This is a genomic window from Streptomyces sp. NPDC030798 (genome assembly GCF_055572275.1).
Window position 1 is genome coordinate 1 of the sequence record NZ_JBVIDR010000021.1, and the last position, 56,718, is coordinate 56,718.

At 72.5% G+C, this 56,718-nt stretch carries 49 protein-coding genes and 2 pseudogenes (1 of these 51 only partly in view); 16 read left to right on the forward strand and 35 right to left on the reverse strand.

From position 1 onward, the window contains the following. The first annotated feature begins 581 nt into the window (after positions 1-581). Entirely contained in the window at positions 582-1,607 is a 1,026-nt protein-coding gene (gene trpS / locus ACZ404_RS34320) for a tryptophan--tRNA ligase (protein ID WP_468446855.1), read from the forward strand. A 56-nt stretch (positions 1,608-1,663) separates the two neighbouring features. Here trpS and proC read toward each other — a convergent pair whose 3' ends face one another. From proC to ACZ404_RS34350, 6 genes are all read right to left on the reverse strand, one after another. After that, the gene (gene proC, locus ACZ404_RS34325; protein ID WP_468446857.1) at positions 1,664-2,476 is read right to left on the reverse strand and encodes a pyrroline-5-carboxylate reductase; all 813 of its coding nucleotides are present in this window, start codon (positions 2,474-2,476) and stop codon (positions 1,664-1,666) included. Positions 2,477-2,612: 136 nt separating this feature from the next. Beyond that, positions 2,613-3,389 (reverse strand): ABC transporter permease, encoded by a 777-nt coding sequence (locus ACZ404_RS34330; protein ID WP_468446859.1) that lies wholly within the window; start codon positions 3,387-3,389, stop codon positions 2,613-2,615. After that, positions 3,386-4,198, reverse strand: a complete 813-nt coding sequence (locus ACZ404_RS34335; RefSeq protein WP_468446861.1) for an ABC transporter ATP-binding protein — start codon at positions 4,196-4,198, stop codon at positions 3,386-3,388. Before ACZ404_RS34335 ends, ACZ404_RS34330 begins: the two co-directional genes overlap by 4 nt. A gap of 117 nt (positions 4,199-4,315) precedes the next feature. Next, positions 4,316-5,092 (reverse strand): class I SAM-dependent methyltransferase, encoded by a 777-nt coding sequence (locus ACZ404_RS34340; RefSeq protein ID WP_468446863.1) that lies wholly within the window; start codon positions 5,090-5,092, stop codon positions 4,316-4,318. A gap of 171 nt (positions 5,093-5,263) precedes the next feature. Next, positions 5,264-5,773 (reverse strand): EamA/RhaT family transporter, encoded by a 510-nt coding sequence (locus tag ACZ404_RS34345; protein ID WP_468446865.1) that lies wholly within the window; start codon positions 5,771-5,773, stop codon positions 5,264-5,266. A gap of 42 nt (positions 5,774-5,815) precedes the next feature. Then, positions 5,816-6,103, reverse strand: coding sequence for an SH3 domain-containing protein (locus tag ACZ404_RS34350; RefSeq protein WP_468446867.1), 288 nt, complete (start codon positions 6,101-6,103; stop codon positions 5,816-5,818). Between the two features lie 180 nt (positions 6,104-6,283). Between ACZ404_RS34350 and ACZ404_RS34355 the strand changes: the two genes are divergently transcribed. After that, complete coding sequence (locus ACZ404_RS34355) at positions 6,284-8,365, forward strand: protein kinase domain-containing protein (protein ID WP_468446869.1); 2,082 nt, start codon at positions 6,284-6,286, stop codon at positions 8,363-8,365. A gap of 57 nt (positions 8,366-8,422) precedes the next feature. Here the strand turns inward: ACZ404_RS34355 and ilvD are convergent, their stop codons facing one another. The 4 genes from ilvD to ACZ404_RS34375 form a co-directional block, all read right to left on the reverse strand. Then, entirely contained in the window at positions 8,423-10,276 is a 1,854-nt protein-coding gene (ilvD, locus tag ACZ404_RS34360) for a dihydroxy-acid dehydratase (RefSeq protein ID WP_468446871.1), read from the reverse strand. Between the two features lie 163 nt (positions 10,277-10,439). Further along, positions 10,440-11,048: a TetR/AcrR family transcriptional regulator gene (locus ACZ404_RS34365; RefSeq protein WP_468446873.1), complete on the reverse strand. Its 609-nt coding sequence runs from the start codon at positions 11,046-11,048 to the stop codon at positions 10,440-10,442. Next, positions 11,045-11,857, reverse strand: a complete 813-nt coding sequence (locus tag ACZ404_RS34370; protein ID WP_468446875.1) for a sugar phosphate isomerase/epimerase family protein — start codon at positions 11,855-11,857, stop codon at positions 11,045-11,047. Before ACZ404_RS34370 ends, ACZ404_RS34365 begins: the two co-directional genes overlap by 4 nt. 126 nt (positions 11,858-11,983) lie before the next feature. Beyond that, complete coding sequence (locus ACZ404_RS34375; protein ID WP_468446877.1) at positions 11,984-12,916, reverse strand: Ppx/GppA family phosphatase; 933 nt, start codon at positions 12,914-12,916, stop codon at positions 11,984-11,986. A gap of 71 nt (positions 12,917-12,987) precedes the next feature. Between ACZ404_RS34375 and ACZ404_RS34380 the strand changes: the two genes are divergently transcribed. After that, on the forward strand, positions 12,988-13,836 hold the full coding sequence (locus ACZ404_RS34380; RefSeq protein ID WP_468446879.1) for a DUF3109 family protein: 849 nt from the start codon (positions 12,988-12,990) through the stop codon (positions 13,834-13,836). A gap of 134 nt (positions 13,837-13,970) precedes the next feature. Here ACZ404_RS34380 and ACZ404_RS34385 read toward each other — a convergent pair whose 3' ends face one another. From ACZ404_RS34385 to ACZ404_RS34415, 7 genes are all read right to left on the reverse strand, one after another. Next, entirely contained in the window at positions 13,971-15,656 is a 1,686-nt protein-coding gene (locus tag ACZ404_RS34385) for a BACON domain-containing protein (protein WP_468446881.1), read from the reverse strand. Positions 15,657-15,807: 151 nt separating this feature from the next. Then, the gene (locus ACZ404_RS34390; protein ID WP_468446883.1) at positions 15,808-19,437 is read right to left on the reverse strand and encodes a hypothetical protein; all 3,630 of its coding nucleotides are present in this window, start codon (positions 19,435-19,437) and stop codon (positions 15,808-15,810) included. Further along, a complete protein-coding gene (locus ACZ404_RS34395; protein WP_468446885.1) occupies positions 19,434-20,771 on the reverse strand; it encodes a hypothetical protein in 1,338 nt (445 codons plus the stop codon). Before ACZ404_RS34395 ends, ACZ404_RS34390 begins: the two co-directional genes overlap by 4 nt. Before the next feature lie 212 nt (positions 20,772-20,983). After that, positions 20,984-22,813, reverse strand: a complete 1,830-nt coding sequence (locus tag ACZ404_RS34400; RefSeq protein WP_468446887.1) for a hypothetical protein — start codon at positions 22,811-22,813, stop codon at positions 20,984-20,986. Between the two features lie 2 nt (positions 22,814-22,815). Next, positions 22,816-23,862: an AAA family ATPase gene (locus tag ACZ404_RS34405; RefSeq protein ID WP_468446889.1), complete on the reverse strand. Its 1,047-nt coding sequence runs from the start codon at positions 23,860-23,862 to the stop codon at positions 22,816-22,818. Next, complete coding sequence (locus ACZ404_RS34410) at positions 23,859-24,860, reverse strand: hypothetical protein (protein ID WP_468446891.1); 1,002 nt, start codon at positions 24,858-24,860, stop codon at positions 23,859-23,861. The genes ACZ404_RS34405 and ACZ404_RS34410 overlap by 4 nt, the downstream gene beginning before the upstream one ends. Further along, positions 24,857-25,309: a hypothetical protein gene (locus tag ACZ404_RS34415; RefSeq protein ID WP_468446893.1), complete on the reverse strand. Its 453-nt coding sequence runs from the start codon at positions 25,307-25,309 to the stop codon at positions 24,857-24,859. The genes ACZ404_RS34410 and ACZ404_RS34415 overlap by 4 nt, the downstream gene beginning before the upstream one ends. A gap of 636 nt (positions 25,310-25,945) precedes the next feature. Between ACZ404_RS34415 and radA the strand changes: the two genes are divergently transcribed. Together radA and disA are read left to right on the forward strand one after the other, a co-directional pair. Further along, positions 25,946-27,355 carry a DNA repair protein RadA gene (gene radA, locus ACZ404_RS34420; RefSeq protein ID WP_468447033.1) on the forward strand — a complete coding sequence of 470 codons (1,410 nt, stop codon included), beginning with the start codon at positions 25,946-25,948 and terminating at the stop codon, positions 27,353-27,355. An 81-nt stretch (positions 27,356-27,436) separates the two neighbouring features. Next, positions 27,437-28,561 carry a DNA integrity scanning diadenylate cyclase DisA gene (gene disA / locus ACZ404_RS34425; RefSeq protein ID WP_468446895.1) on the forward strand — a complete coding sequence of 375 codons (1,125 nt, stop codon included), beginning with the start codon at positions 27,437-27,439 and terminating at the stop codon, positions 28,559-28,561. 48 nt (positions 28,562-28,609) lie between these two features. Here disA and ACZ404_RS34430 read toward each other — a convergent pair whose 3' ends face one another. Beyond that, on the reverse strand, positions 28,610-29,428 hold the full coding sequence (locus tag ACZ404_RS34430; RefSeq protein WP_468446896.1) for a hypothetical protein: 819 nt from the start codon (positions 29,426-29,428) through the stop codon (positions 28,610-28,612). A gap of 183 nt (positions 29,429-29,611) precedes the next feature. Between ACZ404_RS34430 and ACZ404_RS34435 the strand changes: the two genes are divergently transcribed. From ACZ404_RS34435 to cseC, 5 genes are all read left to right on the forward strand, one after another. After that, positions 29,612-30,487 carry an HhH-GPD family protein gene (locus ACZ404_RS34435; protein WP_468446898.1) on the forward strand — a complete coding sequence of 292 codons (876 nt, stop codon included), beginning with the start codon at positions 29,612-29,614 and terminating at the stop codon, positions 30,485-30,487. Between the two features lie 273 nt (positions 30,488-30,760). Continuing rightward, positions 30,761-31,300: a SigE family RNA polymerase sigma factor gene (locus ACZ404_RS34440; RefSeq protein WP_468446900.1), complete on the forward strand. Its 540-nt coding sequence runs from the start codon at positions 30,761-30,763 to the stop codon at positions 31,298-31,300. Positions 31,301-31,341: 41 nt separating this feature from the next. Further along, complete coding sequence (locus ACZ404_RS34445) at positions 31,342-31,935, forward strand: hypothetical protein (RefSeq protein WP_468446902.1); 594 nt, start codon at positions 31,342-31,344, stop codon at positions 31,933-31,935. A gap of 47 nt (positions 31,936-31,982) precedes the next feature. Continuing rightward, complete coding sequence (gene cseB, locus ACZ404_RS34450) at positions 31,983-32,687, forward strand: two-component system response regulator CseB (protein WP_468446904.1); 705 nt, start codon at positions 31,983-31,985, stop codon at positions 32,685-32,687. 13 nt (positions 32,688-32,700) lie between these two features. Beyond that, positions 32,701-34,056 (forward strand): two-component system sensor histidine kinase CseC, encoded by a 1,356-nt coding sequence (cseC, locus tag ACZ404_RS34455; RefSeq protein ID WP_468446906.1) that lies wholly within the window; start codon positions 32,701-32,703, stop codon positions 34,054-34,056. An 82-nt stretch (positions 34,057-34,138) separates the two neighbouring features. Here the strand turns inward: cseC and ACZ404_RS34460 are convergent, their stop codons facing one another. Both ACZ404_RS34460 and ACZ404_RS34465 read right to left on the reverse strand, forming a co-directional pair. After that, a complete protein-coding gene (locus ACZ404_RS34460) occupies positions 34,139-34,585 on the reverse strand; it encodes an RICIN domain-containing protein (RefSeq protein ID WP_468446907.1) in 447 nt (148 codons plus the stop codon). Between the two features lie 190 nt (positions 34,586-34,775). Beyond that, positions 34,776-36,383, reverse strand: coding sequence for an MDR family MFS transporter (locus tag ACZ404_RS34465; protein ID WP_468446909.1), 1,608 nt, complete (start codon positions 36,381-36,383; stop codon positions 34,776-34,778). A 124-nt stretch (positions 36,384-36,507) separates the two neighbouring features. Between ACZ404_RS34465 and ACZ404_RS34470 the strand changes: the two genes are divergently transcribed. After that, on the forward strand, positions 36,508-37,107 hold the full coding sequence (locus ACZ404_RS34470; RefSeq protein ID WP_468446911.1) for a TetR/AcrR family transcriptional regulator: 600 nt from the start codon (positions 36,508-36,510) through the stop codon (positions 37,105-37,107). A 1-nt stretch (position 37,108) separates the two neighbouring features. On the opposite strand, the gene ACZ404_RS34475 is transcribed toward ACZ404_RS34470, so the two are convergent. Beyond that, positions 37,109-37,657: a M23 family metallopeptidase gene (locus ACZ404_RS34475; protein ID WP_468446913.1), complete on the reverse strand. Its 549-nt coding sequence runs from the start codon at positions 37,655-37,657 to the stop codon at positions 37,109-37,111. Positions 37,658-38,107: 450 nt separating this feature from the next. Here ACZ404_RS34475 and ACZ404_RS34480 point away from each other — a divergent pair, with 450 nt between their 5' ends. Further along, complete coding sequence (locus ACZ404_RS34480; protein WP_468446915.1) at positions 38,108-38,731, forward strand: HAD family acid phosphatase; 624 nt, start codon at positions 38,108-38,110, stop codon at positions 38,729-38,731. A 103-nt stretch (positions 38,732-38,834) separates the two neighbouring features. On the opposite strand, the gene ACZ404_RS34485 is transcribed toward ACZ404_RS34480, so the two are convergent. Then, positions 38,835-41,354, reverse strand: a complete 2,520-nt coding sequence (locus ACZ404_RS34485; RefSeq protein ID WP_468446917.1) for an ATP-dependent Clp protease ATP-binding subunit — start codon at positions 41,352-41,354, stop codon at positions 38,835-38,837. 429 nt (positions 41,355-41,783) lie between these two features. Between ACZ404_RS34485 and ACZ404_RS34490 the strand changes: the two are divergent. Continuing rightward, positions 41,784-42,161, forward strand: a pseudogene (locus ACZ404_RS34490) (SCO3374 family protein); the annotation flags it as partial. 849 nt (positions 42,162-43,010) lie between these two features. Then, positions 43,011-43,259 (forward strand): annotated as a pseudogene (locus ACZ404_RS34495) (SCO3374 family protein); the annotation flags it as partial. Here ACZ404_RS34495 and ACZ404_RS34500 read toward each other — a convergent pair. The 10 genes from ACZ404_RS34500 to ACZ404_RS34545 all read right to left on the reverse strand — a co-directional run bounded on the left by ACZ404_RS34500 (position 43,238) and on the right by ACZ404_RS34545 (position 51,584). Continuing rightward, the gene (locus ACZ404_RS34500; RefSeq protein WP_030751806.1) at positions 43,238-43,573 is read right to left on the reverse strand and encodes a histone-like nucleoid-structuring protein Lsr2; all 336 of its coding nucleotides are present in this window, start codon (positions 43,571-43,573) and stop codon (positions 43,238-43,240) included. The pseudogene ACZ404_RS34495 and the gene ACZ404_RS34500 sit on opposite strands and share 22 nt — an antisense overlap. A gap of 203 nt (positions 43,574-43,776) precedes the next feature. Then, positions 43,777-44,310 carry an amino-acid N-acetyltransferase gene (locus tag ACZ404_RS34505; RefSeq protein WP_467930839.1) on the reverse strand — a complete coding sequence of 178 codons (534 nt, stop codon included), beginning with the start codon at positions 44,308-44,310 and terminating at the stop codon, positions 43,777-43,779. Positions 44,311-44,319: 9 nt separating this feature from the next. After that, positions 44,320-44,823 (reverse strand): BlaI/MecI/CopY family transcriptional regulator, encoded by a 504-nt coding sequence (locus ACZ404_RS34510; protein ID WP_468447035.1) that lies wholly within the window; start codon positions 44,821-44,823, stop codon positions 44,320-44,322. A 164-nt stretch (positions 44,824-44,987) separates the two neighbouring features. Further along, entirely contained in the window at positions 44,988-45,167 is a 180-nt protein-coding gene (locus tag ACZ404_RS34515; RefSeq protein WP_468446920.1) for a hypothetical protein, read from the reverse strand. Between the two features lie 43 nt (positions 45,168-45,210). Then, positions 45,211-45,894, reverse strand: a complete 684-nt coding sequence (locus tag ACZ404_RS34520) for a hypothetical protein (RefSeq protein ID WP_468447037.1) — start codon at positions 45,892-45,894, stop codon at positions 45,211-45,213. Positions 45,895-46,117: 223 nt separating this feature from the next. Then, entirely contained in the window at positions 46,118-46,915 is a 798-nt protein-coding gene (locus tag ACZ404_RS34525) for a type III pantothenate kinase (protein WP_468446922.1), read from the reverse strand. Between the two features lie 5 nt (positions 46,916-46,920). After that, a complete protein-coding gene (gene nadC, locus ACZ404_RS34530; protein WP_468446924.1) occupies positions 46,921-47,898 on the reverse strand; it encodes a carboxylating nicotinate-nucleotide diphosphorylase in 978 nt (325 codons plus the stop codon). A 28-nt stretch (positions 47,899-47,926) separates the two neighbouring features. Beyond that, entirely contained in the window at positions 47,927-49,624 is a 1,698-nt protein-coding gene (locus tag ACZ404_RS34535) for an L-aspartate oxidase (RefSeq protein ID WP_468446926.1), read from the reverse strand. Continuing rightward, positions 49,621-50,622 (reverse strand): pantoate--beta-alanine ligase, encoded by a 1,002-nt coding sequence (gene panC, locus ACZ404_RS34540; protein ID WP_468446927.1) that lies wholly within the window; start codon positions 50,620-50,622, stop codon positions 49,621-49,623. The genes ACZ404_RS34535 and panC overlap by 4 nt, the downstream gene beginning before the upstream one ends. Then, positions 50,622-51,584: a Rossmann-like and DUF2520 domain-containing protein gene (locus tag ACZ404_RS34545; RefSeq protein WP_468446929.1), complete on the reverse strand. Its 963-nt coding sequence runs from the start codon at positions 51,582-51,584 to the stop codon at positions 50,622-50,624. Before ACZ404_RS34545 ends, panC begins: the two co-directional genes overlap by 1 nt. 172 nt (positions 51,585-51,756) lie before the next feature. On the opposite strand from ACZ404_RS34545, the gene ACZ404_RS34550 reads away from it, so the two are divergent. Beyond that, the gene (locus ACZ404_RS34550; RefSeq protein WP_468446931.1) at positions 51,757-52,935 is read left to right on the forward strand and encodes a threonine aldolase family protein; all 1,179 of its coding nucleotides are present in this window, start codon (positions 51,757-51,759) and stop codon (positions 52,933-52,935) included. A gap of 28 nt (positions 52,936-52,963) precedes the next feature. Here the strand turns inward: ACZ404_RS34550 and ACZ404_RS34555 are convergent, their stop codons facing one another. Beyond that, complete coding sequence (locus ACZ404_RS34555; RefSeq protein ID WP_468446933.1) at positions 52,964-53,635, reverse strand: response regulator transcription factor; 672 nt, start codon at positions 53,633-53,635, stop codon at positions 52,964-52,966. Between the two features lie 94 nt (positions 53,636-53,729). Continuing rightward, the gene (locus ACZ404_RS34560) at positions 53,730-54,935 is read right to left on the reverse strand and encodes a sensor histidine kinase (protein ID WP_468446935.1); all 1,206 of its coding nucleotides are present in this window, start codon (positions 54,933-54,935) and stop codon (positions 53,730-53,732) included. Positions 54,936-55,053: 118 nt separating this feature from the next. Between ACZ404_RS34560 and ACZ404_RS34565 the strand changes: the two genes are divergently transcribed. Continuing rightward, positions 55,054-56,121: an SAM-dependent methyltransferase gene (locus ACZ404_RS34565; protein ID WP_468446937.1), complete on the forward strand. Its 1,068-nt coding sequence runs from the start codon at positions 55,054-55,056 to the stop codon at positions 56,119-56,121. Positions 56,122-56,149: 28 nt separating this feature from the next. Here ACZ404_RS34565 and ACZ404_RS34570 read toward each other — a convergent pair whose 3' ends face one another. After that, a protein-coding gene (locus tag ACZ404_RS34570) for an NADH-quinone oxidoreductase subunit D (protein ID WP_468446938.1) crosses the window boundary here: on the reverse strand, positions 56,150-56,718 show its final stretch. It continues 583 nt past the right edge of the window; the window shows 569 of its 1,152 coding nt (coding positions 584-1,152); its start codon lies off the right edge, out of view — the gene reads right to left on this strand; it ends in the stop codon at positions 56,150-56,152.

A 56,718-nucleotide genomic window follows, 5' to 3' on the forward strand; every position in this document is an offset into this window, starting at 1 on the left:
TCTCAAGGAACGGACGCTTCCTTCGTACTCACCCTCTCGGGCTTTCCTCCGGGCGCTTCCCTTCGGTGTTTCCGACTCTATCAGATCCTTTCGGCGTCCGATTCCCGGTCGGCGGGAGTTGTCTTCCCGGCCCTTCGGCCGTTCCGACGAGTGAGACTTTAGCGGATTCCTCGCTCCCGAGCGAATCGGGGGCTGCGTCCTTTCGAACGCGGATTCCTCATTTCGCAAATACACGCGCCGACGCACAGGACGACACGACAAAGCATCGCCGAGTAGTGGCTGGTACTTGCGGAATGGCTGTCCGGGGACCGACCGGAGTCGGCTCTCACGTCGGACAACTCGAAGAACCTTACGGATCACCTCGGTGTGTGTCAACTCGCTGCGGAGGGCTACCCCCGGGGCGTACCCTGACGCCCATGACGACGCGTACGTGCACCCAGTTCTGGTGGGCCGCCTGACGGCGGCCGCGCTCACGTACGCATGCAACGGCCGCCGCTTCGGCGGCCGTTCTCGTATCCCCCTCCAGGACTCCGGGAGCCGGCCGACCGGGACGGCGGCCCCGAGCCGGAGGTGAAGTAGGGATGACGCGGGTCTTCAGTGGAGTGAAGCCGACCGGGCACCTGACCCTGGGGAACTACCTGGGGGCCATGCGCCGCTGGGCCGAGGTGGACCAGCACCGGTCGGACGCCCTGTTCTGCATCGTCGATCTGCACGCCCTGACCGTGGACCACGATCCCGCGCGGGTGCGCAGGCTCAGCCGGCAGGGCGCGTCGCTGTTGCTGGCGTCGGGGCTGGACCCGGAGTTGTGCACCGTGTTCCTGCAGAGCCATGTCGACGAGCACACGCGGCTGTCGTACCTGCTGGAGTGCGTGGCGACGGACGGGGAGATGCGGCGGATGATCCAGTACAAGGAGAAGGCCGTCCGGGAACGTGAGCGCGGCGGGAGCGTGCGGCTGTCGCTGCTGACGTACCCGGTGCTGATGGCGGCCGACATCCTGGCGTACGGCGCGGACGAGGTGCCGGTCGGCGACGACCAGGCGCAGCACGTGGAGCTGGCCCGGGACCTGGCGGTGCGGTTCAACCAGCGATACGGGCACACGTTCGTGGTGCCCAGGGCGACGCGTCCGCGGGTGGCCGCGCGGGTGATGAATCTGCAGGACCCGACGTCGAAGATGGGGAAGTCGGACGACTCGGGGCCGGGGATCGTCTATCTGCTGGACGAGCCGGACGTGGTGCGCAAGAAGGTGATGCGGGCCGTGACCGACAGCGGGCAGGACGTCGTGTACGACCGGGAGAAGCGGCCGGGGGTCGCGAATCTGCTGGATGTTCTCGCTGCGTGTACGGACGGGAACCCTGAGTCGCTGGCGGGCGTTTACCAGTCGTACGGCGCTTTGAAGAAGGACACCGCGGAGGCGGTGGTGGAGGTGCTGAGGCCGGTGCAGGCCAGGCACCGGGAGCTGTGCGCGGATCCGGCGTATGTGGAGGGGGTGCTGCGAGATGGTGCGGAGAAGGCTCGGGCGATGGCCCGGCCGACCGTCGATACCGCCTATCGGGCCATCGGGCTGCTGCCGCCCGTGCCGGAGCCCGCGCTGAGTCCGGGCCGGTAGGGGTATGGGGGCGGCGGGGGACGACCCGCCGCCTTCTCGGGCCCAGGGGCGTGGGTTCAGTCCTTCTTGCCGGAGGCGAGTTCGCGGCTGCGGTCGCGGGCGGCCTCGAGGGCGGCGATGAGGGCGGCGCGGACTCCGTGGTTCTCGAGTTCGCGGATGGCGTTGATCGTCGTGCCGGCCGGCGAGGTGACGTTCTCGCGGAGCCTGACGGGGTGTTCGCCGCTGTCGCGGAGCATCACGGCGGCGCCGATGGCGGACTGGACGATGAGGTCATGGGCCTTGTCGCGGGGAAGGCCGAGCAGGATGCCCGCGTCGGTCATGGCCTCGACCAGGTAGAAGAAGTACGCCGGTCCGGAGCCGGAGAGGGCGGTGCAGGCGTCCTGCTGGCTCTCGGGGACACGGAGGGTCTTGCCGACGGCGCCGAAGATCTCCTCGGCGTGGGAGAGGTGCTCGGCGGTGGCGTGGCTTCCGGCGGAGATGACGGACATGGCCTCGTCGACGAGGGCGGGGGTGTTCGTCATGACACGGACGACCGGAGTGCCGGTGGCGAGGCGCTCCTCGAAGAAGGAGGTGGGGATGCCGGCGGCTCCGCTGATGACCAGGCGGTCGGCGGGGACGTGCGGGGCGAGTTCGTCCAGGAGGGTGCCCATGTCCTGCGGCTTGACCGTGAGGATCAGGGTGTCGGCGGTCTTGGCTGCCTCGGTGTTGGTGACCGGGCTGACTCCGTAGCGGGTGCGGAGTTCTTCGGCGCGTTCGGGGCGGCGGGCGGTGACCAGGAGGTCGGCCGGCGCCCAGCCGGCCCGGATCATTCCGCTGAGCAGGGCTTCGCCGATCTTGCCGGTGCCGAGGACTGCGACTTTCTGGCTCATGCGGTCAGTCTCCCACCGGGGCGTTGGGGGCCGGGGTGCCTGTCCGGTGGGCGGACGTCCGTCACGGGTCGAGCACCGGGCCGCCGACCGCCCGGCGGTAGCGCCGGGAGTGCCGGGCGGTCGGCCTGCTCGGGGCTCATGCCGTGCGGCGTCGCAGGGTGGCCGCGCCCAGGGCCAGCACCAGCAGCGCGCAGCCGGCCACGATCAGGACGTCCCTGACGAACGTGGCTGTCATGTCGGCGTGGTGCAGGACCTCGTTCATGCCGTCGACGGCGTACGACATGGGCAGCACGTCGGAGACGGCTTCGAGGACGGGGTGCATCTGAGAGCGGGGAGTGAAGAGGCCGCAGAGGAGGAGCTGGGGGAAGATCACCGCCGGCATGAACTGGACCGCCTGGAATTCAGAGGCCGCGAAGGCCGAGACGAAGAGGCCGAGGGCCGTGCCGAGGAGGGCGTCGAGCAGGGCGACGAGCAGGAGCAGCCAGGCCGAGCCGGTGACGTCCAGGCCGAGGAGCCAGAGGGCGAGTCCGGTGGCCAGGGCGGACTGGACGATGGCGAGGGCACCGAACGCGAGGGCGTAGCCGGCGATGAGGTCGGCCTTGCCGAGGGGCATGGAGAGGAGGCGTTCGAGGGTTCCGGAGGTGCGTTCGCGCAGGGTGGCGATGGAGGTGACCAGGAACATCGTGATGAGCGGGAAGATCCCGAGCAGGGAGGCGCCGATGTTGTCGAAGGTGCGCGGGCTGGCGTCGAAGACGTAGCGCAGCAGGACCAGCATCAGGCAGGGGACGAGGATCAGCAGCGCGATGCTCCGCGGGTCGTGGCGGAGCTGGCGCAGGACGCGGGCCGCAGTGGCGGCGGTGCGGGAGGCGTTCAGGGCGCCGGTGGGTGCGGTCGCGGTGGCCGGGGCGGTCATCGGCTCGTCTCCTTGGTGCGGTCGGCGGTGGTGGCGTCGGTGGCGGCCGCTTCGTCGACGAGGTGGAGGAAGGCGGCCTCGACGGTGTCGGTGCCGGTGCGGGCGCGCAGGTTGGCCGGGGTGTCGTCGGCGAGGATGCGGCCTTCGCGCATGAGGAGGAGGCGGTGGCAGCGCTCGGCCTCGTCCATGACGTGGGAGGAGACGAGGAGGGTGGCGCCGCGGGTGGTGGCGAGGTCGTGGAAGAGGTTCCACAGGTCGCGGCGCAGGACGGGGTCGAGGCCGACGGTGGGCTCGTCGAGGACGAGGATCTCGGGGGCGCCGAGGAGAGCGACGGCGAGGGAGACGCGACTGCGCTGGCCGCCGGAGAGGTTTCCGGCGAGGGCGTCGGCGTGGCTGGTGAGGTCGACGTCGGCGAGGACGCGTTCGACGTCCTGACGGCGGCCGGGGACCGGGCGGGTGGGGTCGAGGATCGCGGCGAAGTAGTCGAGGTTCTGGCGGACGGTCAGGTCGTCGTAGACCGAGGGGGCCTGGGTGACGTAGCCGATGCGGCTGCGCAGCTGCGGGTGTCCGGCCGGGCGGCCGAGGACGTCGAGGGTGCCGGTGACCTTGGCCTGGGTTCCGGCGATCGAGCGCATCAGGGTCGATTTGCCGCAGCCGGAGGGGCCGAGCAGGCCGGTGATCTGGCCGCGGGGAACGGTGAAGTGGAGGTGGTGGAGGACGGTGCGGGAGCCGCGGACGACGGTGAGGTCGTCGGCGTGGACGGCGTCGGGGGCCGTGGGGAGGGGTGGACCGGCCGCATAATTCATCATGCGATGAATAATCCGCCCGGCGGCCCGTGTCGTCAAGGGGGCGGCGGTGCCGCGCCGTGCACGAAAACGGCGGCCCGGGGAGGAACCGGGCCGCCGAGTCGATGCAGTGCGCGGGGGTCAGGGCTTGATGGCGACGAGCAGAAGCACGTCGTAGATCTCCTCGACCATGCCGTCCGGGAAGACCTTCAGCAGGTGGCCGCGCTCCTCTTCGAGAAAGGCGGTCCGGCGGTCCTCGGGTGTGAGGAGGAAGGCCGAGTGGCTGCCGATGTTCGCGAGGTGGGTGTCGATCGTGACCCGGCGGCTCCAGCGGACCACCCGGCGGCTGAAGCGGAGGCGGCCGCTGGGGTCGGCCAGTTCCGGGCGGCTGCCGTTGTGCTGCTGGGCGACGACGTCCACACCGAAGAACCCGCCGATACGGGCGGCGGCCTCGGCGAGCCAGGGGACGTCCAGGGCGTCGCCGTTCCACCACAGCGCCAGCGCCCCGCCCGGCCGCAGCGCCCGCAGCGCCTCCGGCACCGAGCGGACTGTGTCGGTCCAGTGCCAGGCCTGGGCGTAGGTGATGAAGTCGGCGGAGGCGTCGGCGACGGGGAGGGCGTTGCCGTTGCCGCGGACGATCGGGATGTGCGGCAGGGCGCGGCGGAACTCGGCGGTCATGCCCGCGCCGGGCTCGACGGCGAGCACGTCGGCGCCGCGGGCGTTCAGGAGGGCGGTCGCGATACCGGTGCCGGCCCCCACGTCCACGACGCGAGCGCCGGACAGCGGCCGGCCGGCGAGTTCCTCGACGGTGTCGAAGAGGGCGGACGGGTAGGAGGGGCGGTTCGCGGCGTACTGGGCGGCTGCGGCGTTGAAGGAGTGGGCACGGGCGGAGGCGGAGGGCGGCTGCGTCGCGGTCATACGGCCATGATGGTGCGCCGGTTGGGCCGCCGGAACCGAACATCCGGACGGGGCGCGGGCGTCACCCGCCCCGGCGCGGACGGCGCGGGCCGCGAGCGTCTTCGGATCGGCGGGATGGCCCCGTCGGCGCCGGCCGGTCCGGGCGACGGTGATCACGAGCAGGCGGGAGGGTCAGCGGCGGCGCTTCTTCTTCGACGGGTTGCCCGTCCGGCGGGAGGAGCGGCGCTCGTACTCCTCGCGTGCCTTGTCGTACTCCTCGCGGTGCAGTTTCTCGCCCGGGGCCTCGGTGAGGGAGCGGAAGAAGTAGGCGAGCAGGGAGCCGACGAAGCCGATGGCGAGCAGACCGCGCAGGGAGGCCTGGCGCTGGGGGTCGTGGCGTTTGCCGAAGCCCTCCCAGGTGTTGCGGAAGGCGAGGGCGCTGCAGATCGCGAACATGGCGATGACCAGCACGGTCACGAAGGGCCCGCTGTCGGCGATCCGGATGCCCTCGTAGGCGAGGCGCAGCACCAGACAGGAGGCGGCGGCCGCGACGAGCGAGCCGACGGCGACGCCGGCACGGCGGGCCGGGTACCCCTGGTCGTGGTTCACCCAGGAGGTACCGAAGAACCGAAGGGGCTCGGGCCGGGGACCACCGTCCGCGGAGCCCGCCGCGGTGCCCAGGATGTCGTTCTCGTCGCTCACGGGACGATTATGGCGCCGGGCGGGGGCGGGCTCCGGACCGGGTCAGCCGCAGCGCGGGGCGATGTAGCCGTCGCTGCCGGTCTGGACGTAGGCGTCGGAAACGAACTCACCGTTGTTGATGTTGTCCCATATCTTCGTGGTGCCGTAGGGGCCGGTGACCGTCGTTCCCGGGGTCTGGCAGAAGATCGGGACCTTCGCTCCTTCGGCCAGGACACGGACGATGTTGTAGCTGGTACCGGGACCGCTGCGGACGTTCAGGCGGACGCCTGGAGCGACGGAGTAGTAGCGCAGCGAGGTCGCCGCAACCTCTTCGGCACGGTCAACGGACATGAAGGCCCCCCGTTCGACTCCATGGATGCCATGGAGTCACGTCGAATTCCCAGGAAACGAGCCACGGAAAACCTGCACGCGACTCGCGCGCGCAGGCTAGCAAGCCGCCTCTGTCTCGCACGAGTCATCGACTAGGCTCCGTGCGTCGCGCGCGCGGACGAACAGCACGGGGGTGGTCGCATGGCGCCACGCAGGAACGCGGGAGCGGGTGCCGAAGCGGAACTTCCCGAGTACGCCGGTCACTACCGCCTGGAGTCACGCCTGGGGTCGGGCGGAATGGGCGTCGTACACCTCGCCCGAAGCACCTCGGGGATGAAGCTCGCGGTGAAGGTCGTACACGCCGAGTTCGCCAGGGATCCCGAGTTCAGAGGCCGTTTCCGGCAAGAGGTGGCCGCCGCCCGCCGGGTGAGCGGCGCGTTCACCGCGCCCGTGGTCGACGCGGATCCGGACGCCGAACGCCCTTGGATGGCCACGCAGTTCATTCCGGGGCCTACGCTTTCCGACGAGGTGAAGCGGAACGGACCCATGGGTCCGGCTCAGTTGCGCCGGTTGATGGCGGGGCTCGCGGAGGCGCTGCGGGACATCCACCGCGTCGGAGTCGTGCACCGGGACCTGAAGCCGAGCAACGTGCTGCTCGCCGAGGACGGGCCGAAGGTCATCGACTTCGGCATCTCTCGGCCGAAGGACAGTGAACTGCGCACGGAGACCGGGAAGTTGATCGGCACGCCGCCGTTCATGGCGCCCGAGCAGTTCCGGCGGCCGCGCGAGGTCGGCCCCGCCGCCGACATCTTCGCGCTCGGGTCGGTGATGGTGCACGCGGCGACCGGGCGCGGGCCGTTCGACTCCGACAGCCCCTATGTCGTCGCCTACCAGGTCGTGCACGACGATCCGGACCTCGCCGGCGTACCGGAAAGTCTCGCTCCGCTGGTGCTGCGGTGCCTCGCCAAGGAGCCGGAGGACCGGCCGACTCCCGATGAACTCATGCGGGAGCTGCGGTCGGTGGCGGCCTCGTACGACACGCAGGCGTTCATACCGGCGCAGCGGTCGCGCGAGGAACGGGCTCCGGAGCAGCCCGCGCCACCGGTGGGGAAGCGGGTCGGACGCAAGGTGGTCGTGGGCGTCGGCGCGCTCGGCCTCGTCATGGCAGCGGCGGTGGCCTCGGTACAGCTGTTCGGCAAGGACGGGCCCACGCCGGCCGGCGCGCACCCTCGTACCAGGGCAGCGGCGTTCAGTTCGTGGGAGGCCGGGCCTGTGCCCGGAGCATCTGGCATGCCCCAATGCTCGTACGCGGCGGGGAAGTTGCTGTGTGCCCAGCCCGGCGTCGTCTACGCCCTCTCCCCTGCCGACGGAAAGCTGCTGTGGCGGCGTTCGGTCGCCACCACGTCCGCGAGCACATCGCCGGTCGTCTCGGCGGCTCTCGTACAGCCCTATGCGGACGGCGGATCGCAGCTCGCGGCGCTCGACCCGGGCTCGGGCGCAGAGGTCTGGAAGCGGCGTCTGGCCCAGGGAACGATGGTCCGGTACACCGAGCGGACGGCCCTGCTCACCGGAGCTGACGGAGAGGTCACCGGCGTCGACAGTGCCTCGGGCGCCACCAGGTGGAGCCGTCGGATCGCCGGTCAGGACAGGCCGTCCTTCGTCTCGTTTCCCGGTGACCCGCTGGCATACGCGACCAGCACGTCGCACGACGGATCCACCACCCGGGTTGCCGCCGTGGATCCGCAGAGCGGCGACGTACGGTGGCAGGCCCGGCTGAACGGGACGCTCGAGCCCATCGGAACCGGGCGCGGCACCGTTTTCTTCGCCTCCACCGACCGTGTCTACGGGGACACGAAGGCCGTTGTCCGCTACACCCCCGCGACCCGCTCGACGCGTCGGGTGGCACTGCCCCTGGCGAGCGAGGCCGGCCAGGCCACTGTGCGCGGGAACACCGTGTACCTCCTCGCCGCGGGAGGCTCCCTCACCGCGGTGGACGTGGACGCGCGGAAGCAGCTGTGGCGCGTGGAGACCTCGGTGAGCCGCGGTTCGGCACCGGTCTCGGACGGCAGGTACGTGTACTTCACCGCCGGCGACGGACGGCTTCTCGCCGTCGACACCGGCAAGGGAACCCTCGTCGGGCAGACTCCCGCGCGTCTGGGCCCTAACCCGGCGCAGATCATGAGTGCGCCCGCCACGCCCGTGCTCCACGACAACCGGGTCTACGCCACCGCCCCCGACGGCACCGTCTTCGCCGTCGCGGCGCACAACCCGGCCGCCTGGTGACACGCCGAGGGACCGCCCCCAGCAGGAGGCGGCCCCCGGGTCGGCGGCGGGTCGGCGTCAGTTCAGCTTGGTCACGTCCCGGACCGCGCCCCGGTCCGCGCTGGTCGCCATCGCCGCGTAGGCGCGGAGCGCGGCGGAGACCTTGCGGTCGCGGTTCTTGGGGGCGTAGACGCCGTTCAGGGACTGTTCGCGGCGGGTGAGCTCCGCCTCGTCGACCAGCAGCTCGATCGTGCGGTTCGGGATGTCGATGCGGATGCGGTCACCGTCCTGGACCAGGGCGATGGTGCCGCCGGAGGCCGCCTCGGGGGAGGCGTGGCCGATGGAGAGGCCGGAGGTGCCGCCGGAGAAGCGGCCGTCGGTGATCAGGGCGCAGGTCTTGCCCAGGCCGCGACCCTTCAGGTACGAGGTCGGGTACAGCATCTCCTGCATGCCGGGGCCGCCCTTGGGGCCCTCGTAGCGGATGACGACGACATCGCCGTCCTTGACCTCCTGGGTGAGGATCCGCTGGACGGCCTCCTCCTGGGACTCGCAGACGACCGCCGGGCCCTCGAAGGTCCAGATGGACTCGTCGACACCGGCCGTCTTGACCACGCAGCCGTCGACCGCCAGGTTGCCCCGCAGGACCGCCAGGCCGCCGTCCTTGGAGTACGCGTGCTCGACCGAGCGGATGCAGCCGCCCTCGGCGTCGTCGTCCAGGGCCGCCCAGCGCTCGGACTGGGAGAAGGCCTCGGCGGAGCGGACGCAGCCGGGGGCCGCGTGCCACAGTTCGACGGCCTCGGGGGACGGTGAGCCGCCGCGGACGTCCCAGGTCTTCAGCCAGTCGGACAGGGACGGGCTGTGCACCGCGTGGACGTCCTCGTTGAGCAGGCCGGCGCGGTGCAGCTCGCCGAGGAGGGCGGGGATGCCGCCGGCCCGGTGCACGTCCTCCATGTAGTACGTGCGGTTCTTCGCGACGTTGGGAGCGACCTTGGCCAGGCACGGCACGCGGCGGGAGACCGCGTCGATCTGCTCCAGGCCGAAGGGGACGCCCGCCTCCTGGGCGGCGGCCAGCAGGTGCAGGATCGTGTTGGTCGAGCCGCCCATCGCGATGTCCAGGGCCATGGCGTTCTCGAAGGCCTGGAAGGTGGCGATGTTCAGCGGGAGGACCGACTCGTCGTCCTGCTCGTAGTAGCGGCGGGTGAGGTCCATGACCGTGTGGGCCGCGTCGACGTAGAGCTGCTTGCGCGCGGTGTGGGTGGCGAGGACCGAGCCGTTGCCGGGCAGGGACAGGCCGATGGCCTCGGTCAGGCAGTTCATCGAGTTGGCGGTGAACATGCCGGAACAGCTGCCGCAGGTCGGGCAGGCGTTCTCCTCGATCCGGAGGATGTCCTCGTCGGAGATCTTGTCGTTGACGGCGTCGGAGATCGCGTCGACCAGGTCGAGCGTGCGGACCGTGCCGTCGACGAGAGTGGCGCGGCCGGACTCCATCGGGCCGCCGGAGACGAACACCGTCGGGATGTTCAGGCGCAGGGCCGCCAGCAGCATGCCCGGGGTGATCTTGTCGCAGTTGGAGATGCAGACCAGGGCGTCGGCGCAGTGGGCCTCGACCATGTACTCCACCGAGTCCGCGATCAGGTCGCGGGAGGGCAGGGAGTACAGCATGCCGCCGTGGCCCATGGCGATGCCGTCGTCCACGGCGATCGTGTTGAACTCGCGCGGGATGCCGCCCGCCTCGGTGATCGCCTCGCTGACGATCCGGCCGACCGGCTGCAGGTGGGTGTGGCCCGGGACGAACTCGGTGAAGGAGTTCGCGACGGCGATGATCGGCTTCCGGCCGATGTCCGCACCGGGTACACCGGAGGCGCGCATAAGGGCGCGGGCGCCCGCCATGTTGCGGCCGTGGGTGACTGTGCGGGACCTCAGCTCGGGCATCGTCGCTCGCTCCTTCAATGACCTTCTGGCGATGAGTCCAGAGAGTTCGATGAGTCCAAAGAGTTCTGACTCCCTCCGAGCCTACGCCGGTGCTCCAAGGGATGGACACGCTTGTCCGGAATGCGGGACGCGTGTTTCACCGCCGCCCGCAGGTGCCCGTGCCTCAGGGAGCCGTCAGGTGGTGCTGCACCACCGGTGCCACGCGCGTGATGATCTGCTCCAGGTCCGCCGAGGCCAGCGGCTCCAGCTTGATCACGTACCGCATCATCGCCGCGCCCACCAGCTGCGCGGCCGCCAGCTCGGCGCGCAGCTCCGCGTCGGGCAGGTCCAGCTGGGCGGCGATGCGGCGCAGCAGCTGGTTGGCGACCAGACGGCGGAAGACGGCGGCGGCGGTGTCGTTGGTCACCGCCGAGCGGACGATGGCGAGCAGCGGGGTCCGGGTCGTGGGGTTCTCCCAGACGCCGAAGATGAAGCGGGCCAGCCGCTCCCCCACTCCGTCCAGCGGGCCGGCGGCCACCGCGTCGGGGGCGTCCAGCGCCGGTGCGAAGGCGACCGCGACGGCCTCCTCGAAGACCTGTTCCTTGGTGCCGAAGTAGTGGTGGACGAGGGCCGGGTCGACGCCGGCGGCCTTGGCGATGCCGCGGACGGACGTCTTCTCGTAGCCCCGCTCGGAGAACTCCGCGCGGGCCGCGGTGAGGATGCGGTCGCGGGTGTCGGCGGACTCGGCGCGCGGGGGCCGGCCGCGGCGGCGGGCGCCGGGGGCCTCGGTCATCGCCGGGGCACCCGCACGGCGGAGGCCAGGTGGCGGCGGGTGAAGGCGAGGGCCTCGGCGAGGTCGGCCTCGCGCTCGGCGCTGGACATGGCCCGGCGGGTGTTGACCTCGATCACGACATGGCCGTCGAAGCCGGTGACCGCGAGGCGCTCCAGCAGCTCGGCGCAGGGCTGGGTGCCGCGCCCGGGCACCAGGTGCTCGTCCTTGGCCGAGCCCCGGCCGTCGGCGAGGTGGACGTGGCCGAGGCGGTCGCCCATGCGGTCGATCATCTGCAGGGCGTCGGTGCGGGCGGTCGCCGCGTGGCTGAGGTCGATCGTGAAGTGCCGGTAGTCGTCCTTGGTGACGTCCCAGTCCGGGGCGTAGGCGAGCATCTCGCGGTCGCGGTAGCGCCACGGGTACATGTTCTCGACGGCGAACCGTACGTCCGTCTCGTGCGCCATCCGCCAGATCCCGGTGACGAAGTCGCGGGCGTACTGCCGCTGCCAGCGGAAGGGGGGATGGACGACGACGGTGTCGGCGCCCAGCTTCTCGGCGGCGGCGCGGGCCCGCTGGAGCTTGACCCAGGGGTCGGTGGACCAGACCCGCTGGGTGATCAGCAGGCAGGGCGCGTGGACGGCGAGGATCGGGATGCCGTGGTAGTCGGACAGGCGGCGCAGTGCCTCGATGTCCTGGCTGACCGGGTCGGTCCACACCATGACTTCGACGCCGTCGTAGCCGAGGCGCGCCGCGATCTCGAAGGCCGTCGCCGTCGACTCCGGGTACACGGAGGCTGTCGACAGTGCGACGGAGACGTCCCTGGGGTGAGCCACGGGTGCCACCTTAAGGGGTTGAGTGGCTCTCGTGTCGGGTGCCCATTCGCCGTTGTGAGCTTTGCCATTCGGGCGGGTGCTGCTCCGTCCTGGCTTCCCGCGCCGTTCCCCGCGCCCCGTGGGTTTCTACGCCGTGCCCATGTGGTCGAGGCGCCGGAGGATGACTCCCTCGCGGAGGGCCCAGGGGCATATTTCCAGGCTCTCCACGGCGAAGAGGTCCATCGCGCCCTCGGCGACCAGGGCGCCGGCGAGGAGCTGGCCGGCTCGGCCGTCGGAGACTCCGGGGAGTTCGGAACGCTGGTCGGTGGTCATGCCGGCCAGGCGCGGGACCCAGGCCTCCAGGGACTCGCGCTTCAGCTCGCGCTGGACGTAGAGGCCCTCCGCGCTGCGGGCGGCGCCGGCGATGCGGGCCAGCTGCTTGAAGGTCTTGGAGGTGGCGACCACGTGGTCGGGTGCGCCGAAGCGGCTGAACTCGCCGACGGTGCGGGCGATCTCCGTACGGACGTGGCGGCGCAGGGCGCGGACGTCCTCGGAGTCGGGCGGGTCGCCGGGCAGCCAGCCGGCGGTGAGGCGGCCGGCGCCGAGCGGCAGGGAGACGGCGGTGTCGGGCTCCTCGTCGATGCCGTAGGCGATCTCCAGGGAGCCGCCGCCGATGTCCAGGACCAGCAGCTTTCCGGCGGACCAGCCGAACCAGCGGCGGACGGCGAGGAAGGTGAGGCGGGCCTCCTCCTCGCCGGTGAGGACCTGGAGCCGTACGCCGGTCTCGTTCTCCACGCGCGCGAGGACGTCGTCGGCGTTGGTGGCCTCGCGGACGGCGGAGGTCGCGAACGGCAGCAGGTCCTCGACGCCCTTGTCCTCGGCGGCCTGGAGGGCGTCCCGTACGACGTCGATGAGCCGGTGGATCCCGTCGTCGCCGATGGCACCGCTGTCGTCGAGCAGTTGCGCGAGCCGCAGTTCGACCTTGTGTGAATGTGCGGGCAGCGGGCGCGCTCCGGGGTGGGCGTCGACCACCAGCAGATGCACCGTGTTGGAACCCACGTCCAGGACACCGAGTCTCATGTACGGAACGCTACTGCCAGAAGCGCTGTGCTCGGTCCCCCGTGCGGGCCCCGGCGACTTACCCTGGACGCGTGCCAAAGACGAAAAAGGCGAACTCCGGGAAAGCTGAAAAGGCGGGCAAGGCCGGCAAGGAGGCCAAAACCGCCAAGGTGTCGAAGGTGAGCGACGAGCAGGGGCTCGACTTCGCGCGCGCGTGGGTGGAGTTCCCTGATCCGGCGGACGACGAGCAGGTCTTCCGCTGCGATCTGACATGGCTGACCTCTCGCTGGAACTGCATCTTCGGCAGCGGCTGCCAGGGCATCCAGGCCGGCCGCGCGGACGACGGGTGCTGCACGCTGGGGGCCCACTTCTCCGACGAGGACGACGAGAAGCGGGTCGCCGAGCATGTGGCGAGGCTCACGCCGGAGATCTGGCAGCACCACGAGGAAGGCACCCGGGGCGGGTGGATCTCCGAGGACGAGGAGGGGTCCCGGCAGACGCGGCCCTTCCAGGGCTCGTGCATCTTCCAGAACCGGCCCGGGTTCCCGGGCGGCGCGGGGTGCTCGTTGCACATCCTCGCCCTGCGGGAGGGCCGGGAGCCGCTGGAGACCAAGCCGGACGTGTGCTGGCAGCTGCCGATCCGGCGGACGTACGACTGGATCGACCGGCCCGACGACACGCGTGTGCTGCAGGTGTCCATCGGGGAGTACGACCGCCGGGGCTGGGGTCCGGGCGGCCACGATCTGCACTGGTGGTGCACGTCGGCGACCTCGGCGCACGGCGCCGGTGAGCCGGTGTACGTCTCCTACCGGGCCGAACTGACCGAACTGATGGGCAAGGCCGGCTACGACCGGCTGGCGGAACTCTGCGAACAGCGCCTGGCGTCCCGGCTTCCGCTGGTGGCCCCGCATCCGGCGGACCCTGACCGGCAGGCCGGCTGAGGGCCGCCTGCTCGGCGGGCCCGGTCGGGCGCGCCGGTGGGGGCCGTGGGGGCCGTCCCTCGGTCGAGCCCCTCGGTATCGGAGCGGGCTCGGCCGCGAGGGGTTCGCGCCTGCCCTGCGGCACCCCGGGGCGTTCACCCCTGCGCGTCCGAAGGGCTCGGGCTGTCCGTGTCGGCCGTCGGCTGGGGCGGTGAGGTCGGGGGGTCGGACGGGGTCGGGTCGCCGGAGGGCGGGTCCGTCGGGGTGGACGGTGACGCCGAGGGCTCGCCGCCCGGTGGGGTTGCCGGCGACGAGGTCGTCGGGGTCGGGTCCACGGGTGAGGGCGATGCGGGGCGGGTGGGGGCCGTGCCGTAGCCGTCGATGGTGATCACGGAGCCGGACGGGGAGACGGCCACCTGGGCGTGCCAGTGGCCGGACGGCTCGCGCAGATGGTCGACGTACACCTTGATCGTCAACGTCTCGCCGGGCCGGAGGGTTCCCGAGGACCGGCTCAGGTAGAGCCAGGCCGCCGAGGTGGCCGCCGACCAGCGGACCGGGCCGGAGCCGGACGCGGTGAGGGTGATCAGCGTGGTGTCGCCGTCGGTGGCCGCGCCGACCGCAAGCTGTCCGGCACCCTTGCGGCCGGTTCCCGAGACGCTGACGACCTCGACGGACACGTCCGCCTCGCCGTCCTTGTCGAGCCGGGCTTCGGGCTTCACGCTGGCGTTGCCCGCGTTCTCGTAGCCGCCGCCGGTGTCGCCGCCGAGCGCGTCCGGGCCCTGCGCCTCGCGCGCGGTGGCGGAGCGCCCGTCCTCGTCGGCCGGGCCGCCGCGGTAGGCGACCCACAGCGCCAGCACGGGGGCGGCCACGACGGTGGCGACCACGGTCGTGGTGACCGCGCTGGCGCGCAGCCGGTCCCGGCGGGCCGCCCGGTCCTTGGGGTCCATCGGGAAGCCGCGCCGGTCGAAGCGGGGGACGGCGGCGCCCCGCGCGCGCGGGTGATGCGCGAGGGCCATGTGGAGCGCCGCGCGCGGAGCCTCCAGCACGGGCAGTTCGTCCGGGGTGACCGTGGCACCGGGCCAGCGGCCGGGGGCGGCGCGCTCGGCGGTGCGGCGACAGCGCGGACAGTCGTCGACGTGCCGCACCAGTTCGCGGCGCAGGGCGGTGCTCAGCACCAGCCGGCTGTCGCCGGTGAGATGGGCCACGCTCGGGCAGCCGCCGGTCTCGACCACGGCGAGGGCGGCACGCGTGCGTTCCACCTCGCAGGCGGCGGAGGCCAGCAGCTCGCGCGCGGTGGCCGGCTCCATGCCGAGGACGGCGGCGACCTCCCGGGCGGCGAGACGGTGACGCACGGCCAGTTCCAGGGCCTCGCGCTGCTCGGGGGAGGTGCCGGCCGCCTCCGGCCAGGCGAGCAGGGCCAGTTCGCGGCGCCGTTGCTCCTGCTCCTCCGCGGAGAGCAGCGGGTCGGGTGTCCGGCTGCCCGCCTTCCCTGCCGCCGGGCGGCCCGCCGCGTGGGTGGCCTGACGTTTCTGCTTGGCCTCGGCGAGCCCGCGCAGACACGCCCAGCGGGCCAGCGCGTACAGCCAGGCCCTGCGGTCGGCTGCGCCCGGCGCGCGCTGTCCGCGCCGCTCGGCGAGCGCCAGGACGTCCCCGAGGGCCGCGGTGGCCGCGTCGTGGTCGCACAGCACCGACAGGCAGTAGGTGAACAGACCGTCCAGGTACGGCTCGTAGCGCGCCGGCGGCCGCTGGGCGAGGGTGCGCGCGGCGGCTCGGTCACGCGCCTCGCGGTGCGCCCGATGCGCCCCCGTGGCGCGGGTCGTGGTCTCCGGACTGCTGCTCATCACCCGTGCGACCGTAGGCGGCGGCAGACTGTCCCTTCGTGCGCCTTGAGCACTTTTAATCCATACGGGTGAAACGATCCCTCATAAGGGGACAGGAGCCGGAGATTCCGCCCCTCGGCGGGGCGCCGGGCCGGGCCGGCCCGGCGGAGGTTCACGGAACCTCCAGCGCGATGTCCTCGGGCAAGGGGAACTCCGGATCGTTGAACAGCAGGGAAAGGTGCCTGCCGCCTCCGGAGGCGCGCAGGCGCCACAGCGCGCCGGGCAGCTCGCGCACGCTGCTCACCCCGTCGACCAGGCGCCGCGCCTCGTCGCACTCGGGACCGCAGCGTCGGGACACCGCGGACGACCAGAGGACGACGTCGTGCCCCGCCCGCAGCAGCAACCCGATCGGCCCGCCGAACGTCATCGGGTCGCCCACGCCGCTCAGGAACGGGATGCCCACCCCGTCCGGCGCCGTCAGCTCGTGGGCAGGGTGGTCCCGCCTGGGCACGTTCTCGCGCCGGCCGGCGCCCCCTCGTTCGCTCCACCTCTCCAGAGCCTCCACCTGCTGTCCCCCGCTCACGCGGATCGTCACCGGCCGCTGCTCACCGAGCAGAACGGTCGGCTCCGGTCCCTCCACGGGCCACAGGTGCGGCTCCAGGACCGGAATGCCGAGAGGGAGGACGACTTCAAGAGGGGCCGGGCCTCTGAACGAGTCGGCTCGGTCGAAGGCCGCCTGGAGGGCGCGACCGATGTGCGCACCGAGTCGGGACTGAGGGATCGGGCCCTGGTCGTAGACCATGTAGGTGTCGTCGACGCGGCTCACCCGAATGCTCGCGTAGACGGAGCCCGGCTCCCAGGGCGCCAGGGTCAGGAACAACTGGACCCTGACCTCGTGCACGGCGGCGGCGAGGCGTTCCTCCAGCGCTGCGATGTCTTCGGACACCCGTCGGACCGCCGCCTCGTCGTCCTCCTGGAGGAACAGGTCCCGGGCCGTCAGCAGAGCGGTCCGCGCCTTGGCGGGCTGCTCCTGGTCCTGCTCGACCGAGGCCTGCACCTCCAGCGCGGACGCCTGACCGTACCGGTCGGCCAGATGGGAGAAGTCCCGCAGCGCGTCCGCCGCCAGCGACATCGCACGCGGCAGCCGGCCCTGTCGGCGCAGGGCCCGCGCCCGGTGCAGCGATGCCTGCGCCTGGCCGCGCCTGTCGTCACAGGCGCTGAACAGCTCGCGGGCCCGGCTCAGATGCCGGTCCGCGTCCTCGGCGTCCCCGGATTCCAGGGCGAGCAGACCGCAGTGCAGCAGGGCCCGGGCGCGGCCGCGCTCGTCACCGGCGGCGGTGAGCGCGGTCTCGGCGGCGTTGTGCAGCATGCGGGCCCGTTCGATCTCTCCGCGTGCCGCGTAGACGAGCCCGAGGAGGTCCTGCGTCCGGGCGCACGCCCGGTCGTCACCCAGCTGCGCGTGCAGGTCGTGGGCGCGTGCGTGGGAGTCGGCCGCCTGGTTCAGGCGTCCCAGGCCGAGTTCGGCGCTGCCCCGCAGGTTCAGCAGCCGGGCCAGCCGGTGGCGCCCCACGCTCTGCCGCATGGCTGCCGCGCAGCAGTTCAGGCACTCCTGGTGGGCGCGGCGCCAGAGCAGGTACGGGCCGAGGAGCAGCGCGAGGTCGGTGGCCTGGTCGTTGCCGGGATCGGCGGTGTCCTCCTGGATCATGGCCATGAGGCTGGGGTGCTCGCCGTCCAGCCAGTCGAGCGCGTCCGCCACGGGAGCGTCCGGTACGACCTGCTCGTCGCCGTCGTCCAGCCCCAGGGACACCACCGCCTCCGAGGTGCGGACGACGCAGTGGTGCAGCAGCCGCCGCCGGATGCCGGCCCGCTCCTCCCGGGAGGCGTCGTCGGCCAGGACGACCTCGGCGACGTAGCGGCGCACCAGGTCCGGCAGCCGCCAGGTCGCCATGACGGCGTCCTGCTCGGCGAGGCCGGCGTCCCGCAGCGACCGCAGTTGCTCGTCGTCCGCGCCGAGGGCCCGCAGCAGGCGGGGGCCCAGCGCTGCGCCGGGGCCGAGTTCCAACAGCCGCAGCAGCCTGGCCTCCTCAGCGCCCAGGGCGCGGTACGCGTCGTCGTAGACGTCCTTGAGCGGGCCGAGGACGGCGAACGTGCCGCGGCTCTCCATCTCCTCGATCAGCTCCCCTGCGAACCCGGCGGTCCGCGCGGCGACGCGCAGGGCCAGCGGGACGCCTCCGCACAGCTCGGCCAGGCGCCTTCCGAGCGCCGGCCGGACGCCCGCGGAGGACAGCAGTCCGGTGGCGTCCTCCGAGGACAGGGGCCCGAGGGCCAGCGTGGGGGTCCGGCGTCCCGCGGTGTCCGCGCGGCGGCAGGTGACCAGTACGTCGTGGCCGTCGGTGAGCGTCTGCCACAGGGCCGGGCCGTCGGGTCCGGCTTCGTCGTGCACGAGAAGCGACCGGCCGGCCCCGAGGGCGGTCAGCACGCTCGTCCGCTGCGCGGACGTGCCGATCCCTCCTCGGACGAAGTGCACGCCGCCCGGGTACCAACCGCGTTCCAGGGCCGCGTGCGCCGCTGTCAGGGCCAGCCCGGTCTTCCCGACGCCGGGCAGCCCGCTCACGGCCGTCACCCGGGCCCGGCCACTCGGTCCGCCGTATTCCAGTGCCGCCAGCAGGCCGTCCAGTTGCGTCTGCCGGCCGATCAGGCGGTCCGGGCCCCGCGGCAGGGCCTGCACCTGCCCTGGCACGGGAAGCAGGAGCAGCAGTTCCCGGACGGCCAGGACGGCGTCCTTCGCCGCCGAGGGCGAGTCCGCGCAGAGCGTGACGTGTTCGACCCCGGACAGGGTGTAGACGGCGCTGAGGCAGTCCTTGTCGGCGCCGCCGACGAGCATGGTGGGGACGGGGAAGACGGGGCCGTCCTGGTCGGCCACGCGGCCGAGGGCCGCGGGGACACCCAACGAGCCGTGCGCGAGGGCGAGCAGGCGCTCGGACGGCCGGGACCGCCGCTCGGCCTCGGCCCGGCCGACGTCGACCCGGTTCGCGAGCAGGAGGCCGGGGCGTTCCGGGTCCTGCGTCCACCGGCCCTCGACCAGCGAGATCACGATCCGCGCCGCGTGGTCCCGGACGATCGCGGCCGCCGCCCCGGCGGGGTCCGGGCGGGTCCAGCCGTCGTGCAGGAGCACCACCCGCCAGGGGCTTCCGGGCAGTCGGCCGATGTCGACGCGTGCGCCACGGCCGTACGTGCGCCGCGTCGGCGGGCCCTCCATCCGGTCGAACAGCAACTCCGCCAGCCGGCGGGAGCCGGGCGCGACGACGACGGTCGGGGGCGCCTCGTCGTGGTCCAGGGGCGCCGGGGCGGCGGGCGGTGCCGGTTCGGCCCGCTCCCGCCACAGCGGCACCTTCTCCTCGGGCACCCGCACCCGTGTGTCCCGGCGGGCGCCGAGCCGTACCGGGAGCCGCTCGCTGCGGAACGGCACTCCGCCCGCGGTGATCAGGGTCAGCCGCAGGGCGCCGTCCCGTCCGGCGGGCCCGTCGCCGTCCAGACAGGTCAGGAAGCGCACCGGCCCGTACGTACCGCCGAACCGGTGCAGCACCAGGGTGGTGTTGCCGACCGCCTCCACCGCGAGCCCCGGCTCGGCCTCCAGCATGCAGCCGATGGCGTACTCCTCGTTCCGGTACGGCCATGGGCTCGTCCGGGGGTCGAACTCGACGTCGACGGTGACCAGGTACCGGCGTCCGGCCTTCGCCTCGTCGGGCCAGCTGACGAGGGGCCTGAGGGAGACTGCGGGCGGTTCGGTGGGTGCGCTCACGGGCCGTCACCGCCGTCCGGCGCGGGTGGCTGCAGGGCCAGGGTGGTGTCGGGGTGGCCGAAGTAGGCGTAGGTGAAACCGGCGAAGAAGGCCTCCACCGCGGCTTCGGCGCGCTGTTCGTCTCCGGACTCGATCGCGCGCTCGGCCGCGGCGGCGTGGCGGGCTCGGTGCCGGGTCAGCTCGTCGGCCAGGTTCGCCGGTCCCCGCTTGGCGGTTCTGATCAGACGGGCGGCGAAGTCGTGGGAGTGGGCCTTGCTCACGTCCGTCATGGTGCCGATGACCGCGCTCGCGCCCCAGCGCAGGAACACCTCGGCGAAGGTACGGGGCACCCCTGCCCGGGCGGGGCCGCTCAGGCGGGCGGAGGAGCAGGCGTTGACGAACACGACGGCTTCGGTGGCGTGCAGGGCATACATCTTCCACTTCTCCGAGAGCGTGAGGAGCGAGACATCGCCGAGCAGGAAAGTGGTGGGGTCCTCGTCGTACCGGCCATGACAGCGTATGAGCAGCAGGCCGAAGGCGGTGTCCACCTCGCGCAGACGGGCGTGCAGCCCGCTCATTTCGGTGGTCCGCTCCCCCACCTCGTGCCCGTCCAGGCCGTCCTGTGCGACCCTGAACTCCGGTTCCTCGCAGACGAGTACGCCGCCCAGGCAGGCGCGCGGCCGGGCGTCGTAGATCCAGGCCCGCTCGCCGTCGTAGACGGTGGTCCAGCGGATGACGGGGAACTCCGCGCCGATCCAGCCGCCGGTGTCCGGGCCCGCGGGCGGGGCGTGGCCCACCCGCCCCCGGTGCAGGAGTTCCCAGGGGATCTCGTAGGAGGTCTGGTCCCATACGACAAGCCGGCGCGGCCCGTCGGCCGCGCTCAGCAGGTCGATCCAGTGGGCCAGCACGGTCTGGGTGCGCCACCACCACTTGACCTTCAGGTAGGTGTCGCACCAGCTTCCGCCGGGGGCCTTGGCCTGCGCGGTGAGCGCGGTGAGGCTCGGCCACGGATGCGTCGGGCCGGCCGGGTCCGTGTCGTGGCCGGCGCTGTGCACCGTGCCCTGGTGGTGGAAGGACAGCTGGACGGCCGACCCGTTGGGGCTCGTGGCCGTCTGGACGCGCAGCATTGCGGTGCCGGGCGGGAGTTGGTCCGCCAACCGGGCTTTCAGCGGGTCGAGGGCCTTCTGTGCGGCGGGTTTCTCGGCGTCCTGCGGTACGGCTGCGGAGGCGGGGACGGTTGCGGACGGCTCCGCCGGGCCGGGCCTCGCCGCGTCCGCGTCCAGCCACTCCCGCAGACTCCTCTGCCCGGCCGACTCCGGGCGCGGCACCGCCCGCGGGAGGCCTGGCGCCGCCATCTGTGGGCCTGGCACCGTCCGCTCCAGGTCTGGCACCGTCCGCTCCAGGTCTGGCACCGTCCGCCCCGGGTCTGGCACCGTCCGCTCCAGGTCTGGCACCGTCCGCTCCAGGTCTGGCACCGTCTGTTTCGGCGTTCCGCGCGGTGCCGTTCCGGGCCCGCCGGGATCCCGCTCCTGCGGACGACGCCCCGCCGGCGTCCCGCCCTGCACCGTCACCCTGCCGCTCCGGGGCGGGGGGCCGTCGTGAGGGTGGCGCCCAGAGCGTCCGCCAGTTCCACGGGGAGATGGGGGTACTGGTCGAGGTCCGGCGCGACGACGAACGCCCGGACCCGGCTCAGGGTGGCCGCGGTGGCCGCCGCGCGGAGGGCGCCCTCGACGCCCTCGCGGCGGACCGGGCCCGGAGGCCGGCCGAGCAGGCTGGCGTCGAGGGGGACGTTGCCCCGCCCGTCGGTGAGGACGACCAGCCGGACCTCGTCGACCGTCGCCCGGCCGCGCCGCAGGAAGCGGCGCAGCTCGTGCACGCCGAGGTCGAGGGCGTGGGCCAGCGGACTGGCGGTGCCCGGCGGCCGGTCGAGGGCGGCGAGCAGGACGGGGTCGAGCAGCGAGGCGGCGCGGACGCGTTCCGCGCACACGTCGGGTCCGGCGCCGGCGTGCCCGAAGACGATGACGGTGACCGCGGCCTGCGACTCGTAGGCCCAGCGCAGGTGCGGCGCGAGGGCGGGCGCGCGGTCGCAGCCGCGCACGGAGTGGTCGAGCACCAGGACGAGGGCGTGGGCGGGCTCGGGGCGGCGCCGGTACTGGCGGAGGTCGTCCGTGCGCAGGACCAGCGAGCCCGGGTGCGGCGCGGGATGGTGCAGCCGGGCCTTGGCCGCCTCCACCAGGCTCGGTACGAGTGCCAGGTCGTGCAGGTCCCGGGCGCGCATGGTGCCGTTCGGGCGGCCCCGCAGCCGGCGGACGGTGCTGCGGCGGCGCAACGGCGGGCGCAGCGAGCCGAGTTGCGGTACGGCGTCCGGGGAGTCCTCCGGGTACGGCGACACCGGTGCCTCCGGCGGCGGCGCGACCACCGGGGTCGTGGACAGCGGGCGGGGCGGGGCCGGGGCTGCCACCGGCGTGGGGGTGGGCGTCAGCGGGGCGCGGGCCTGTTCGGGAGCGGCCTCGGTGTCCGGCGGGGATGCGGTCTCCGGCGCGGGCGGTCGGTACGGGCGGCCGGGGTCGGGCGGAGGCGCGGAGATGCCGAGCAGGGTGGCCGCCTCGGTGAGGTGCCGTGGCTCGACGCGCGCGTCACCGGCCCGGGTGGCGAGCGCGCGGGCGATCCGGGCGAGGGCCAGGCCGCGGCGCATCCCGGTGTCCGGGGGCACCAGGGCGACGGCACGGTCGGCGGCCCGGCCGGTCAGGACGGGCCGGGGGGTGCCGCCGGGTACGTACGGCAGGGTCGGCAGGGAGGCGACGAGGTCGGCGCGTTCGGCGGGCAGGTCCCAGAAGCGGCCGGGACCACGCCGCCACAGCACCTCGTTGAGCGGCTCGCCGGCCACGCGCAGCGGGAAGCGGTCCAGCAGGTGCGGGGAGAGCCCGGCGGCCTCCGCGCGGTCGGCTGCCGCGAGCCACTGGGCGCGCGGCGGCCACAGCAGGCTGTGCCCGTGCATCTCGACGTGTCCGGCGTCGGCGCCGATCAGGGTGACGGCGGCGCGTACGGTGGCGGTGCCCGCCTGGCACAGGTCGGGGACGAGCAGGACCGGGGGCGCCTCGCCGGGTTCCTCCACCAGTTCCCCGGGGACGAGGCGCAGGCCCTCGTCGTCGAGGTGGGGCCGCAGCCACAGCTCCTCCTCGCCGAACCACGAGCCCAGCACCCGTACACCGCCCGCCCCGGCGCGGTGTGCGGCCGACCAGGCGCCGAGGACGGGCAGCAGCTCCGGGTCGAGCCCCAGGAACAGCAGTCCGCCGGCGCCGGGTTCGGTCGCGAGCGCCGCGAGCACGGTCAGGGCCCGGCCGAGGGGCGCCGGGACGCCGGGGCCGGGCGGGGAGTCCGGGCGATGGTCCGGCATGGTCAGACCGCCGTGCCGGGGAGCAGCCGTGCGACCTGGGCGTCGTCCTCCTCGGTCCACGGCGGCAGGGTGCCGGTGTCGCCGCGTCCCCGGCGGTGGACGAGGGCCAGTTTCGCAATCCGGCGCACATGGCCGGTGGTGGCGTGCGCGGCGTTTTCGATGGCGGCGAGGGCCCGGGCGGCCCGCAGCATGACGATCTCCCCGCGGTGGCCGGCGACCTGGAAGCCCTCGGCGAGGGCGGCGCAGCCCGCGTACACCTCGGGCCCGCACGTGACGGCGGCGAGCCGGTCGCGCGCGGCCCGCAGTCCGTCCCTCGTGCGGGCGTCCTCGTCCAGGGCCCGGGCCATGAACTCCGAGCCGGGGTCGGCGCCTTCGGCCTCGAAGCGCAGGACGGTCTCCACGATGCGGCGGCGGCGCGCCGCGTCCGGCTCGGAGTCGACGACGGCCACCAGGCCGAAGCGGTCCAGGAGTTGGGGCCGCAGTCCGCCCTCGTCCGGGTTCATGGTGCCGACCAGGGTGAACTCCACGCGCCGGGCGGGTTCGGACAGGTGGTCCCGCTCGAGGGCGAGGATGCCGGTGGAGGCCGCGTCCAGGATGATGTTGACCAGGTAGTCGTCGAGCAGGTTGATCTCGTCGACGTACAGCATGCGGGCCGGGGACTCGGAGGCCTGGACCAGCAGTCCGTCGGACTTCTCGGGGCTGCCGTGCATCAACTCCCTGATCCGCCATCCGCCCAGCACCCGGTCGTCGGTGGCGCCGATCGGCATGGTCACCGGCAGACCGTCCACGGCCATCTTGGTGAAGGCGCGCACGGTGGTGGTCTTGGCGGTGCCGCGCTGCCCGGTGGCGAGGACCCCGCCCACGGCCGGGCACACGTAGGTGATCTCCAGGGCGGTCCGCAGCTCCTCCTGGCCGACGATCAGGGCATACGGCAGCACGGTCTGCAGCGCCTCCCGCTCCCGTGCCCGGCGCCGGGCCCGCTCGGCCTCCCGGTCGGCGGTGGTGACCTGGGGGTCGCCGTCGGTTCCCGCGGGTGTGTCCTCGGTCATTGCTGCCCCTGTCCGCCGGCGGTGCCCTGGTTCGGGTCGGTGGTGTAGCGCAGGCCCGGTGGCAGGGGTACGCCCTGGCGCCACAGGTCGCACCAGGCGGTCGCGAGCCGCCGTTCCGCCGCGGGATCGTCGGGGACCGGCGTGCCGAGCGCCCGCAGCAGCGCGAACCGGTGCAGGTCGAAGGCCATGTGCAGGGAGTCGCCGTACGCCATGGCCGCCTGTACGGCGCCGCGGTAGGCGGCCCAGGCGACGGCGAGCGGCAGCAGGGCGAGCAGCGCCCACCGGCCGGTGCCCGCGAGGAGGACCGCCGCGGCCGGGGCGGTGACCGCCATGGTCACCGCCAGCCGGGCGGCGGCGTCCACCGTGTCGCGGCGGTCGTCGACCACGGCCCGGCTGCGCTCCTCGAGGAGCGGGTACAGGCGCGGCCAGGCGACCACCGCGTCGTAGCCGAAGGCGCGGCCGGCGGTGTCCTCGGCGGCGGCGAGGGCGTTGCCGAGTGCCGTGGGGCGCACCAGGTGGTCCGGCAGCGGGAAGCGCCGGCGCAGTTCCGCGCCCGCGACCCCGGCGCGCTGGACGACGTCCGGGGGCAGGGCGCCGGGGTGCGCGCCGGGCGCGGGGGCGGGCAGTTCGGCCCGGCGCTCCCAGGTCCGCTTGCGGCGCCGCTGGAGGCGCCGGGCCTGGTTCGCGCCGAGCCGCTGCGGCCAGGCGCCTTCGAGCAGCCGGACCAGCGAGGTCTGCCAGGGGGCGAGGAGGACGGCGACGAGGGTGACGCCGAGCATCAGCGCCAGCAGCCGGCCCACCCCGAGGGTGGCGGCCGCCGTCCACGCGCGCGTGAAGCGCAGACGGCCGCCGGCCGGGGCGCCGGTGCCGCGGGCGCCCGCCTGGGCCAGCAGGAGCAGGAAGAAGGCGGCGGCGTACGTCGGCAGGTAGCCGACCAGGAAGAACCGGCGTCCGGCGGCCAGTCCCGCCGGTGGCTGGACGGTGTCGCTCAGCTTCATCCGGTCAGCTCCATGTCGCCGTGGCCGGCCGGGCAGCGGGGCAGGAGCCGCGCGTCGTAGAAGGAGCGGGCTGTGCCGTGGCCGCAGTGCGGGCAGGAGAACACGAGTGCCCGGAACCGGGTGGACGCGCCGGGCAGGCCCGCCCGGTCACCGGCTCCCCAGTCCGCGGGGGTGTCGCCCGCGGGTCCGAGGGCGTCGCGCACGCGCGCGGGGGTGCACACGCCGATGACCTCGTCGGTTCCGGCGAGCCGCAGGGCCACGCCCCGGTAGTCGGGGTGGGCGCGGAAGACCGCGGCGAGTTGAAGTGCCAATGCGGGGGTGTCGTGGTCGTCCCGGTCCGGATCGACGTCGACGCTCGTGCCCGGGTTCGGTTCCCGCGCGGGGAGCCGGTCGTCGAGGAGCATGCCGTACCGCGTGCGTGCCCAGGCGATCCGGTCGTCGTCCGGCACTGGCCCACCCCTCCCCGCCCCCGTGGCGCGCCCGCACGGTGCCGTGTCCGGTGGCCCACGGCCCGGGGTCCCACAGCCCGAATTCTACGGAGACAGCCCTGCGCGGGGGCCTTCTTGCAGAACTCCGCCCACGGCAGCACGGCCACCTGCCACCGCGGCACGGCTGCCGGGGGCCTTCTTGCACAACTCCGCCCACGGCAGCACGGCCACCTGCCACCGCGGCACGGCTGCCGGCCACACGTGCCGCACCCCGTCCGACCCACACCGCCCCCGGGCCCGCCCTCACCACCGCACGGCTGCCGGCCCTCGCCATCACCTGTGCCGACAGCCACCCGCACACGGGCACCGGCTCGCACGGGCCGCACAGCTGCCACCCACCGCCTCCCGACGGCTGCCGGGGCTCGCCGCCGACGGTGCCGGCCGTCGCCCGCGTGGGTGCCCGGCCCTCGCCGCCGCGCCACCGCCCGCCATCATCCCCGTACCGCTCTGCCCGCCATCACCGCCTCACCACCGTCCGCCATCACCACCTCACCGCCGGTCGCCATCACCGCCGTGCGCCTGCCGACGGTTGCCGCCGTACTGCTGTCCGTCCTCGTGGCCGGCGGCGTTGTCGGTGGGCTCGGCTACGGTTTCCGCATGGCTGCCCGTACCAAGACCACCAAGGACCGCCCGTCCTACCGCTGCACCGAGTGCGGCTGGCAGACGGCCAAGTGGCTCGGCCGGTGCCCCGAGTGCCAGGCCTGGGGGACGGTCGAGGAGTACGGCGCGCCCGCGGTCCGTACGACGACGCCGGGCCGGGTCACCACCTCCGCGCTGCCCATCGGCCAGGTCGACGGCCGTCGGGCGACCGCTCGCACGACCGGCGTGCCGGAGCTGGACCGGGTGCTCGGCGGCGGCCTGGTGCCCGGCGCGGTGGTGCTGCTCGCGGGCGAGCCGGGCGTGGGCAAGTCCACGCTGCTGCTGGACGTGGCGGCCAAGGCGGCGAGCGAGGAGCACCGCACCCTCTATGTGACCGGTGAGGAGTCGGCGAGCCAGGTCAGGCTGCGCGCCGACCGCATCGGCGCCCTGCACGACGACCTGTATCTGGCCGCCGAGACGGATCTGGCGGCCGTCCTCGGCCACCTGGACGCGGTGAAGCCGTCCCTGCTGATCCTCGACTCGGTGCAGACGGTCGCCTCTCCGGAGATCGACGGCGCCCCCGGCGGCATGGCGCAGGTCCGCGAGGTGGCCGGCGCCCTGATCCGCGCCTCCAAGGAGCGGGGGATGTCCACGCTGCTGGTGGGCCACGTCACCAAGGACGGCGCGATCGCGGGCCCCCGCCTGCTGGAGCACCTGGTGGACGTCGTCCTGCACTTCGAGGGCGACCGGCACGCGCGTCTGCGCCTGGTGCGCGGCGTGAAGAACCGCTACGGCGCCACGGACGAGGTCGGCTGCTTCGAGCTGCACGACGAGGGCATCACGGGCCTCGCCGACCCGAGCGGACTCTTCCTGACCCGGCGGGACGAGCCGGTGCCGGGCACCTGCCTGACCGTCACCCTGGAGGGCCGCCGCCCGCTGGTGGCCGAGGTGCAGGCGCTCACCGTCGACTCGCAGATCCCCTCCCCGCGCCGGACGACCTCGGGCCTGGAGACCTCCCGGGTGTCGATGATGCTGGCGGTGCTGGAGCAGCGCGGGCGGATCAGCGCGCTCGGCAAGCGGGACATCTACTCGGCGACGGTGGGCGGCGTGAAGCTGTCGGAACCGGCGGCGGACCTCGCGATCGCGCTCGCGCTGGCCTCCGCGGCCAGCGACACCCCGCTGCCGAAGAACCTCGTCGCGATCGGCGAGGTCGGCCTCGCGGGCGAGGTCAGACGGGTCACGGGCGTGCAGCGCAGGCTCGCCGAGGCGCACCGGCTGGGCTTCACGCACGCGCTCGTCCCGGGTGACCCGGGCAAGGTCCCGCCCGGCATGAAGGTCCTGGAAGTCGCCGACATGGGGGACGCGCTGCGGGTGCTGCCGCGCTCCCGTCGCCGAGAGGCCCCACGGGAGGCGGAGGAGCGCCGGTAGACTTTGCCCTGGTCTCGCCCGTCCGTACGAACCGAGTGCGCACGACGGCAGCGCCCCAGAACCTGCGACCGGAGGAGTGCAGTGGCAGCCAACGACCGGGCAGCGTCTCCCGGAAAGTCCGGTGGGAGTGCCGGTTCCGATGGCCTGATGCGCGCCTCGCTGAGCGCCGTGGCTCCGGGTACGCCCCTGCGGGACGGCCTCGAGCGGGTCCTGCGCGGCAACACCGGCGGGCTGATCGTCCTCGGCTCCGACAAGACGGTCGAGGCGATGTGCACGGGCGGGTTCGTCCTGGACGTCGAGTTCACCGCGACCCGGCTGCGGGAGCTGTGCAAGCTGGACGGCGGCATCGTGCTGTCGTCGGACCTGTCGAAGATTCTGCGGGCCGGTGTGCAGCTGGTCCCGGACCCGACGATCCCGACGGAGGAGACCGGCACCCGGCACCGCACCGCCGACCGGGTCTCCAAGCAGGTCGGCTTCCCGGTGGTCTCCGTCTCCCAGTCCATGCGGCTGATCGCGCTGTACGTCGACGGGCAGCGGCGCGTGCTGGAGGACTCGGCGGCGATCCTGTCCCGGGCGAACCAGGCGCTGGCCACCCTGGAGCGGTACAAGCTGCGGCTGGACGAGGTCGCGGGCACGCTGTCGGCGCTGGAGATCGAGGACCTGGTGACGGTCCGGGACGTGTCCGCGGTCGCGCAGCGCCTGGAGATGGTGCGGCGCATCGCCACCGAGATCGCCGAGTACGTGGTGGAGCTGGGCACGGACGGCCGTCTTCTGGCGCTGCAGCTCGAGGAGTTGATCGCCGGTGTGGAGCCCGACCGGGAGCTGGTCGTGCGGGACTATGTGCCCGAGCCGACGGCGAAGCGGTCCCGTACGGTCGACGAGGCGCTGTCCGAGCTGGACGCGCTGACGCATGCGGAGCTGCTGGAACTGGGCACGGTGGCGCGTGCGCTGGGCTACACCGGGTCGCCCGAGACGCTCGACTCCGCGGTGTCCCCGCGGGGCTTCCGGCTGCTGGCCAAGGTGCCGCGGCTGCCGGGGGCCATCATCGACCGGCTGGTGGAGCACTTCGGGGGACTGCAGAAGCTGCTCGCCGCGAGCGTGGACGATCTGCAGACGGTCGACGGTGTGGGTGAGGCGCGGGCGCGCAGCGTGCGGGAGGGGCTGTCCCGGCTGGCGGAGTCGTCCATCCTGGAGCGGTACGTCTGAGGTGCCGGCCCCGCGCCCCTGTGGGGTGCCTCTGCCGATCGAGGTCCGCTAGTCGGCCGACAGCACGAACGAAGCCCGGAGCTTTGCGAAGCCCGGTGCCTTGGCCTCCAGGAGATACGTTCCTGGCTTGGCCGAGCCCGCCGGAGGCGTCCCGCACTGGGAGGCGCTCGGCTTGCGGTCCCACTTCACGGTGTAGGTGATGCTCTGCCCCGCCGGAACCCGGAAGAACAGGCTCGACGCACCCTTCGGGCAGTCCGCCGACGACCAGTACGCGTCGTCGCCGTCCGCCGGTGTGACCGTCAGCACCGCGTTCTTCGGCCCGAGATCGACCTTGCAGTCCCCGGAGGACGTGTTCTTCGCGGTGAGTTCGAAGGCGGGCGTCTGGTCCGGCGAGTAGGAGTTGTGCAGGCTCCGCAGGTTCAACGAGACGGCCCCGGCTGTGCAGTTGGGCAGCGAGGACGACGCGGGCACCGCGTCCCTCGTACCGACGCCGGCGCCACCGGAGCCTCCGGAGGCCGCATGGGAGCCGGAGTCGGAGCCGTTACCGGAATCCCCGTCGGATCCGGGCGAATCGGATGAACCGGGTGAACCGGCGCCCCCGGAGCCGGTGCCGCCGCCGCTCGACCCGTCGCGCCCGCCCGGGTGTTGGCTGATCGCGGAGCCGGAGGGGGACGGCCCCGGCGTGATGGTGGACACGGGATTCTTGCCGTTGGACCCGTCGGCGCCCTTCTTGCCGCCCCCGCCGCCGGACGTGACGATCCAGGTGATCAGCAGCGCCAGCAGGGCGACCACGGACAGCAGGACGGCCCTCCGTCGCCAGTAGATGGAGGAGGGAAGCGGCCCGACCGGATTGCGCAGAGATCCCACGGCGCAAACTGTACGAGAGATCGCCGCACTTGCTTGCGTCCCCCGCCGCCCGATGAGCAACTTTTCCGGATCATCATCCTGGCAACTGCCGTCAACCGCAGGGCCCTTCGATCCCTCCGCGACGCTGCGCAGCCACCCGATCACCGAACATGACCGCCCGACCCGTGGCAGGATCGGAGTGCCATGACTGAGAAGCTCCACGCCCCCGTGATCGCCTGGTTCGACGCCCACGCCCGCGACCTCCCCTGGCGCCGCCCGGATGCGGGCCCCTGGGGGGTGATGGTCAGCGAGTTCATGCTCCAGCAGACCCCGGTGAGCCGGGTGCTGCCGGTGTACGAGCAGTGGCTGGCCCGCTGGCCGCGCCCCGCCGACCTGGCCGGGCAGGCGCCGGGCGAGGCGGTGCGCGCCTGGGGGCGGCTCGGTTACCCGCGCCGCGCCCTGCGACTGCACGGAGCGGCCGTGGCCATAACGGAACGGCACGGCGGGGACGTGCCGACGGATCACGCCCAGCTTCTGGCGCTGCCCGGGATCGGGGAGTACACGGCAGCCGCGGTGGCCTCCTTCGCGTACGGGCAGCGGCACCCTGTGCTGGACACGAACGTGCGCCGGGTTCTCGCGCGGGCGGTGTCGGGTGTGCAGTACCCGCCGAACGCCACCACGGCCGCCGAGCGTCGCCTGGCGCGCGAGCTGCTGCCGGAGGACGAGCGCACGGCCGCCCGCTGGGCCGCGGCCTCGATGGAGCTGGGCGCGCTGGTGTGCACGGCGAAGAACGAGGGGTGCGGGCGCTGCCCGATCGCCGCCCAGTGCGCGTGGCGGCTCGCGGGCAAGCCGGAGCACGCCGGGCCGCCGCGGCGCGGACAGACGTACGCCGGCACGGACCGGCAGGTGCGCGGCAAGCTGCTGGCGGTGCTGCGGGAGGCGCACGCGCCGGTGCCGCAGGCGATGCTGGACCGGGTGTGGCACGAGCCGGTGCAGCGCGCCCGCGCGCTCGACGGGCTCGTCACGGACGGACTGGTGGAGCCGCTGCCGAACAATCTCTATCGGCTGCCGCTGACCTGATACACGGCCAAGTCACCGTCCCCGAGGTCGCGTTACGGCCATCCTGGCGGGCAAAGTCACAGATAGGCGGACATAAGCGCCACACCCTTTACCCTTTTCCTACTTCCGTTACACAACCGACGGACAGCCGATTGCCAGCCGCAGGCTGCTTCGCACAGCCCCGTGACAACAACTCCGTAGCTTCATTGCCGTGCCCGCCAGACCACGGGCACGGCGAAGAAGCGGTACTTCAGGCACGGGGCCGAAGTGAACGGGGAACGGAGGCGGTTGATCATGGCGCAGGGCGAGGTGCTCGAGTTCGAGGAGTACGTCCGCACCCGGCAGGACGCGCTGTTGCGCAGCGCCCGCCGGTTGGTCCCGGACCCGACGGACGCCCAGGACCTGCTGCAGACCGCGCTGGTGCGCACGTACGGCCGCTGGGAGGGCATCGCCGACAAGCGGCTCGCGGACGCCTATCTGCGCCGGGTCATGATCAACACCCGTACCGAGTGGTGGCGGGCGCGCAAACTGGAGGAGGTCCCGACCGAGCAGCTGCCGGACGCGTCCGTGGACGACGCCACCGAGCAGCACGCCGACCGGGCCCTGCTGATGGACGTCATGAAGGTGCTGGCGCCCAAGCAGCGCAGTGTCGTGGTGCTGCGACACTGGGAGCAGATGTCCACGGAGGAGACGGCCGCGGCCCTCGGCATGTCGGCCGGTACGGTCAAGAGCACGCTGCACCGGGCGCTCGCCCGGCTCCGCGAGGAGCTGGAGGCCCGCGATCTGGACGCACGCGCGCTGGAGCGTGAGGAGCGGGAGCGTTGCGCGGCCTGACCGAGGCCGGATCCGAAGGGATCCGAGGGAGCACGCAGGCGGTGATCGCGGTGGGGGCCGCGTTCGCCGCCGTCGCCCTTTTCGTCGCCGCCTGCGGAACGGGCGGCACAGGGGCCCGCGACGAGGGCCCGGCCCACGCCTCGGCGGTGGCGGGCGCCATCGCCTCGCCCAGCCCGAGCCCCTCCGGCCGCTACCGGCGGGTGGACGCGGTGGCGCTGGTCAAGAAGGACCCGGTGGTCTCCGCCACGGTGAAGCGGGAGCTGAAGCCGTGCAGCGGCGACCACTACCCGGTCGACGTCTCCTACGGCGATCTCACCGGCGGCTCCGCCAACGACGTCGTCGTCAACGTGCTGACCTGCGGCGACTGGGTGGGCATCGGCACGTATGTGTACCGGGCCGTCGGCGGGTCGTACAAGAATGTGTTCAAGGCGGAGGAGTCGCCGGTCTACTCGGAGATCGACGGCACCGATCTGACGGTGACCCGGCAGGTGTACGACACGGACGATCCAGTCTCCAACCCGTCCAGGGAGACCGTGATCACGTACGCCTGGAAGGCGGGCCGGTTCGCCCAGATCAGCAGCCACGAGACCGACTACAGCAAGGTGGGCGGGGACGCGTCGCCCGCGGACGGCTGAGCCCCGCCCCCCACACACGCCCACCACGAGGACTGGAGAGCACCGGGATGGCAGACCAGACCCACGTCCTGTTCGTCGAGGACGACGACGTCATCCGCGAGGCCACCCAGCTCGCCCTGGAGCGGGACGGCTTCGCGGTCACCGCCATGCCCGACGGCCTGTCGGGCCTGGAGGCGTTCCGGGCGAACCGGCCGGACATCGCGCTGCTGGACGTGATGGTCCCGGGTCTGGACGGGGTCAGCCTGTGCCGCCGCATCCGGGACGAGTCGACCGTGCCGGTGATCATGCTGTCGGCGCGCGCCGACTCCATCGACGTCGTCCTGGGCCTGGAGGCGGGCGCGGACGACTATGTGACCAAGCCGTTCGACGGCGCCGTACTGGTCGCCCGGATCCGGGCCGTGCTGCGGCGCTTCGGGCACGCGGGCGGCAGCGCGCAGTCCGAGGCCGCCGGGGAGGCGGTCACCGGCGGGATGCTGGCCTTCGGGGACCTGGAGATCGACACCGAGGGCATGGAGGTGCGCCGTGCCGGGCAGCCGGTGGCGCTCACCCCGACCGAGATGCGGCTGCTGCTGGAGTTCTCCTCCGCGCCGGGCACCGTGCTCTCCCGCGACAAGCTGCTGGAGCGGGTGTGGGACTACGGCTGGGGCGGCGACACCCGGGTCGTGGACGTGCATGTGCAGCGGCTGCGGCAGAAGATCGGCCAGGACCGCATCGAGACGGTCCGCGGCTTCGGCTACAAGCTGAAGGCCTGAGCGGGGCGGCGGCATGCGGGGGATTTTCCGAGGCCCGGTCCGGCGCATGGAGCGCGCGGGCCTGCACACCGGCCTCAGATGGAAGCTCAGTGCGGCGATCGCGCTGGTGGCCGGGCTGGTGGCGATCGTACTCAGCCTGGTCGTGCACAACGCCGCCCGGGTCTCGATGCTGGACAACGCGCGCGACCTGGCCAACGAGCGGGTCCGGATCGCCGCGCGCAACTACGAGCAGAAGCGCGGCCCGAACTTCCCCAACATCAAGATCGACGATCCCGAGCTGCCGGCCGCGCTGCGCGAGAAGGTCGAGGAGGGCCGCCGGGCCAGCGACGTCATCGACCACGGCGGGGTGCCGGACATCTGGGCGGCCGTGCCGACCAAGGACGGCCGGGTGCTGTCCCTGCACAGCAACGTGCCGGACCGGTCCACCGATGTGATGAACGACCTCGACCAGGCGCTGGTGATCGGCTCCGTCGCGGTGGTGCTCGGCGGCAGCGCGCTCGGCGTGCTGATCGGCGGGCAGCTCTCCCGCCGGCTGCGCAAGGCGGCGGCCGCCGCGGGCCGGGTCGCCAAGGGCGAGACGGACGTGCGGGTGCGGGAGGCCATCGGCGGGGTCGTACGGGACGAGACCGACGATCTGGCGCGCGCGGTGGACGCCATGGCGGACGCGCTGCGGCAGCGGCTGGAGGCCGAGCGGCGGGTCACCGCGGACATCGCGCACGAGCTGCGCACCCCGGTGACGGGCCTGCTCACGGCCGCCGAGCTGCTGCCGCCCGGTCGCCCGACCGAGCTGGTGCTGGACCGCGCGAAGGCGATGCGCACCCTCGTCGAGGACGTGCTGGAGGTCGCCCGGCTCGACGGGGCCTCCGAGCGGGCCGAGCTGCAGGACATCATGCTGGGCGACTTCATCTCCCGGCGGGTGGCCGCCAAGGACTCGGAGATCACCGTACGGGTGGTGCACGAGTCGGAGGTCACCACCGATCCGCGGCGCCTGGAGCGGGTGCTGTTCAACCTGCTCGCCAACGCGGCCCGGCACGGCCGGCCGCCGATCGAGGTGACCGTCGAGGGCCGGGTCATCCGGGTGCGCGACCACGGGCCCGGCTTCCCGGAGGAGCTGCTGGCCGAGGGGCCGAGCCGTTTCCGCACCGGCAGCAAGGACCGCGCCGGGCAGGGCCACGGGCTGGGCCTGACCATCGCGGCCGGCCAGGCCCGCGTCCTGGGGGCCCGCCTGACGTTCCGCAACGTCCGCCCTGCCGGCATCCCCGCGCACCTGCCGGCGGAGGGCGCGGTGGCGGTCCTGTGGCTGCCGGAGCACGCCCCGACCAGCACCGGGAGCCACCCCATGCTGCCGTTGTCGGGGGGCGGCAGCTGAGCGGGTCCGGACGCCGCCCCGCTGCCGCCCGGAAGCCCGCTCGATGCCGTGCGACCGGCTGTGGGGGACTGTGCCCCGCGGATCAGCTCCAGCGCTGGCGCGATGCGCCCGAGTCGGAGTCGGTGCGGACGGCTCCGCTGATCGACACCTCAAGGGTGCGGCCGGTGGCCTTGTTCTTCAGCCGCCAGCCCGAGGAGTCCTTGCTCTCGTACCACTTCTGGTAGTTGCCGCCGTTGCACGTGCCGACGTACACGGCGCCGTCGCTGTTGCTGTCGAGGCACTTGCCGGTGAGGTGGTGCTTCATGGTGTAGCTGCCGTCGGACTGCTTGTTCTCGTCCCACTTCATGCTGGCCCCGGTGGCGGAGGTCGTACGGACCTTGCCGTTGAAGTACGCCAGGTACTCGCCGTTGCTCTTGTTCTTCCAGGTGACCGCGTGGTCCGCCGCGAACGCCTGCCCCGTGCCTGCGAGCGCCAGCGCCGGAGCGAGCACCGCCGCGGCCACGAGCAGCTTGATACGGCCCTTCTTCATGGTGTTCCCCCTGCAAAGGTCGAATGCCGAATCGGGCGACAACACGCCGAATCGATCATTGAGGTCGCTGCCACGCTAGCCGCGCGTGATCACCTGGGCAACGCCATAAAGGGGGCCCGCAAAAGGGAGCAGACCCCCGGGGCGGACACCAACCGGGGGTCTGCGGCTCGCAGTTCGGGCCGGGAAGGGCTCAGACGGCCTCGATCACCTGCAGGGGAGCCACGTCGTCGCCGTCCTGCGCGGAAGGCTTCTGCGGCCCGCCCTTGAGGGGGACCTCCGTCACGAACAGCGCCGCGATCAGGACGATCACCGCGACCGCCGCGCCGAGCAGGAACGCCGAGTGCGTGCCGGCGGACACCGCGTGCTGGTAGGCGTCCTTGATCGGGCCCGGCAGCTTGGCCAGGCTCTTGGCGTCCAGCGCGGCGGACTTCTCGGTCATGTGCTTGCCCAGCGCACCACCGCGCTCGGCCATGACGTGCTGCACCCGGTTGTTGAACAGGGCGCCCATGATGGCGACACCGAAGGAGGAACCGAGCGTACGGAACAGGGTCGTCGACGAGGACGCCACGCCCATGTCCTTCATCTGCACGCTGTTCTGCGCCACCAGCATGGTGATCTGCATGAGGCAGCCCATGCCGAGGCCCAGGACGGCCATGTAGAGGCCCGAGGTCAGCCGGGTGGTGCCGGTGTCCATGAGCGACAGCAGGTACAGCCCCGTGATCATCAGGGCGCCGCCGACGATCGGGAAGGCCTTGTAGCGGCCGCTGTTGGTGGTGACCCGGCCCGCGACCATCGAGGTCACCAGCATCGCGCCGAGCATCGGCAGCAGCAGCAGACCGGAGTTGGTCGCGGAGGCGCCCTGCACCGACTGCTGGTACAGCGGCAGGTACAGCGTCGCGCCGAACATCACGAAGCCGGTGATGAAGCCGATGACCGACATCAGGGTGAAGTTGCGGCTCTTGAAGATGTGCAGTGGCAGCACCGGTTCGGCGGCCTTGGTCTGCCAGAACACGAACCCGACGAGCGCGGCGACGCCGATGGCGATCAGTTCCATGATCCGTGCCGAGGTCCAGGCGTACTGCGTGCCGCCCCAGGTGGTGACCAGCACGATGGAGGTGATGCCGAGGGTCAGCAGCAGCACACCGGGGTAGTCGATGCCGGCCTTGGACCGCTTCTTGGGCAGGTGCAGTACGGCGGTGATCGCGGCCAGCGCGACCGCGCCGAGCGGCAGGTTGATGTAGAAGGCCCAGCGCCAGCCCCAGTTGTCGGTGATGGTGCCGCCGACGAGCGGGCCGCCGATCATCGCCAGCGCCATGACGCCGGCCATCATGCCCTGGTACTTGCCGCGCTCCCGGGGCGGTATCAGGTCGCCGATGATCGCCATGACGCCGACCATCAGGCCGCCGGCGCCGAGACCCTGCACGGCCCGGAAGCCGATCAGCTGGCCCATGTCCTGGGCCATGCCGCTCAGCGCGGAACCGATCAGGAAGAGCACGATCGAGCTGAGGAAGGCGCCCTTGCGCCCGTACATGTCGCCGAGCTTGCCCCAGATCGGGGTCGAGGCCGCGGTCGCCAGGGTGTACCCGGTGACCACCCAGGACAGGTGCTCCAGGCCGCCCAGTTCACCGACGATCGTCGGCATGGCCGTACCGACGATCATGTTGTCGAGCATCGCGAGCATCATCGCGATCATGAGCGCGAGCAGGACCACCCGTACGCTCTTCGGCTGCTTCTCCGGCTGCTGTTCCGGCCGGCCGGCGTTCCCCTCGGCCGGCTCCGGCGCCTGCGTGTCCGCCATCTCTCCCACTCCCCCTGGCGACTGCTACTTACTTGCCGCCCGGCTAGTTCACTACACTGGGAAGGTAGCCCCGTCACTAGCCGGGCGTCAAGTAAGTTTCCGCGGAAGCGCGAGGAGTACGAGGATGGGCGTCACCATGGACGGCACCAAGCAGCAGCGCCGCGGCAACACCCGCCAGCGCATCCAGGACGTCGCGCTCGAACTCTTCGCCGAGCAGGGCTACGAGAAGACCTCCCTGCGCGAGATCGCGGAGCGTCTCGACGTCACGAAGGCGGCCCTGTACTACCACTTCAAGACAAAGGAAGAGATCATCGTCAGCCTCTTCGAGGACCTGACGAAACCGATGCAGGACCTGATCGACTGGGGCCAGGACCAGCCGCACACGCTGGAGACCAAGCAGGAGATCGTACGGCGCTACAGCCAGGCGCTGTCCGGCGCGGAGCCGCTCTTCCGGTTCATGCAGGAGAACCAGGCGACGGTGCGGGAGCTGCGCATCGGCGACTCCTTCAAGGACCGGATGCGCGGCCTCAGGGACATCATCATCGACCCGGAGGCGTCCCTTGTCGAGCAGGTCCGCTCCGTCAGCGCGCTGTTCACGCTGCACGCGGGGATGTTCGTGATGCAGGACCTGGAAGGCGACCCCGAGAAGCGGCAGAAGGCCGTTCTCGAGGTCGCCCTGGATCTCGTCACCCAGGCGCACGAGGGCGCGCGCCGGGAGAGCTGACTCAGACCTTGACGCCGTGGTCGCGCAGGAAGACCACCGGGTTGATCGCGGAGCCGTAGTTCGGGGTCGTCCGGATCTCGAAGTGCAGGTGCGGGCCGGTGGTGTTGCCGGTGTTGCCGGACAGGGCGATGTGCTGACCGGTCTTGACGACCTGGCCGACCTTGACGTCGATCCGGGACAGGTGGGCGTACTGCGAGTACGTGCCGTTGCCGTGCTTGACGACGATGGCGTTGCCGTAGGCCGGGCCGTCGCCGCCGCCGTTGGGGCCGGCCTTGACCACGGTGCCGCCGTGCGCGGCGACGACGTTGGTGCCCACCGGCACGGCGAAGTCCTGGCCGCTGTGCTTGTGCATCCAGTGGCTGCCGCCCTGGTCGAAGCTGGCGGTGAGCGTGTACTTCTGCACCGGGTCGACCCAGGACGCGGCCGACGGCGCGGCGCTCGCGACCCCGGCTCCCAGCACGGCCGTGGCGCCGACTCCGGCGGCCATGACGGCCACGCGGGCACGGAACGAGGACGTACGGGAAGAACGGGACGTGACGCGCTGGAACATTCGGGACCTCGTGGACTCGGAGACAAAGCGACCACCCGGCGCACAGACATTCGCCGTGGTGCCCGTCATTGGTAACCCGACAGCCCACTCCCGCTCAAAGCCCCCCATCTACGGCAGTACGTAGTAGGAGCTGTCCAAAACACCCACTTCTTGACACAAGGCCCAAAGGGCACACACCCGCGTCACCAGCCGATGACGTCACCCTTCCTCAGTGAGCTAAATAACAAAAGTACCTTTTTGCCCGAATTCAAGTCTCACTATCTCACCTAGTAACGGACATTTCGCTTGTGCGCCATATCACCGGCACCCCGGATGAATGGCCGAAGAAATGTGATGCAGGCCTCTAGTCGCCTACCCATCGGTAACCCTACGGTTCCCCTCGCGTCACCCTCGCCGCAGATCATGCACACGCCAACAGGCACGCGTACGGACGTGAGAGGACCCCCACCGATGACCAGACGCTCCTGGGCACGCCGCATATCCGTCACCGCCGTCTCCGTGACGGCCCTGGCCGCGCTGGCCGCTCCCGCCGAGGCCGCCGGCACCACCCCCTCGGCCGCCGCCGGCGCCACGGCCGCCAAGGTGGACTACGGCACCTGGCAGAGGGACTGCCAGGCGGTCATGGACCAGGCCCTGCCGTATCTGAAGGACCGCATCGCCGCCGCCCGGCCCGGCGAGAAGCAGGCGATCGTCTTCGACATCGACAACACCACGCTGGAGACCGACTTCGGCTTCAGCTTCCCGCAGCCGGCCAACAAGCCGGTGCTGAACGTCGCCCAGTACGCCCAGGCACACGGCGTCTCGCTGTTCTTCGTCACCGCCCGCCCCGGCATCATCGAAGAGCCCACCGAGTGGAACCTCGAGCACGACGGCTACCAGATCTCCGGTCTCTACGTACGCGGCTTCCTCGACCTCTTCAAGGACGTCGCCGCCTACAAGACCGCCCAGCGCGTCGACATCGAGAACAAGGGCTACACGATCATCGCCAACATCGGCAACAGCGCCACCGACCTGTCGGGCGGGCACGCCGAAAAGACATTCAAACTGCCGGACTACGACGGGCAGTTGTCTTAATCCCTGCTGCCCGGAAGCAGTTGTCCGACGACACAAGGGGCTGCCCCGGGACCGAAGTCCCGGGGCAGCCCCTTGTCTGTCGCCGTGTCCGACGCCGTGCGGCCTACTCCTTGTTCAGGTTCGGGCCGCCGCCGGCCGCCTGCTCGATCGGCGGGACGTCGGGCAGAGCCGCCTTCTCCTCACCCCGGAAGGTGAAGGTCTGGGCCTCGCCCTCGCCCTCGGTGTCCACGACCACGATGTGGCCGGGGCGCAGCTCGCCGAAGAGGATCTTCTCCGAGAGGGTGTCCTCGACCTCGCGCTGGATCGTGCGGCGCAGCGGCCGGGCGCCCAGCACCGGGTCGTAGCCCTTCTTGGACAGCAGCTCCTTGGCGGACTGGGAGAGCTCGATGCCCATGTCCCGGTCCTTCAGGCGCTCGTCCACCTTGCTGATCATCAGGTCGACGATCCGCAGGATGTCGGCCTGGGTCAGCTGCGGGAAGACGACCACGTCGTCGACGCGGTTGAGGAACTCGGGCCGGAAGTGCTGCTTGAGCTCGTCCTGGACCTTGTTCTTCATGCGCTCGTAGTTGGTCTTCGTGTCACCCGAGGCCGCGAAGCCCAGGTTGAAGCCCTTGGAGATGTCCCGGGTGCCGAGGTTGGTCGTCATGATGATGACCGTGTTCTTGAAGTCCACGACCCGGCCCTGGGAGTCGGTCAGGCGACCGTCCTCCAGGATCTGCAGCAGCGAGTTGAAGATGTCCGGGTGGGCCTTCTCGACCTCGTCGAAGAGGACGACCGAGAACGGCTTGCGGCGCACCTTCTCCGTCAGCTGACCGCCCTCCTCGTACCCCACGTAGCCGGGGGGCGAGCCGAAGAGGCGGGAGACCGTGTGCTTCTCGCTGAACTCCGACATGTCGAGGGAGATCAGCGCGTCCTCGTCACCGAAGAGGAACTCGGCGAGGGCCTTGGACAGCTCGGTCTTACCGACACCGGACGGGCCGGCGAAGATGAACGAACCACCCGGACGCTTCGGGTCCTTCAGGCCCGCACGCGTACGCCGGATCGCCTTCGACAGCGCCTTGACGGCGTCGTCCTGGCCGATGACCCGCTTGTGCAGCTCCTCCTCCATGCGGAGCAGGCGGCTGGACTCCTCCTCGGTCAGCTTGAAGACCGGGATGCCGGTGGCCGTGGCGAGGACCTCGGCGATCAGCTCGCCGTCGACCTCGGCGACGACGTCCATGTCGCCGGCCTTCCACTCCTTCTCGCGCTTGGCCTTGGCGGCCAGGAGCTGCTTCTCCTTGTCGCGCAGGGAGGCGGCCTTCTCGAAGTCCTGCGAGTCGATCGCGGACTCCTTGTCCCGACGGACGGCGGCGATCTTCTCGTCGAACTCGCGCAGGTCCGGCGGAGCGGTCATCCGGCGGATGCGCATCCGGGAGCCGGCCTCGTCGATCAGGTCGATCGCCTTGTCCGGCAGGAAGCGGTCCGAGATGTACCGGTCGGCCAGGGTGGCGGCCTGGACCAGCGCCTCGTCGGTGATGGAGACACGGTGGTGCGCCTCGTACCGGTCGCGCAGGCCCTTGAGGATCTCGATCGTGTGCGGCAGGGACGGCTCGGCGACCTGGATGGGCTGGAAACGGCGCTCCAGGGCCGCGTCCTTCTCCAGGTGCTTGCGGTACTCGTCCAGGGTGGTCGCACCGATGGTCTGCAGCTCACCGCGGGCCAGCATCGGCTTCAGGATGCTCGCCGCGTCGATCGCGCCCTCGGCGGCACCCGCACCGACCAGCGTGTGCAGCTCGTCGATGAACAGGATGATGTCGCCGCGGGTGCGGATCTCCTTGAGCACCTTCTTCAGGCGCTCCTCGAAGTCACCGCGGTAGCGCGAGCCGGCGACCAGGGCACCGAGGTCCAGGGTGTAGAGGTGCTTGTCCTTGAGGGTCTCGGGCACCTCGCCCTTGACGATGGCCTGGGCGAGGCCCTCGACGACGGCGGTCTTGCCGACGCCGGGCTCACCGATCAGCACCGGGTTGTTCTTGGTACGGCGGGAGAGCACCTGCATGACCCGCTCGATCTCCTTCTCGCGCCCGATGACGGGGTCGAGCTTGGACTCACGAGCGGCCTGGGTGAGGTTCCGGCCGAACTGGTCCAGGACGAGCGAGGTCGAGGGCGTGCCCTCGGCCGGTCCGCCGGCCGTGGCGGTCTCCTTGCCCTGGTAACCGGAGAGCAGCTGGATGACCTGCTGCCGCACCCGGTTGAGGTCTGCGCCCAGCTTGACCAGGACCTGGGCGGCGACGCCCTCGCCCTCGCGGATCAGGCCGAGCAGGATGTGCTCCGTGCCGATGTAGTTGTGGCCCAGCTGAAGGGCCTCGCGGAGCGACAGCTCCAGGACCTTCTTGGCACGGGGGGTGAAGGGGATGTGCCCGGACGGGGCCTGCTGGCCCTGGCCGATGATCTCCTCCACCTGCTGGCGGACCGCCTCAAGCGAAATGCCGAGGCTCTCCAGGGCCTTAGCGGCGACACCTTCGCCCTCGTGGATGAGACCCAGGAGGATGTGCTCGGTGCCGATGTAGTTGTGGTTGAGCATCCGGGCTTCTTCCTGAGCCAGGACGACAACCCGCCGCGCGCGGTCGGTGAACCTCTCGAACATCGTTAATCGCTCCTCAGAGCGGTCAGGCAGTGGGGGGAACTTCCCCTCCCTGTCCTTCCGCAGCTTAGTCCCGCAAGCGGGGACCGCTCATTCCAACTGCCGACACCGTCGATGGCCTCCTGACCCCGAACGCCGACATCTGCTCCAACCCGATGGTGCGAGACGATGTTCCCGCAGGCCAGGCAGTTACCCCAGTCGCCAGTACGCCGATGGCGAACGTGAGACCGCCCGTGCTGCGTGTCGCCCCCTCCCACTAGGCATGTCTTACCCGCTGGGACTGACACTCCATGCGGCGCGCCCCGGTTCCCTCCGCTATGGGCGAACAACCTTGCGCCTCCCCGCACCCCCGCGCGCCCCCCTGTTCGGCACTGTCCGTACTTTCGCGAGCACCCACCGTAACCCTGAGCGCGCTTCGGCGGTTCACCTGGCATGGCTGGCTCGGCCCCTGCGACCTCCACGGTCCCCCTTCCTCGTCGCCCGCTCGATCCGGCGGTCCCCGACCTCCGGTCCTGGTACGAGAACGAGCTGGGCTGGCCGACAGTGCCCGGCCGCCCGCTACGGCTGCTCACGGGGGTCCGCTTCGACGTCCTGGACGTCCCGGCCGAGGCAGGCGAGAAGGCCCTCCGCCATCTCGCCCCGGGCTCCCCGGTGGCCCTCCAGGGCGACCGCATGCACTTCCTGGTGGCCCCGGGCAGCACGGAAGAACTGCCGGCCCTGCTGGACTGGCTCGAATGGAGCCCGCTCCCCCTGGACCTACGCCCTCTCGGCCTCCACGCCACCATCCAGGCCCCCACCCGTCCGACTCCCCCCACCCCACTCCACCGGCCCTGCTCCGACCCGTCACCCTTCCGGGCGCTTCGGGGCGGGAGCGGGGTGAGCGCAGGGGGCTGCGCCGACCGCACCGGGAGCGGGCGGGGTTCCGCCGGGGACGGGGCACCTCGGGGCGGGGGTCGCGTTTGCTGCGCGGGGCGGGGGGCGCCTTGTGGTGGGGGTCTGGTTTGCTGCGCGGGGGGTGGAGAGCTGTGGGCGGGGAGCCACGTCTGCTGCGCCGGGACCGGTTGTGTCGCGGGTCCCGCGGATTGCACCGGGGGCGGAGGGGATTCCGCCGGGGGCGGCGCCCCTTGGGCCAGGGGCCGCGTTCGCTGCGCCGCGGGCGGCGAGTTGTGGGGCGGGGGCCGCATTGATTGCGCCAGGGCGGATTACGCCGGAGGTCGCGCGGATTGCGCCGGCGGTAGGTGGGATTCCGCCGGGGGCGGGGCGGAATGCGTCGGAGGCTGCACAGACTGTGGGGGGTGCTGGGGCGAGTCCACCAGGCCCCGCTCGGACGCCGCCGGAGGCGGACGGGGTTCAGCCGGGGGCAGCGGGCAAAGGGCCGAGGGTCACGCAGACCCTGCTGGCGACGGATGGCATTTCGCCAGGGGCGCCGGACGGGATTCCGGCAGGGGCCGGCCTGATGGCGCCGGGGGCGGCGGGGAATGCGCCGAGGGCTTCGCTCACGCCGCGCGGGGCGGACGGGAATCCGTCGGATGTGGAGCCGACCGGGGTCGGGACGGCGGGGAATCCACCACGGGCTTTGTCGGCTGTGCCGGGGGCGGAGCGTGGTGTGGCGCCGTGTGTGCCGGTTTCGGCTGGGGGCGTGCCGGGTCCGCCGTTGACGGGGCGCGGCCCGTCGGGTTTCGGTGCGGGTCCCTGCAGGGGGCCGCTGTGTGGCTGCGGCCCCCCGGGCCGGGGGGTGAGGCCGAGGCCTCGTTGCCGGCGTTGCCGGTCATGGGGGGCCCGGGAGGTGCCCCCGATCTCGTGCGGCTGGTGGACACGGTGGCAGCGCAATGCCACCGGATCCGGCTGCGGCGCATGAGCGCCCGGCCGCCCGCCCGTCGGCGAGATCAGCCGTTGGCCTTCTCGTAGGCCTCGCGAATGGACGCGGGAACACGGCCGCGGTCGTTGACCTCGTAACCGTTCTCCTTCGCCCACGCGCGGATCGCCGCGGTGTCCTGGTTGCCGCCGGAAGCCGCACGCGCCTTTCCACGCCCGCCCGAGGCACGGCCTCCGGTACGACGACCGCCCTTCACATAGGGGTCGAGAAGCCCGCGCAGCTTGTCCGCATTGGCGGTCGTGAGATCGATCTCGTACGTCTTGCCGTCCAACGCGAACGTCACGGTCTCGTCCGCCTCGCCGCCGTCGAGGTCATCGACAAGAAGGACCTGAACCTTCTGTGCCACCGGATTTCCTTTCATCGAAAACGTGAGGGGCCAGGGGTGTGCGGCGTCCGCCGTTTCGCCGCCCCTGTTATATGCAGTACTGCAGTACGTCGGAAAGCAAACCGCTTTTGCCGGAAAAACACAAACCCCTGGGAGAGGCCCGGGGCCCCACCCCGGTCCGGAAACATGCGCGTTTCGGACATAGGGCACCGGGGCAATGACGATCACAGATGCAGAAGCATCCGGCTGTTGCCCAAGGTGTTCGGTTTCACTCGTTCGAGACCGAGGAACTCCGCGACGCCCTCGTCATAGGAACGCAAGAGCTCCGCGTAGACATCGGTGTCGACCGGCGTCTCCCCGATCTCCACGAAGCCGTGCTTGCCGAAGAAGTCGACTTCGAAGGTCAGACAGAAAACCCGGCGAACGCCGAGCCAGCGGGCGGTCTGCAGCAACTTCTCCAGCACCTGATGCCCCACACCGGCGCCCTTGAGCCCCGGCTTCACCGCGAGCGTGCGGACTTCCGCCAGGTCTTCCCACATGACGTGCAGCGCCCCGCAGCCGACCACCTCGGCGTTGTCGTCGCGTTCGGCGACCCAGAACTCCTGGATGTCCTCGTAAAGCGTGACCGTGGCTTTGTCGAGCAGGATGCGGTCACGGGCGTAGGCGTCGAGGAGGCGGCGCACGGCCGGGACATCGCTGGTCCGGGCCCGCCGGACGGTGATGGCTTTCGCGGGGACTTCGGGACGCTCTGCTGACATGAGCGGACGCTATCGCCCGGCGGTGTCCCCCGCCGAGCCGGGGTTCTGCTCTTCCGGGGCTTGCTTCGCCTCCCGGGCTTCCGCGGCTTCCCGCCCTTCCCCGGCTCGACCCGCTTCCCCCGCTTCCCCCGCTTCCCTGCCTTCCGGCACTTCCCGGCCTTCCGCCGCTTCCAGGGCTTCCGCGGTTTCCGGTCCCTGGACGATGCGTACGGCGTCCCGCAGGGCCTGGCGCTGTTCCTCGCTCATCATCCCGAAGAAGGCGACGAGAGCGGCGGCGGGGTTGTCGCTCTGCGACCAGGCGTCGTTCATCAGTGCGGCGGCGTAGGCGGCCCGGGTCGAGACGGCCTCATATCGATAGGCGCGCCCTTCGGCCTCGCGGCGCACCCAGCCCTTCTGATGGAGATTGTCCAAAACGGTCATCACGGTGGTGTACGCGATGGATCGTTCCTGCTGCAGGTCTTCCAGGACTTCTCGAACGGTCACCGGGCGGTTCCACTTCCACACCCGCGTCATGACCGCGTCTTCGAGTTCTCCCAGGGGTCGAGGCACGATCAGAACAATAGTGGGAGATCCCGGCAATGGCCCGCTGAGCGTGCGTTTAGGCTACGAACGCGAACAAAAAGGGCGCACGAGTCCGGGCGGTCGGCCGAGAAGTGGCCCCGCGGTCGCCCCAGCGGTCAGGCGTCGCCGCCGGCGGAGGCCTGGGAGGCGCCCTTCGCGCGCGCGAGGGCGGCGTCGACGGCCGCGTCCTCCTTGGCCTTGGCGGCGCCGCCCTGGGTCTTCACGATCACCCTGACCACACCGATGAAGAAGGCGGCCATGACGACCGGGGGCACGAGCGCGGAGACGTAGTCCATGGCTCCAGAGTAGCCAGTGGGGTTCTGTGCGCGGGGCAAGGGCTCAGCCGGCGGCGAGCTGGCGGGACTCCGGCGACTCGGAGGGGTCGGCGGGCGCGGCGGGCGGCTTGCGCCGGGGGAAGACCTCGCCCGGGGTGGGGATGGGCCGCTTCGGGGCCGCCGGTTCGCTGCCGGGACGCTCGGCCGGACGCTCCGCGGGGCGCGCCGGCGGCGACTGCCCGGGCTTCGGAGCGGGCTTCTGCGCCGGTTTCCGCGGCTCCTCGGCCTCGGCGGCCACCACCTCGCCCACGGCCCCGGGAAGGGCCCTCAGTGGCGCCCTGGACGGCGGTACGGCCGGGGCGGGGACCTTGCGGGCACCCTGGGCGAAGCGGGCCCGCAGATCCTGCTCGGCGAGCACCTGGCAGCGGTCCAGCAGGGCGGCCGCCCGGGAGTTGCCCTGCAGCGCCCGCAGCGCGGCGAGGTCGTCCGGCGTGGGCCGGTGCCCGGCACACAGGGCCTCCTCCAGGAGCGCCAGGTAGCCGGCGGCGGTGCCCGGCAGGGCGGCGCGGTACCGGCCGAGGTCGGCCACCAGGAAGGCGCGCAGGCGGGCCCCCTCGCACATCGCCTCGTCCAGGGACTGGGCTAGGCGGAAGCAGTCCTTGACGTCCTCGGCGGACGCTCGGCCGGGGTGGAGGGCGAGGGCGAGAGCGCGGCGGAGCACACGCAGCTCCTCCACGCCGAACGCCATGCCGCCGCGGGATCCGTATGGCGTGGGCATGCGGCGACGCTACCGCTAATCGGACAAAAGTGACGGATCGGGGCGGCATATGCCTGCGTGTCGCTCGTCCTTTCCCCCGACCGGGGTCATCCGGGACGCCCTGACGGCGGAGAACCGGCGCCCAGGGGGCACCGGTCCGCACGGTCGGCCCCTCGCGACCGGCCCCCTCCCAGCCGGCCCTCACATCCGGCCCTCACATCCGGGACACGTTCCGTTCGTACACCAGGCGCAGCCCGATCAGCGTCAGCCACGGCTGGTGCTCGTCGATCACCGAGGACTCGCCGAGCACCATCGGCGCAAGGCCCCCCGTGGCGATCACGGTGACGTCGTCGGGGTCGTCGGCCAGCTCCCGCGCCATCCGGTTCACCACGCCGTCGACCTGGCCGGCGAAGCCGTACACGATGCCCGACTGCATGGCCTCGACCGTGTTCTTGCCGATCACGTTGCGGGGCCGGGCCACCTCGATCTTCCGCAGCTGCGCGGCCTTGACCCCGAGGGCCTCCACCGAGATCTCGATGCCGGGGGCGATGACCCCGCCGACGTACTCCCCGCGCGCGGAGACCGCGTCGAACGTGGTCGCCGTGCCGAAGTCGACGACGATCGCCGGGCCGCCGTACAGCTCGTTCGCGGCGACCGCGTTGATGATGCGGTCGGCGCCGACCTCCTTGGGGTTGTCGAACTGGATCGGCACCCCGGTCTTCACGCCGGGCTCCACGAGCACCGCGGGCACGTCGCCGTAGTACCGCCGGGTGACCTCGCGCAGCTCGTGCAGCACGGACGGCACGGTTGCGCAGATCGCGATCCCGTCGATGCCGTCGCCCAGCTCGTCGCCGAGCAGCGGGTGCATGCCCATCAGACCCTGCAGCAGGACCGCCAGCTCGTCCGCGGTACGGCGCGCGTCCGTGGAGATGCGCCAGTGCTCGACGATGTCCTCACCGTCGAACAGGCCGAGCACCGTGTGCGTGTTGCCGACGTCGATCGTGAGCAGCATGGCCGTTACTCCGCCTCGCGCAGGTCCAGGCCGATGTCGAGGATCGGCGAGGAGTGGGTGAGGGCGCCGACCGCCAGGAAGTCCACGCCGGTGTCGGCGTACGCGCGCGCGGTGTCGAGGGTGAGCCGGCCGGAGGCCTCCAGCAGCGCCCGGCCGCCGACGATGCCGACGGCCTCCGCGCACTCGCCGGGCGTGAAGTTGTCCAGCAGGATCAGGTCGGCACCCGCGTCGACGACCTCGCGCAGCTGGTGCAGGGTGTCCACCTCGACCTCGATCGGCACCTGCGGGAAGGCCTCCCGGACGGCCTTGAAGGCCTGCGCGACACCGCCGGCGGCGACCACGTGGTTGTCCTTCACCAGGGCGGCGTCGGACAGCGACATGCGGTGGTTGACGCCCCCGCCGCAGCGCACCGCGAACTTCTCCAGCGAGCGCAGCCCCGGGGTGGTCTTGCGGGTGTCGCGCACCCGCGTCTTCGTGCCCTCCAGGACGTCCGCCCACGCGCGCGTGGCCGTCGCGATGCCGGAGAGGCGGCACAGGATGTTGAGGGCGCTGCGCTCGGCGGTGAGCAGGTCACGCGTGCGCGTGGTCACCGACAGCAGCTTCTGCCCGGCCTCGACGCGGTCGCCGTCCTCGACGTGCCGCTCGACCTCGAACTCGTCCGTGCAGACCACGGAGAGCACGGCCTCGGCGACCCGGAGGCCGGCGACCACACCGGCCTCGCGCGCGGTGAAGTCGCCGGTGGCCACCGCCTCCTCGGGGATGGTCGCCACGGTCGTCACGTCCACGCCGCCGTCCAGGTCCTCCTGGATCGCGACGTTGGCGATGTCCTCGACCTCGATCGGGTCGAGCCCGGCGGCGGCCAGCAGCTCGGCGAGGGCGGGGTCGAGCCCGCTCTCCAGGTACTCCTCGTCCCCGTCGGCGCCGCAGCCGCAGCCGTCGCCGCAGCCGCCGGTCGGGACGAGGGGAAGGTCGTCGGTGCTCACGTCTGTCACTGCTCCTGGGGCGCTGGTGTTACCGGGTAGGGGGGAAGTCGGCGGTGCCGGTCGTGCGTACGGCCAGCGACCGGTCCGGGTTGAGGGTGACGACGATGTGGCGCCGCCAGGTGGTGTCGTCGCGGTCGGCGTGGTCCTCGCGCCAGTGGCAGCCGCGGGTCTCCTCGCGCAGCCGGGCGGCGGCGACCAGGACGCGCGCCACGCACAGCAGGTTGGTGGCCTCCCAGGTGTCGACGCCGGGCTCGGCGGTCTTGCCGTTCTCCTCGAGCGCGTCGCGGGCCTCGGTGTGCAGCCGCTGGAGCTGGTCCGCGGCCTTCGCGAGGGAGTCCGCCGAGCGCAGCACGCCCGCGCCCTCGGTCATGATCCGCTGGATGGCGAACCGGGACTCGGGGGCGAGCAGCGGGTGCGCGGGCGTGCCGGCCCGGGGCACCGGGGCGGGCACGCGCGCGTGGAGGCCGTTTCCGGCGTGGGCGTCGGCGATGTCGGCGGCGATCCGCTCGGCGTAGACCAGGCCCTCCAGGAGGGAGTTGGAGGCGAGCCGGTTCGCGCCGTGCACGCCGGTGCAGGCGACCTCGCCGCACGCGTACAGCCCGGGGACGGTCGTCCGGCCCCGGGCGTCGGTGCGTACGCCGCCGGAGGCGTAGTGGGCGGCCGGGGCGATCGGGATGGGCTCGGTCACCGGGTCGATGCCGTTGGCGCGGCAGGCGGCGAGGATGGTCGGGAAGCGGTGCTCCCACATCTCGGCGCCGAAGTGCCGGGCGTCGAGGAACATGTGCTCGGCGTCCTGCTCCAGCATCCGCCGCGTGATGCCCTTGGCGACGATGTCCCGGGGCGCCAGCTCGGCCAGCTCGTGCTGCCCCACCATGAAGCGCACGCCGTCGCCGTCGACCAGGTGGGCCCCCTCGCCGCGCACCGCCTCGGAGACGAGCGGCTGCTGGCCCTCGGCGTCCGCGCCGAGGAACAGCACGGTCGGGTGGAACTGGACGAACTCCAGGTCGCTGACCTCGGCGCCCGCGCGCAGCGCCAGCGCCACCCCGTCGCCGGTCGACACCGAGGGGTTGGTGGTCGCGGAGAACACCTGTCCCATGCCGCCGGTGGCGAGGACCACCGCGGGGGCGTGGACGGCGCCCACGCCGTCGTGCTGGCCCTCGCCCATCACGTGCAGGGAGACGCCGGCCGTGCGGCCCTCGGCGTCCGTCAGCAGGTCCAGCACCAGCGCGTTCTCGATGGTGCGCAGCCCGCGCGCGCGTACGGCCTCCACGAGCGCCCGGGAGATCTCCGCGCCGGTGGCGTCACCGCCCGCGTGCGCGATGCGGCGCCGGTGGTGGCCGCCCTCGCGGGTGAGCTGGATGTCGCCCTCGTCGTCGGTGTCGAAGTGGGCGCCGGTGGAGATCAGCCGCCGTACGGCGTCGGGGCCCTCGGTGACGAGGATCCGTACGGCCTCCTCGTCGCACAGGCCCGCGCCCGCCACCAGGGTGTCCTCGAGGTGCTGTTCGGGGGTGTCGCCCTCGCCGAGGGCGGCGGCGATGCCGCCCTGCGCCCAGCGCGTGGAGCCGTCGTCGAGGCGGGCCTTGGTGACGACGACCGTCGTCAGGCCCGCGGCCTCGCAGCGCAGGGCGGCGGTCAGGCCGGCCACCCCGGAGCCGACGACGACCACGTCCGCGGCGATGGACCACCCCGGGGCAGGGGCGTGCAGTCGTATGCCTGTGCTGGTCACGAGGCGGCTCCGAAGGTTCCGAAGGTGAGCGGGAGGTTGTCGATCAGCCGGGTGGTGCCCACCCGGGCGGCGACGGCGAGGACGGCCTCGCCGGTGAAGCCGTCGCCGATCTCGGTGAAGTCGCCGGGGTCCACGAGGGCGAGGTAGTCCAGGTGCAGCGGCGGGTCGAGCCGGGCGGCCTCGTCCAGGACCTGGCGGGCGGCGGCGCGCACGGCCGCCGGGCCGCCGGGCGCGGCGGTGGCCACCGCGTGCGCGTCGGCCGCCGCGCGGGACTCCCCTATCGCGCTCAGCGCCTCCGCACGCGCCTGTGTGGAGGGCACTTCGCGGGCCCGAGCGCGCAGCGCCTCCTGCGCGGCGTGCCGGTCCCGGCCCGCGAACAGCGCGCGGGACAGGGCGAGCGCGGTGCGGCGCTCCTCGGGCGAGAGGTAGCGGTTGCGGCTGGACAGGGCGAGCCCGTCCTCCTCCCGCACGGTCGGTACGGCGACGATCTCGACGCCGAAGTTCAGGTCCCGGACCATCCGCCGGATCAGGGCCAGTTGCTGGGCGTCCTTCTGGCCGTAGAACGCCACGTCGGGACGGGTGAGATGCAGCAGCTTGGCGACGACGGTGAGCATGCCGTCGAAGTGGCCGGGGCGCGAGGCGCCCTCCAGCCGCTCGCCCATGGGACCCGCGGTGATGCGCACCTGGGGTTCGCCGCCCGGGTAGACCTCCTCCGCGGAGGGCGCGAACACGGCGTCGGCGCCCGCCTGTTCGGCGAGCTTCAGGTCGGCGTCGAGGGTGCGCGGGTAGCGGTCGAGGTCCTCGCCGGCGCCGAACTGCAGCGGGTTGACGAAGACGGTGACGACGACCTCGCCGTCCGGGCCGGCGGTCTCGCGCGCGGTGCGGATCAGCGTGGCGTGTCCCTCGTGCAGGGCGCCCATGGTCATCACGACGGCACGGCGGCCGCGGCGCACGCGCGCGTGCAGCTCGTCGGCGGTGCGCAGCAGAGCGGTGGTCATCAGGCGTTCCCCTCGGTGCCGTTGGTCCCGTTCGCGCCGCCCGTGCCGCCCGCGGCGCCGGATCCGTCGGCCAGGACGCCGAGCAGGTCCTCGGCGAGTTCGGGCTTGAGCAGTCCGCTGGCGAGGGCCCGGTCGGCGGTCGCGCGGGCCATCGCGAGATAGCCGGCGACGGTCTGCGGGGCGTGCTTGCGCAACTCGGTGACGTGCGCGGCGACCGTGCCGGCGTCCCCGCGCGCGACCGGGCCGGTCAGCGCGGCGTCGCCGGAGCGCAGCGCGTTGTCCAGGGCGGCGCCGAGCAGCGGGCCGAGCATCCGGTCGGGCGCTCCGACGCCGGCCGCGCGCAGCAGCTCCATGGACTGGGCGACCAGGGTCACCAGGTGGTTGGCGCCGAGCGCGAGGGCCGCGTGGTAGAGCGGGCGGTTCTCCTCGCTGACCCACTCGGGCTCGCCGCCCATCTCGATGACCAGGGCCTCGGCGGCCAGCCGCAGCTCCTCGGGCGCGGTGACCCCGAAGGAGCAGCCCGCCAGGCGCTGCACGTCGACCGGGGTGCCGGTGAAGGTCATCGCCGGATGCAGCGCGAGCGGCAGCGCGCCCGCGCGCAGGGCGGGGTCGAGCACCTTCGCTCCGTACCGCCCGGAGGTGTGCACGAGCAGCTGTCCCGCCCGTACGGCGCCGGTCTCGGCGAGTCCGGCCACCAGGCCGGGCAGGGCATCGTCGGGGACGGTGAGCAGCACCAGGTCGGCGCGCTGGAGGACCTCGGCGGGCGGCACCAGCGGCACGTCCGGGAGCATCGCCTCGGCGCGCCTGCGGGAGGCGTCGGAGACCCCGGAGACGGCCACCGGACGGTGCCCGGCGAGTTGGAGGGACGCAGCGAGCGCGGGACCCACCCGGCCGGCGCCGACGACGCCGACGGTGAGCCGCGCGGGGCGGTCCTTGAGGTCTGGCTGGTGGACTGTACTCACGCGACGGCGGCCTTCCCGTTCCAGTCCGCTCTGGGTACCGGACGATTTCTCGTCATGTTAACGCTATCGGGTGGGGTGACGGCCGGTTGTCCACAGGCTGTGGGTTTCCCCACGCCGCCGCCGCACGGAAATTCCGCTGCCCCCGGGGAGCGGAGACGGGATGATCCTCGGCATGAGCGATACGCCTGACCAGGCTGACAAGGCCGACCGGACAGAGGAGCCGACGGTGCGGGAGCGGCGCGCCGCCGCCCACCGTGAGGCGCGGCGCACGCTGTGGCGCGGGGCCTTCCGCGACACGATGCGCGAACGGCTGACCCATCTCATGGAACACGCGCCGGAGGTCCACGACCTGGACGAGCGGGCCGACATCTACGGCGACCGGGTCGTGGCAGCCCTGGAGGAGCGGGTCGCGGGCCTGCTGGGCACCGAGGCAGCGGCGTTCTTCCCGACCGGCACGATGGCGCAGCAGGTCGCGCTGCGCTGCTGGGCCGCCCGGACCGGCAACCGCGCGGTCGCCCTGCACGCCCTGTCCCACCCCGAGGTGCACGAACGGCACGCGCTGAGCCAGGTCGGCGGACTGCGCCCGGTCCGGGTGACCGGCGAGCCCCGGCTGCCCACGGCCGAGGAGATACGCGACCTCGCCGAGCCGTTCGGCACGCTGATGCTGGAACTGCCCCTCCGGGACGCCGGTTATGTGCTGCCCACCTGGGAGGAGCTGACCGCGGTCACCGAGGCGGCGCGGGAGCGGGACGCGGTGGTGCACTTCGACGGCGCGCGCCTGTGGGAGTCCACCGTCCACTTCGGCCGCCCCCTGGAGGAGATCGCGGGTCTCGCGGACTCCGTCTACGTGTCGTTCTACAAGTCACTCGGCGGCTTCGGCGGCGCCGCGCTCGCCGGGCCGAGGACGCTGATCGAGGAGGCGAAGACCTGGCGGCACCGGTACGGCGGCACGGTCTTCCAGCAGTTCCCGACCGTGTTGTCGGCGCTCGTCGGCCTGGAGCGGGAGCTGCCCCGGCTGCCCGACTACGTCCGCCACGCGCGCGTGGTGGCCGCAGCCCTGCGCGAGGGGTTCGCGGCGGCCGGCCTGCCCTGGGCGCGCGTGCACCCCGAGGTGCCCCACACCCACGAGTTCCAGGTCTGGCTGCCCCACGACCCCGAGGTGGTCGCGGAGGCGGCCGTACGGCAGGCCGAGGAGACGTCGGTGCTGCTGTTCCCGAACGAATGGGACCGGGGCGGCCCGGGCCTGGCGTTCACGGAGGTCACGGTTGCCGGCGAAGGCCTGGAGTGGACGGCGGACGACGTCCGGGAGGCGGCCGCCGAGTTCGCACGGCGCCTGCCCAGGGCCGCCTAGGCCCTAGCCGCGGCGGGGCGGCGGTCGGTCAGCCGTGGCCGCCCGCCCTGACCAGCCCGGTCTCGTACGCCAGGACCACCACCTGCACCCGGTCCCGCAGGCCCAGCTTGGTCAGGATGCGTCCCACGTGGGTCTTCACGGTCGCCTCGGACAGCACCAGCCGGGCGGCGATCTCGCCGTTCGACAGCCCCTGGGCGACCAGCACCATCACCTCGCGCTCCCGGTCGGTGAGCCGCTCCAGCTCCTTGTGCTGGGGTTCGGCGCCGGCCGAGGGCAGCATGGGCGCGAACCGGTCCAGCAGGCGCCGGGTGGTGGAGGGCGCCACCACCGCGTCACCGCTGTGCACGGCGCGGATGGCGGCCAGCAGGTCACCGGGCGGCACGTCCTTGAGCATGAAGCCGGAAGCGCCCGCCTTCAGCCCGGAGAAGGCGTACTCGTCCAGGTCGAAGGTGGTCAGGATCAGCACCTTCGGCGGATCGGGCTGCTGGCAGATCCGCCGGGTGGCCTCCACACCGTCCAGCTTCGGCATGCGGACGTCCATCAGGATCACGTCGACGGCGGTGGTGCGCAGTACCTGGAGGGCCTCGACGCCGTCGCCCGCCTCCGCGACGACCTCCATGTCCGGCTGGGCGGCGAGCACCATCCGGAACCCGGTGCGCAGCAGCACCTGGTCGTCGACGAGCATCACGCGGATCGTCATCGGGTCCTCTTCCGTGTTCTTCCGTGTCTTCGTTGCCGGGGCGGCTTCGTTGCGCGGCCGGGTGCCACCCGCGCGGGTGGGGCGTGCGGTGGCGCTAGTGCGCCGGTTTGAGCGGGAGCAGCGCGCTGATGCGGAATCCTCCGCCCGGGCGCGGCCCGGCGTCCAGCGTGCCGCCGACCATGCCGACCCGCTCGCGCATGCCGATCAGGCCGTGTCCCTGGCCGTCGGCGCCGCCCTCCTCGTACAGCTCGTGCGGGGCGCCCTTGCCGTCGTCCTCGACGAGCAGGCCGAGCCCGTCGTCGAAGTAGACCAGCCGCACGCTCGCGCCCGCGCCCGGGCCGCCGTGCTTGCGGGTGTTGGTCAGCGCCTCCTGCACGATGCGGTACGCGGTCAGCTCCACCCCGCTGGGCAGCTGGCGCGGGGTGCCCTCGACCTTGAAGTCGACGGGCAGGCCGGAGCTGCGGCACTGCTCGACGAGGTCGTCGATCTGCTCGACGTCCGGCTGCGGGACGTACTCCCCGGTCTCCTGGTGCTCCCCGGTGCGCAGCACGCCCAGCAGGCGGCGCATCTCGGCGAGGGCCTGCCGGCCGGTGGAGGAGATCGTCTCCAGCGCCTTCTTCGCCTGGTCGGGGGCAGCGTCGAGGACATAGGCGGCGCCGTCGGCCTGGACCACCATCACCGACACGTTGTGCGCCACGACGTCGTGCAGCTCGCGCGCGATGCGGGCGCGTTCGGCGGCGACCGCGACCTTGGACTGCGCCTCGCGCTCCTTCTCCAGCCGGGAGGCGCGCTCCTCGAGCTGGGCGAAGTAGGCGCGGCGGGTGCGCATGGAGTCGCCGAGGACCCAGGCGAGCGCGAACGGCACCGTCTGGAACACCGTGATCGCGACCTGTCCGAGGAAGCTGGTGTGCAGCGCCGGCCAGCGGACCTGGGCCAGCATCGCCGCGACCAGGCTGGTGGCGAGCGACAGCCGGGAGGCCCAGCGCGCGCCCATCGTGGCGACCGTGTAGGTGATCACCAGCATGGCGAAGTCGGCCGCGGTGGTCTCGATGTCGAAGATCAGCTGGGCCAGTCCCGTCGCCAGCGCCACCAGCAGCATCGGCTCCGGGAAGCGGCGGCGCAGGGCGACGACGACGCACAGGACGCCGGACACCGCCAGCCCCGCGCCGAGCGACATGTGACGGCCGGGCGCCCCGCTGAGACCCACCACGCTCACGCCGGAGATCCCGAACAGGACGACGGCCCAGAAGGTGTCGACCCATGTCGGGTGCCTGCGGAGGAAGTCATAGAGGCGCTGCACGTAACCCAGCGTAGGGAAAGCGGATGCGTGCAGGGGTCAACCGGAGGGCCGATCCGCACCCGGGACGCGTACTCCGCAAGGTGGATGCCGTGATCATCTGTGCGCCTAGTCTGTTCCGGTGACGGACGAGGCGACGACAGGGAGCGTCCGCGGGCACCGCGGCTGGCGCGAGGCCACCGAGGAGGCGCTCTACGGGCCGAATGGCTTCTACCGGCGGCCCGAGGGCCCGGCCGGCCACTTCCGTACGTCCGTGCACGCGTCGTCGCTGTTCGCGCGGGCCGTGGCCCGGCTGCTGTGCCGGGTCGACGAGTCGCTCGGACGGCCGTCGGAGCTGGACTTCGTCGACATGGGTGCCGGACGCGGCGAACTGGTCACCGGCGTGCTCGCCGCGCTCCCGGCCGACGTGGCCGCACGCGCGCGCGGGTACGCCGTGGAGCGCGCCGGGCGCCCTGCGGGCCTGGACGCGCGCATCGCCTGGCGCAGCGAGCCGCCGGACGCGGTCACCGGGCTGCTGTTCGCCAACGAATGGCTGGACAACGTGCCCGTGGACGTCGCCGAGGTGGACCCGGCGGGCGTGCCCCGGCTGGTGCTCGTCGCGGCGGACGGCACCGAGCGGCTGGGGGAGCCCGTGTCCGGGGCGGACGCGGACTGGCTGGCACGGTGGTGGCCGCTGCCGGCCGAGCAGGGGCTGCGCGCGGAGATCGGGCTGCCGAGGGACCTGGCGTGGGCGTCCGCGGTGGGCCGGGTCGAGCGGGGGCTCGCGGTGGCCGTGGACTACGCGCACAGCAGGGGCGCCCGCCCTCCGTTCGGGACGCTCACCGGGTTCCGGGAGGGGCGCGAGACGGCGCCCGTGCCGGACGGGTCGTGCGACATCACGGCGCATGTGGCACTGGACGCGTGCGCGGCGGCATGCGCAGCGCACACGGCCCCTCGTACGGCGCTCGCGCCCCCCGAAGCGGCGCACGCACTCCCCGCCGCGCGCCTCCTCACGCAACGCGACGCCCTGCACGCCCTGGACATCACCGGCGCGCGCCCCCCGCTCGCGCTGGCCTCCACGGATCCCGCGGCCTACGTGCGCGCCCTGGCGAGCGCCGGAGAGGCCGCCGAACTCACCGCACCGGGCGGCCTCGGCGACTTCCGCTGGCTGCTCCAGCCGGTTGGAATTCCGGACCCGCTCCCCGCGTGAGGGCCGAGGTCCCTGTCGGCCGACGCCCCTACTTGTCGATGTCCCCGACCACGAAGAACAGCGACCCGAGGATCGCCACCATGTCCGCCACGAGCGTTCCCGGCAGCAGTTCGGTCAGCGCCTGGATGTTGTTGTACGACGCCGAGCGCAGCTTCAGCCGGTACGGGGTCTTCTCGCCCTTGCTGACCAGGTAGTAGCCGTTGATGCCGAGCGGATTCTCGGTCCACGCGTACGTGTGCCCCTCGGGCGCCTTGAGCACCTTCGGCAGCCGCTGGTTGATCGGCCCCGGCGCCAGCTCGGCGAGCCGGTCCAGACAGGCGTCGGCGAGGTCCAGTGCGTTGTGGGTCTGCTCCAGCAGGCACTCGAAGCGGGCGAGACAGTCGCCCTCGGAGCGGGTGACGACCTTGAGCGTCTCCTGGAGGTCGCCGTAGGCCAGGTAGGGCTCGTCGCGGCGCAGGTCGAAGTCGACGCCCGACGCGCGCGCGATGGGCCCGCTCACGCCGTAGGCGTGCACGGTCCGGGGCGCGAGCGTCCCCACGCCCCGGGTGCGGCCCCGGAAGATCTCGTTGCCGAGCACCAGGTCGTCGAAGACGTCCA

Bases quoted from the DNA above. Each gene is read 5' to 3' on its own strand.
- ACZ404_RS34465 (WP_468446909.1), bottom strand. From the start codon at position 36,383: ATGGCGGACACGCAGGCGCCGGAGCCGGCCGAGGGGAACGCCGGCCGG.
- ACZ404_RS34485 (WP_468446917.1), bottom strand. From the start codon at position 41,354: ATGTTCGAGAGGTTCACCGACCGCGCGCGGCGGGTTGTCGTCCTGGCT.
- ACZ404_RS34505 (WP_467930839.1), bottom strand. From the start codon at position 44,310: ATGTCAGCAGAGCGTCCCGAAGTCCCCGCGAAAGCCATCACCGTCCGG.
- ACZ404_RS34410 (WP_468446891.1), bottom strand. From the start codon at position 24,860: ATGAAGCTGAGCGACACCGTCCAGCCACCGGCGGGACTGGCCGCCGGA.
- ACZ404_RS34515 (WP_468446920.1), bottom strand. From the start codon at position 45,167: ATGGACTACGTCTCCGCGCTCGTGCCCCCGGTCGTCATGGCCGCCTTC.
- ACZ404_RS34365 (WP_468446873.1), bottom strand. From the start codon at position 11,048: ATGACCGAGGCCCCCGGCGCCCGCCGCCGCGGCCGGCCCCCGCGCGCC.
- ACZ404_RS34395 (WP_468446885.1), bottom strand. From the start codon at position 20,771: ATGGCGGCGCCAGGCCTCCCGCGGGCGGTGCCGCGCCCGGAGTCGGCC.
- radA (WP_468447033.1), top strand. From the start codon at position 25,946: ATGGCTGCCCGTACCAAGACCACCAAGGACCGCCCGTCCTACCGCTGC.
- ACZ404_RS34375 (WP_468446877.1), bottom strand. From the start codon at position 12,916: ATGAGACTCGGTGTCCTGGACGTGGGTTCCAACACGGTGCATCTGCTG.
- ACZ404_RS34340 (WP_468446863.1), bottom strand. From the start codon at position 5,092: ATGACCGCGACGCAGCCGCCCTCCGCCTCCGCCCGTGCCCACTCCTTC.
- ACZ404_RS34385 (WP_468446881.1), bottom strand. From the start codon at position 15,656: ATGAGCAGCAGTCCGGAGACCACGACCCGCGCCACGGGGGCGCATCGG.
- ACZ404_RS34355 (WP_468446869.1), top strand. From the start codon at position 6,284: ATGGCGCCACGCAGGAACGCGGGAGCGGGTGCCGAAGCGGAACTTCCC.
- ACZ404_RS34435 (WP_468446898.1), top strand. From the start codon at position 29,612: ATGACTGAGAAGCTCCACGCCCCCGTGATCGCCTGGTTCGACGCCCAC.
- ilvD (WP_468446871.1), bottom strand. From the start codon at position 10,276: ATGCCCGAGCTGAGGTCCCGCACAGTCACCCACGGCCGCAACATGGCG.
- ACZ404_RS34510 (WP_468447035.1), bottom strand. From the start codon at position 44,823: ATGACGCGGGTGTGGAAGTGGAACCGCCCGGTGACCGTTCGAGAAGTC.
- ACZ404_RS34520 (WP_468447037.1), bottom strand. From the start codon at position 45,894: ATGGCGTTCGGCGTGGAGGAGCTGCGTGTGCTCCGCCGCGCTCTCGCC.
- ACZ404_RS34400 (WP_468446887.1), bottom strand. From the start codon at position 22,813: ATGCCGGACCATCGCCCGGACTCCCCGCCCGGCCCCGGCGTCCCGGCG.
- ACZ404_RS34475 (WP_468446913.1), bottom strand. From the start codon at position 37,657: ATGTTCCAGCGCGTCACGTCCCGTTCTTCCCGTACGTCCTCGTTCCGT.
- ACZ404_RS34330 (WP_468446859.1), bottom strand. From the start codon at position 3,389: ATGACCGCCCCGGCCACCGCGACCGCACCCACCGGCGCCCTGAACGCC.
- ACZ404_RS34470 (WP_468446911.1), top strand. From the start codon at position 36,508: ATGGGCGTCACCATGGACGGCACCAAGCAGCAGCGCCGCGGCAACACC.
- proC (WP_468446857.1), bottom strand. From the start codon at position 2,476: ATGAGCCAGAAAGTCGCAGTCCTCGGCACCGGCAAGATCGGCGAAGCC.
- cseC (WP_468446906.1), top strand. From the start codon at position 32,701: ATGCGGGGGATTTTCCGAGGCCCGGTCCGGCGCATGGAGCGCGCGGGC.
- trpS (WP_468446855.1), top strand. From the start codon at position 582: ATGACGCGGGTCTTCAGTGGAGTGAAGCCGACCGGGCACCTGACCCTG.
- ACZ404_RS34525 (WP_468446922.1), bottom strand. From the start codon at position 46,915: ATGCTGCTCACGATCGACGTCGGCAACACGCACACGGTGCTCGGCCTG.
- ACZ404_RS34480 (WP_468446915.1), top strand. From the start codon at position 38,108: ATGACCAGACGCTCCTGGGCACGCCGCATATCCGTCACCGCCGTCTCC.
- ACZ404_RS34335 (WP_468446861.1), bottom strand. From the start codon at position 4,198: ATGATGAATTATGCGGCCGGTCCACCCCTCCCCACGGCCCCCGACGCC.
- ACZ404_RS34440 (WP_468446900.1), top strand. From the start codon at position 30,761: ATGGCGCAGGGCGAGGTGCTCGAGTTCGAGGAGTACGTCCGCACCCGG.
- ACZ404_RS34555 (WP_468446933.1), bottom strand. From the start codon at position 53,635: ATGACGATCCGCGTGATGCTCGTCGACGACCAGGTGCTGCTGCGCACC.
- ACZ404_RS34350 (WP_468446867.1), bottom strand. From the start codon at position 6,103: ATGTCCGTTGACCGTGCCGAAGAGGTTGCGGCGACCTCGCTGCGCTAC.
- panC (WP_468446927.1), bottom strand. From the start codon at position 50,622: ATGACCACCGCTCTGCTGCGCACCGCCGACGAGCTGCACGCGCGCGTG.
- ACZ404_RS34405 (WP_468446889.1), bottom strand. From the start codon at position 23,862: ATGACCGAGGACACACCCGCGGGAACCGACGGCGACCCCCAGGTCACC.
- cseB (WP_468446904.1), top strand. From the start codon at position 31,983: ATGGCAGACCAGACCCACGTCCTGTTCGTCGAGGACGACGACGTCATC.
- ACZ404_RS34550 (WP_468446931.1), top strand. From the start codon at position 51,757: ATGAGCGATACGCCTGACCAGGCTGACAAGGCCGACCGGACAGAGGAG.
- ACZ404_RS34460 (WP_468446907.1), bottom strand. From the start codon at position 34,585: ATGAAGAAGGGCCGTATCAAGCTGCTCGTGGCCGCGGCGGTGCTCGCT.